The organism is Streptococcus tangpeifui, from assembly GCF_011038795.1.
Taxonomy (GTDB): Bacteria; Bacillota; Bacilli; order Lactobacillales; family Streptococcaceae; genus Streptococcus; species Streptococcus tangpeifui.
The window spans coordinates 1-57,671 of sequence record NZ_JAAKDU010000005.1 but is presented as its reverse complement, the minus strand read 5'-3'; the positions used below and the strand labels follow the sequence as shown (position 1 = coordinate 57,671).

Genomic DNA, 57,671 nt, shown 5'->3' with positions numbered 1-57,671 from the left:
TTAAATAAAAGCCTGACGGGTTTGACTTCTCTATAGGTTTCTTCTTTACTGCTGGAAAAATATCGGAATCTCACAATATTTTTATTGATAATAGCTGACTTTATGTCTCTAAATAACTCATCATAGGCTTTATTCCCCTGCCAGCTATCAAAATCAACCTCTATCCAATTGGTGTTTTTCATTTTAAAGAGGGCAGACAGTTTTGTCAGAAGCTCATTCTCATATTCTTTACTTGTTCCCTCCAGACCTTTCAGGGCGATTAAAATCTGCTCTTGTTCTTTCCCAGAGAGCAGTGATTTCCTCAGTACAAAGTCATCAGAAATTTCAATGCCACCACCCTTGCCTTGAGTCGCATAAATCGGAATGCCTGCACTGCTGATAACATCGATATCTCGGTATATGGTCCTGACGGAGACTTCATATTTCTCAGCCAATTCATGAGCCGTTACTTTACCCTTCTCTAGGACGTAGTATAGAATTCTAAACAGTCTATTATTCTTCATGATTCAATCGCTCCTACAAATAGGACAGCACAAGCCTGACAGAGATTATCGAGTTAGGATATTTCTCACTCAACAAATCTTTCAAAACCTTCTGCAAATTTGCTTGGGAAAAATTCCGTAACCTCATATTCTGCGATGGCGTTGACATTGAACGGATCCTCCGCAAGAATAGTATTTAGCTCATTTTCACTTTCAGCATTGCAGAGAATAATCCCTCCTGTCCTTGGATTTTTACGCCCAGACGCAATAAAATCTCCAGATCCATAATACTTATCTAAGAAAGCGACATGGGCTTCCAGATATTTTTCCACATCTTCTAATGGTTTCACATAGTTTAAACTAACGATGTACATACTAATAACCTCCGTTTCGATTAATTTATTTTTATTACTCTCACAACCTAACTTGGCTCTCTAAAAATTTAGATATAACCTCTTCAATCTGTCCCAAGTGAGAAGTAAGCACTTGATGGGCTCCACCTTCAATCCATTCTAATTGAGCTACCTTTATACGCTTGGCTAACTCTCTGGCAGCCCTCTTATTGGGAACATCTTTTGTTCCACATAATACCAAAGTCGGACAAGAGACTGCCGACAATTTTTCTTCTAGATTAACATCTACCATGGAATTCATAAATTCAATCGCCCGATTTTTTGTCAGCCCCAAACCTTTAAAAGTCTGCTCAGGCATGAAATGAAAGATGAAATTTTGTACTTTTATCAGCCATTTGGGTGTCTTATACTGAGCAGAAATTAAGATCAAGCCAGAAACTTTATCCTGATGAGCAGCCGCATAATGTAAGGCCAGTATAGCTCCTAGTGAATGTCCAGACAAAACCAATGGCTCGCTAGTAGCGTGACAGTAATTCTCTAAACCTTCATACAATTGCCTGTAATGTGGATGCTCTTTATCAAACCAATCCCCTAAAGGCAAAATAGAAGATTTTTCTGAAGGAATTTTAGTTGCTATATCTCGCCAGACAGATGGAGAATCGCCTAAACCGTGCAGATAAACATGCTCCATTTCCCTTCCTCCAATTTTTAATTTTTTTGATAATTCTCCATCACTTCCTCAACCTCTGCCAAGGTCACGCCAAATAGTTCTAAGCGTTTGAGGAGTTGCTTACCGTTGGTGTAACCTATTCGCAACTGTTCACCGAGGTACTCACGGCGCTGACGACTGTCAGCTCCCATGAGAAGGCCGAGGCGCATGAGATCGGATTGGGTAATATCAAAATGATTGTCATCATCGTAGCTGCCAAGTACCCCAGACAAAGCTTTTTGCAAGTCCTCGAAAGAGGCATGCTCAACACCGAGCGAGCGCCCCTTGTTTTTTGATTTTGGCACAGCTTCATCACGGTTAAGAAAGGCATGTTTAGCGGTCGGTACAGCCTCCATGATGATTTTGCGGATGCGTTCCCCATTGTAGTCAGGGTCGGTGAAGACGATAACACCTCGTAACTCATTGAGATAAGCGATGCGTTCTAGATCCTCATCGGTAATGGCAGAACCCTTGGTTTCGTAGGTATCAACCTCATAAAAACGGCGCAGATTGGCCGTGTCACTCTTGCCCTCGACGACGAGGACTTCTTGTATTTTAATTTTATTTTCCATCATTTTTATTGTCGCTATGTGCACAAACTGACTAGCGGATAATTAATAAACCTTTTCAAATACTTCACACAGCATAGGTGCTTGTTCGTAAAATTCTTTTCCTATTGCTTGGTATTCCTGATTAAAAAAATCATCATGAACCTTTTTCCAGTAAAAATAACTCCTATCACCTTCCCCCTCATGCCAAGCATGCTCAGGTGAAATCAAATAATAGGGCATAAGGTAGGTCACCTTGGTTTGAGTGACACAGACTGGTTCCTGTGAGCCATTGAGGATAATGTTATAATCACCAACTTGTGGAACATACTCTCCCGCCTCATATAATTCATAAGATGAGGTCGTTGCTGTTTTTATCCCTCTATTGACCAAATCTGCTAGCTCATCTGCCATCTCTTTGGTATTTCCAAAGCTCCACGCCTCATACTTGGTATCTTCTGGTAAATGTAACTTCTTACAGCAACGGGCCCAGTAATCCTTGATCGTGTCAGTCATATAGTCTTTTTCCTTATCTAGCAGTCAATTTCAAAAATACGTAGAGCATTTTCAGTCGTAGCTTCAGCCACTTCTTCGCTCGTTAGCCCTCGTAGTTCGGCAATCTTATCAACGACATAACAAGTATAGGCCGTGCGGTTTTCTCGGCCGCGTTTAGGCACAGGTGCTAGGTAAGGGGCATCGGTTTCCACTAAGATTTTGTCAAGCGGTAAACCAGCTGCTGCTTCTTGCACGTCCAGTGCTTTTTTAAAGGTCACGACACCTGAGAAGGAAATCAACATGCCTAGATCCACGAACTTCTGCGCCATCTCAAGAGACCCTGAGTAGGAATGCATAATGCCACCACATGGACCGACACCTGCTTCCTTGATAACTTCATAGGTATCCTCAAGCGCATCACGAGTATGGACAACAAAAGGCAGGTCATAATCCTTGGACAGCTGGATTTGGCGTTTAAAGACCTCGATCTGAACGTCCTTGGGATCTTCCATCCAGTGGTAATCCAGACCGATTTCACCCAAGGCAATGACCTTAGGATCATGCAGGTGACTGACAATCATATCTTCGACTTCCTGCGTGTAAGAACCAGCCTCAGTCGGATGCCAGCCGATAGTCGAATAGAGTTCAGGAAACTGACGAGACAGCTCTAAGCTCCGCTTAATCGTCGGCTCATCAAAACCAACGATATTCATCCTCGTCACGCCGAGTTCACGCGCTGCTGCAATCTCTTCTGCTTCTTTTCCTGTAAAATTTTCTACGTTTAAATGGGTATGGGTATCAAATATATTCATGCCTTTATTTTATCACAAAGTCCAGATAAAAAGAGCCCAAATCATATTTGAGCTCTGCTATTGTATTCTTTAATTTAGTTCTTGGAATTTACCATCTTTGATCTCGGTGTAACCTTGATCTTTCAAAGCCTGACTGGATTGCTTAAAGCTGATATGATCAACCCTTTTGCCATCAGGTACCTGAACTTGCAAGAGGTCAGCATTGGCATTGATATCAACCTTAGAAAAATCCACTGTTGTGGTTTCAACCATTCGATCGCCTTGATAGTCAACTTTATGCTTAATTCCCTTAACACCGTCCCACTTGTTACCGCCGTGCGCTTCTAAATATTGCTTGGCAGCATCAGCAGAATCCACCTGAATAGCTGCGTAAAGCAGGGTAGTTGTGGTGGTCATTTTCAGCACTTTATCATCTTTATACTCATAGTGATTCCGGACATCCATCTGTCCCGCCTTTACTAATTGAAAATCAGCTGTCTCGCGAGGACTAGTATTCTCAGTCGCTTGTTTGCTGCCGCAAGCCACTAAGACCAGGGCCGCTAAGAAAGCGACTAAGCCGAGGGCTAATTTTTTTAAGGTCATAGGATGAGCTCCAATCTTTATTTAATTCAAAGCTATTATAGGAATCCCGATAAAACTTGTCAAGCGCTTTCATAAAACTTTTGAGGAAAAATCACAAAAAATTAAAAGAGACAGGAGCGCCTACCACTTCAGAGGTGAGGAGGTAGGTCTCTAATTCCCTTTATATTCTTTAGGAAATTGGCTTAAAATCGATTCTAGGAAAAATCCATGTCTAAATTTGTTGTACCATGCGCTATAATAAATCTACATAGCATTATGTGAGTATGTATTTAATAGGGGATAGCCATGAGCCTACAGGTCAGTATTAGAGTATTGAAAGAACTTAAGGAAAAGCTAGTGGGGCTTGCAAAAGAAGAAGGCAAAACAGTTACCCAATAAGCACCGTTCTAGCTGACGAAAAAGGTACAGAGTACAGAGGCTAATAGCAGTCGCATAGAGGAGATACCAACCAAGGGCTGATTTTGAGTGAGAAAGAGCCTACTATACCTCTCAGATTGAGAAAGAAGATGAGCAGATAGCTGAAATTAGCGAAACCAACCAAAAACAGCTATAACTGATCGCTGTACTATGAGAAATGAAACCCTCCTAATCGAAGAAAACCACTCAGGTAGCAGAAGATTTTCGGAAGAAAAAATAAGGCAAATTAGGCTGATTTTTAGCATAAATATACCGATTTTATGAAAAAATGGGCTAAAAATTGAATATCCCAGTTTTCAAATAAAAACAAAAGGTAGTTAAACTCTAAAGGAATCCAGTAAAGACAATGGTTCAACTGCCTTTTATAATTGATTAATTTTTTTTTTCGAAAAATTTAGTTTTTAGGAAAGTCGTCTGTTTGAGGTTCTATTTTTTAACAATCTCATATAGTCGCTTCTTGAAGGAATGAAGTGGGTGATAATCACTTCCTTATTCTCTTCGTCAACGACAAATAAAATGAGATAGTCATCAGAGATAAGAGCCTCAGTCTTAAATTTGTCGTGCAATTTCCTGCCAATTCTATCATCAAAATCAAATCCAGATGGCATAAAAGTTAGGTTGTTCACCTTAGAGCGGATTCTATTCACGACATTCTTAGCTCCAGAAGCACTAACGTTTGAGATGAAGTTGAAGATTTCATCTAACTCGCTAATCGCTTCTTTTGCATATCTGATTTTATAATCCATAACGCTCTACCAAATCTGTATCAGTGTAATAGTCCCCAGATTGAACATCTGAGACCCTTTGATTGATTTCATTTTTCAATTGCATGAACAAAAATTCATTTTCAAGTTCTTCTTCATCTGGCAAGTCTACAGATTTTGTTAGGGCCACATTTTTAAGAAAAAGAGTCATTCCTTTAGCAAGACTATAACCATTCTCTTTTAGGACTTTACTTGCGGAATCCAAAGTATCTGAATCCATTTTAAAAGCTACACTTTTCAAAGATGCTGATTTACTCATAGCATTACCTCCTGTATTTTAAACATGCTATCTATACATGTAATTATACGACTATTATATTAATCTGGCAATTATTTTATGACTAGGGAACACGAAGATATCATTATTTGTGAACCTATTAGCACATTTAGGTCAGATAAAACTTATCATCAAAATCATAAATATGGAAATTCAAATAAATTGTTCTTCATTATCCAGACCTAGTATAAGATAATGAATCGTTTATATCTGTCGCCATTGCGAAACGTATATTTCCTGCGATGCTAAGAACTTAATCTGTTCCCTGTGTATCTAAAAGCTATATATAAAGTATATAGGCTAGTTTTCCTTCCTCCCCCAGTGCCCGTCCTGATAGTAAAAATCAAATATATTAGCAACCTTACCAAGGAAAATCTTTTCTGCTATCAGTGTCAACTATTCTACTTTGTTTAATGTAAAATCCATTTTTGTCTCCTTGATTAATCAAATTTTTTATTTTTTTCAAAGCGTGTTTTTGCCACTTTTGGAAAGGGGGGCGTGAAAAAATTGCTCTTCGATCCAAACTGCTTCATCTGGACTAATTTTCATAGTCACAATTTTTAATCCTTCCTGAAAAAGCTCGTTATCTAAGACTCTGATAAATCGAGCAGACTCTAAAAAGAGCCTTAATATACTTGTTCTTTTGATAAATTTCTTCTAGAAATTCTTCTTTTTCAAATGTTTACCCATTTCGATCTTTTTCTTGTGCTCTATTGAGAACTTCTTCTAAATCATTGATTTTATTATTCATAATTTTCTCCTTCTTTTTTAATTTGATAATAAAAAAAGAGAAGCTCTATTGGCCTCTCTTGTATGGCTCTCCATTTACTAGATTGACGCAGCCGTAGGAGCAAGACTTGTTAGCTACGCCCCCTGCTGGCTTTTTCCGTTTTGGCACAAGGCCAAAACGGAAAATCTAAACGAATGCGATGAATATCGTTCATTTACTTCCAACCTCCAAAGCACCCCCAGACCTTTAGAACTGTGCGGGGGTGGGCTAAAAAGGTCTGGGAGACTTTTTTAATCAGAAAATAAAACTGGCAAAGCAAGTGTCAAAAACGATCTAGGGGAGACCCTTGCAAGTCATCACCTTAGCCAAAACTGTCATTTTTAGGGATGATTTCACTCCCTTATTACTTTTTAGCCAGCTTTGAAAGCCTCAAGCTGACCTGTATAATTAGCCCAGTCTTGAGTCAGGAAATCGTCACTGATATGATAATCTGGTTGAACCTGTTTTTGCGTCAAGAAAGGCTTGACATACTTGTCAACAGCTAACCAGCCATTCCAGCCCAAGTGAATGGTATCCTGCATAAAGTAAGGACGCTCCCCATCCTTAGAAAGGTCAGCAATATGATTAAATCCTTGACTTTGCAGTTGATATTTGATTTTAGCAACAGACTCCTGATACATTTTAGTATCCAGCCCTGTATAATTAGACCATTTCTTATTAACCGGTGGAATGATAAAAAGCACGTCAGTATTCATCTGAGCAAACTGATGGAGCACCAACTGCAAATCATTGAACTCAGGCGACTTAGTATAGTTGAATGTCTTCTGGGCCCCTTTCAAGGCCTTGTAATTTCCCTTAATCCGATTGTTATAGAAATGATTAGAGATCCCAAAGCGGTTGTTGTTCGTTGCCTTGGCCGCTAATTTATCAGCTTTGGCTGACAGAGCCTCGTAAGAGAAATCATCCGGTAATGTAGCAGCCTTCTTGACAATTTTTTCATCATAGTTCAGACTGTTTACAACAAATTGACTATAGAAGTTATCTTCCTTTTTCAATACCTGTTCCCTAAGCTTGAGCTGGGCTCGATCGGATTTGGATAATGTTTGTCCTTTAGCAACTTTTTCTACCATCTTAGACAGAGAGGCCGCTGGATAAAGCCTAAGGAAACGTTTTGCTGCATAGCGATCATAAGGGGTTCCTTTTTGATTCTGCAAAAAGCTCACCAGCTGGTCGTTGCTAAAGAAGCTTTGAAAGGCTGCCGGATTAGCACCATCCTTGACGAACCATTGGGGAGAAATAACATAAACCGCCTGCTTATGGGTCATCTGAGGAATAATTTGCTGCATGCCATAGTACTGAGTTAGAGATGCCGCACCTTTTTGTCCCAAGAGATAGGGAGTATAGCCGCGGTCGTAGGCATCAGCTAAGACGGAAGGGTGCATGGCATCTATCCGTGACCATTCACTGGAACCAAAAAAAGGAACAAAGCGATGTCTAGGGTCACCGAGAGCACGGACTTTCTTGGCCCGACTTTTAAAACTAACCTTAGTCAAAGCGGCTGCATCAGTCTTCTCAGCCTGAAAGGAATGTCCCCGATTAGTCGGATAAAGACCAATTAGGGCAATAACCAAGATAAAGGCACAGATCAGAGGGCCAAAAATTTGCCACAAACGTTTAAGCATTGCGTAACTCCGTTACTCCTTGAACAATCTTATTGGCAGTATTCCAGTCATCACGACCAAATTCTGAAACAGGTACACTGATATCGAAATGATTTTCCAATTCAACAATCAATTCAACAGTCCCCATACTATCGAGCACACCGGCATCGAATAAATCCTCGTCCATCATATCAGACACATCTTCCATGAAAAGATCGTCAATAATTTCAATAACTTCTGCTTTAATATCCATTTTTATTCCCCTTTACTTTTTAATCAGTGGATTATTAAACCACTGGGCATCTAGGAAACCTGAGAAGAGCAGGAAGGAAACCATCACTACATGGAAAGTAATAAAGATCCCTAAAGCTTGCGTCCACTTATTATCAGGCAGAGGCTCCTGCCCCTTCTTCCTTCTTTCCTTATTGATTTTTTTCTTTTTTCGGAACCAGGCATCATTAATAACAAGACCGACACCATGGAAAAGACCGTAAGCGATATAGTACCAAGTCACTCCATGCCAGAAGCCCATTACCAACATATTAACGAGATAGGCTACGCTGGAGGTGACATTGCGATTGTCAAAAACCTTCTTTTGAATTAAGAGCTTAACCAATCGCATGAAAATGAAATCTCGAAACCAAAAAGATAAGCTCATGTGCCAGCGATTCCAAAATTCCTTTAGATCCCTTGAAATGAAGGGCTTATTAAAATTAATTGGGCTCTTAATTCCCATGAGATTGGAGATTGCTAAAGCAAACATAGAATAGCCTGCAAAGTCAAAAAAGAGGTCCAAACCATAGGCATACATAACACCGAGAGTATAACGGTTGAAAATACCGCCCATTTGAAGGGAAGCTTCCTTCATTGGATTGAGTAAGTAGGTCTCATCCAAATAGGCAATGATAAACTTGTAGAGAAAGCCCAGCATAATCCAATAGACAGCCTGCTCCAGCATGTTGAGCAGCTCATCTCGTTCAGGAATATTTTGGTAATCCTCATCAAAACGCTTGAAGCGATCAATTGGGCCACTTGAAAAAGTTGGCATAAAGAGCAAGAAACGCAGGAACTGCCAGAGAGTAAATTCCTTGAGCACTCCGTCTCGCATCTCAATAATCATGCCGACCGCTCGAAAGGTCAGATAGGAAATCCCTAGAAAACCAAAGAGGGAGCCAAAACCATGCGATATAGTCGGTGCTACTTTGACAAAGACCAGCGGCAAAATCGACAGGCCAGTCCACACATAGAAAACTCCAGAACTATTGGCTCGCCCGCGATAAACCTTATAGGAAAAAACCAAGACTGTTTCCCAGATGACATAAAACAAGAGGGAAATCAGCTGATTAAGATCTTTTCCTGTCAGCATCAGGACAATAAAAGCCAGACTGACTAAGGCTTCATAGGGAGCGAAACGTTTCTTGAAGAAGAGGCCAATGAAAATCGGCAAAACCGCCAAAATAATATAGACAAAATACTGGGGATTCCCATAAGCCTCCAACTGAGGCAGAGAGGTCAAAAAGCTGATCATCGCTTATTCACCTCATTCATAAGTCCTTTAATATCAATCTTGCCATTAGGGGTCAGCGGCAGGTCATCACGATAGAGAAATTTGGAGGGCATCATGTAGTCCATCATAATATCCTTGAGATCCTCTTTGATGGCCTTAGTGATATCCAAGGCCTTGTCAAATTGCTCCGCCACTCCGTCTTTGAGAACGATATAGGCCAGAAGATTTTGCACCTTGTGGTCTTTATTGTAGCGCGGAACTGCTACAGCTGAATCAACATACTGAGACTTATTAAGGCTCTGAGCCACATCTTCCAACTCAATACGGAAACCGTTGAACTTGATTTGGAAATCCATCCGACCACCGTAGAGCAAGAGGCCTTCATCAGTCATCTTGCCCAAATCTCCTGTATGGTAGGCTGGCAAACCCTTATAACTAAAGAAAGATTCTGATGTCTTTTCAGGATTGTTGAGATAGCCCTTGGATACGGCAGGGCCTGAAACGATAATTTCACCCTGCTGACCATTAGGCAGCGGATTGCCCGCTTCATCAATGACATAGGTTGGCGAATCCTCCTTGGTATATCCGATTGGCAGGCGCTTGCAGGTTGCCAGCATCTCATCGGTCACAGCAACAGCTGATAAAGCAACGGTTGCTTCGGTTGGGCCATAAGCGTTGACAATACGGGCCTGAGGGAAACGATCTCGCAATTTCTGAGCCGTCTTAACCGTTAATTCTTCCCCATCAAAGTAGAAATGAGTCAGCTGAGGCAGGGTTTGGCTATTAAAATCATCCGACAGCATGGCCATATCAACAAAAGATGGTGTTGAAGTCCAAACCCCAATCGGTAGCTCATTGATCGTTACAAAAAGTTTCTTAAAATCAACAATAATTTCCTTAGGGAGGGCAAAGAGGGTGCCGCCCTTAGCTAGAGTCGGAGCCCAGTACATAACCGATAAGTCAAAGGAATAAGGCGGCTGAGCCAACATCTGCGGATGCTCAGGAATGCTGAACTCTGGATCGCTGATTAGCCAGTTGGTGAAGCTCAAGAGGTTGTCATGTGAGATTTGCACTCCCTTTGGTTTACCAGTCGTCCCTGAAGTAAAAATAATATAGTAGTTATCATCTCCTTGAACAGGATGGGTCAACTGGTAGACTGTTTTTGTCGCAAAAGCGGCTTTAACGTCCGATAGACTTAGTATCGGCGTAGTCACATTAGCCATCGGAAAGGCACCGATAGAAATGATCAGGCTAGGTTTAGCGACTTCTAAGATGGCTTCAATCCGATCTAAAGCTGAGTGCTGATCAACCGGAATATAGGCATGGCCTGACTTACTGAGGGCAAGAAAACTTGCTAACATTTCATACTCTTGACCACCAAAAACCATGACTGGTGATTGAGCAGGTAAAGCCAAAGTATCAAGGTAAGCAGCTAGACTATCAGAGTCAGATTTTAATTCACCATAAGTATGGACTTCTCCCAGAATATTATAAACGGGATAGTCCGCCTGAGACTGAGCAAAAGCTTCAATCGTCTGAATCATATCTTTAATCACAGTAGTCTAACCTCTCTTAAAATTCGTTGTAAATAAAGTTGCCTTGACCGCGGCCTAGATAACTAAAGAAATATAGTAACATCAGAATGATAATAAAATACAAGGCTGTCCGCCACAAGAATCGCCAATAGGCCTTCATGTTTGCTTTCCCTCTCATCTTTGAATTTGCAGATTTAAGCTCCCTCTCAGACCGAGTTACCAACTCCAATCAGAATCAGTCTTAAGTCTTCCCTCTGCAATATTTAGTCTCTTTATTTTACCATATTATTACAGAACGGAGATAGGTAACCGTTTTCAGGTTAAGCAAATTCCTGAAATCTCATTTTTGAAATAGGAAGAAGACTAGAATTTAGCCAAGAAAAAATCAGCTCCCTCGAGTAAGAGCTGATCTTGTGTTTGATGTCATTATGCAGACAAGACTTTACGTCCTTTGCGGCGACGTGCTGCAAGAACACGACGGCCGTTCTTAGTTGCCATACGATGACGGAATCCGTGTTTACGTTGACGACGGATCTTACTTGGTTGGTAAGTACGTTTCACCTGGAATACCTCCTCATAGATTTTCGTATTCGTTTAGCCGGCTATTATTATGATCAGTTACTAAACATACTTATTCATTTTATCCTAAGGCTAAGCACTTGTCAAGATTGCTCCCTCCTTTTTTCTGCTAATTTGCGATTAATCTTTTCCAAACGTCGGGTCAATATAAAATAAACGACTCCCCATATCAATAGATAGGTAAGAATAACATTAGCTAATAGTGTTAGTGATAAAAGGTGCCAGCCATAATGATTTAGACCATTCATCAAGACAACTGAACTGTAAACTAAACAAAAATGTAAAAGTAATCTAAAAACAAAAGAGGGCCTCTCTAACTCAAAAATCATGGAGAATAGGCCAATCAGCCCACTAATCCAGACGACATTTGTGATTTGCAAGACAGTCTGATCCTCTGCCCCATTTAACCAAAGGGTAGCTATGAAACTCAAGCTGCCAAAACCAATCCCCAGCAAAAAGTAAATGATGCCCTTCCGAATTGCTATCGTCATTTCTTCACCTCACAAACCCAAACGTTTTTCTAAATTGCTTAAGTAACGCCGGCTGATATCCAGCTTACGTTGGCCTGTCAAAATTGCCAGCATATTTCCTGAAAAGCTGGCTTCCAGAGCCTCTAAATGGTTGATATTGAGCAGTGCATGCTTAGACACCTGCACAAAGTCAGGATTGTTCAGTCTCTCCGCAAATTTATAGAGACGATCATTGGTCAAAAAGCGACCCTTGCACGCTTCCAAAATTAAATGACTGCCTTCAACATCTACATAAATTAGGTCTTCAACTTTAAGCATCTCAATCCGATCACTAGTCTTGATGGGAAGAACCGTCACATCTTCCCGACCATAACTTGACAGATAATCCAGCACGTCCTGAACTTCTTTTGATTTTTCCTGACTTTGAACCAAAACTCGAACCTCATTCGGTTCTAAAGCTTTAATTTTCTCAAAGCGATAGTGCATGCTCTATCTCCTATTTTTTTCTTTCTATCTTAACTTTTTAGAGCTAGTTATGCAATCATCAATTGACCGAAAGGATAGCAAAACAAATCAAAAGAAAGTAAAGGTTGCCGAAAAAAAGGAAAATTCTTTCAAAAAGTCCAAAATATTTTTTCAAAAAAGGAAGAATCAGAGCGGCTACTAAACCGTAGAGGCCTAATTCAACCAGAACTTTTAAACAATTCGCAAGCTGATAAAAATTGTGTTTTAAAGGGAGGAAAGCATCTTCAAAATTCAAGAGCACTAGGGCCAAGGCTGTAAATTGAAAAATGGCAAACAAGAGATGCAAGCGGCCTTCGAATGTCCTTTCCTGCCCTTCTATGTCTGTTGGAAAAACGGCGACTCCTAAGGTTCCAAGCAAAGCTAGGCAAAGTAAAACAATAGCTTTTTCCTTAAAATCAAATTGATAAGTCCAAAATCCTAAGGCTAAAGCTAAGGAAATGTTCCGCAAAGCCGACAACAGACCGGCCAGCTGAAAATAATTCTTATGATCGCCAATCCCATAATCACTGACTGCCTGAGAAATCGGATGATAGACTCCTCTGTTCTTGATATGCAATACTGTTAACAAATAATAATAGACTAGAATACAGATGATAGCTAGGACAGCAAAAATATCAGTTAGCATAGTTTTAATCTCCTTTAAATCCTTTTTTAGCTGAGGATCGCTTCTTAGATTTTTTTAGCTTTTCTTGCAAAAACACTCATGCCCAGCAAAAGCAAGCCAGCTAAGAAACTCAAGCCAAGGACCAAGAACTCTTGACTGAGGCTGGTCAGTTTCTCCCATTTTAGGCCAATCCCCAAGTATTCCTGAACACTTAGCCCAGGCCGATGCCAACTCACCACTTGATCACCAATCAGAATATGACGATAAGCAGAGGCGACATAGGTCCAAGGGGTATATTTCATCAGAGTTTGAGCAGAATCTGGCAGAGTTCCGATTGGGACATAAACGCCGACCAAAAAACCTGAGGCTGTTCCGATGATCACCCCCAATCGCTCCACAACCTCTGAAGTCTTAATAAATTGCACGACTGCTAAACCGATCACCGCACTCATCACACTGCTAGCAACCATAAGGGCAAACAGTTTCAATCCTTGCTCCAAAGAAACAAAATCCAAATTATCCTGCCAGCTAAAATAGACAGCCATCAGCAAATAGACCAAAACCTGCATAATCACGCCAATAACCGTGCTGGAGATAACATAACCGAGATTTAACTGAAAAAATGTCGTGTCTGTCAAAAGAAAATCGTCTAACTTATGACTTTCCCAATCACGCACTAGGCGAGTAATACCAGTCCAAACAGTCGTCACAGAAGCTACTGCCAAGGTACCGCCCATAATCCATTGATCCAGCATTTTCTCAGGGTGGCTAGTGCCAGACCAAGCATCCTGCATGTTTTTTTGCAAAAAGATGAGATAAAGACCAAAGGCAATCCAGGCTCCCATGAGGGAGAAAAAAACGGTCACCTTATTGTGAAAATAGAGTCGTAAGTTCCTTTTTGCCATTGTAATCATAGGTACGCTCCTTTTTAGTTCTTAAATTCTGTTCCTGCGACAGCCATAAAGACATCATTGATGTCTCCTTTTTGAAAATCAAAATCAAGGATATGATTTTGATGATTGACTAGAAAATCCAAGGCTTGTGGCATAGTCAAATCTTCAAACAGCAACCAACCATCGGCTTTTTCTTCATAGGTTAGTCCCGAGAATTCCGCCTGATCGGCCTTAATCAAGAGACGATTTTTGGCATATCGATCCTTGAGTTCTTGAGCAGAGCCTTGGACCAGAACACGACCATGGTCAATAATATAGGCCATATCAGCATTTTCGGCTTCTTCCAAGTAGTGAGTGGTCAAAAAGATAGTCAACCCTTCTTCTCTTTTCAGCTGATGCAGCAGATCCCAGATAGCCTTGCGGCTTTGGAGATCCAAACCCGTTGTCGGTTCGTCTAAGAAAAGCAGATCTGGCTTAGTCAAAAGAGCTCTAGCGATATCCACTCGACGCCGTTGACCACCTGACAAAGTACCATATTCCTGTTTGAGAAGATCCTCAATCGAAAGCATCTCGATCAAGTCTTCAATCCAAGCCTTGTCAATTTGGCGATAAAGACCTGCTCGACTCTCCAAATTTGCCTGAACGCTCAATTCCTCATCAAGAACACTTTCCTGAAAAACCATGCCAATCTTGAGATTCGGTGCTAATTTGACCTGACCTGAACTGGCTGCCAAAAGCCCTGTCAAAATCTTAATCGTGGTTGATTTCCCAGCCCCATTGGTCCCAATATAGGCGAGCAATTGTCCCTTATCTACCTGAATATTGAGGTTTTCCAGAACGGCCTTCTCACCGTAGACCTTCGTTAAATTTTTCGTTTCAATGAGCATCTGATCACCCGCTTTCCTTTCATTGGCCTAATTTTATCAAAGGAAAAACAGTTTGTGTTCACAATTTAGCCAAGCGGTCAAAATTCATAGGTAAGCGGAGAAAAAATACCCTGAACATTAGAATTTTTATCTAGATTTTACAATACCTATCATCTTCTTGATATGGTGTTCCCAATAGATAAAAGCTCGAAGCCTTAGTAGCCATCAGCCGAACTGGTCGTTTTATTGTTTGGTACTCCGTTAAAAACTAACTGGGTTGAAGCCATAACAAAACGAGTCTGGACTCTTGTCCCAGACTCGTTAGTATTGTTCTAGCTTACCAGATTGACACAGTGATGGGGAGTAAGGCTTGTCGGGTAAACCAAGAAGTCTTACCTCGAACCACTGCCGATTGTTTTTTGTAACTGGGCGCTTCTTAGTTTTTAAGCGTCTGGGACAAACAGCCATGATAGCTTAGCCCTCACCCACAAAGTATTGTTCTCTGAAGATTACGTATAAAAAGTTCAGACTCGTTAACATTGTTCTAGATTTACTAGATTGACGCAGTGGTTGATTGATGGTCCTTATCCCTTTCGTAGCAAGGGATAGCAGCCAACCTAATCAACTGTGCGGAGGTGGGATTGAAATGCTCCAGTGGACTTTGGCAGTCTGGGGATAAACTGCCAAAACCTGCCATCTAAAAATAGAAAAGTGGCAGAGATCTGAACCCTAAAATAAGAGAGCGAGGAAAATCCAAATCGTGATTTTATCACGATTTACTGATTGAGTCCCACTCTCTATTAGTTTAATCGTCTCGACTAGGAACAACAACCACATAGCGCTTAGGGTCGTGTCCCTCTGAATAACTGTCGACGTCAGGAATTTTGGCAATTGTTTTATGGATAATCTTACGTTCATCGTTGGACATACTGTCCATATGATAAGCCTGACCGCTGTCTGAAACACGCTCAGCAATCTTATGGGCAAAATCAATCAAGGTCTCCATGCGACGTTCGACATAATCATGAACATTAACTGTCACTGAGAAGGAACGAGAATAATGGTCATGTAAGAAGTTTTGAGCTAAAATTTGCAGGGATTTAAGCACTTTACCATGGTAACCGATGACTCGTCCAGCCTCCGGTGCTTCAACCTGAATGGTGATTTGACGGCCGGATTGATTAGTTGTTAAACCAGCCTCCACATCCATTTCGTAGATAATATTTTCAAGATAGGTTGTCACAGCTTCAGCGGCTTCACCAATATCCTTGTCGGCCTTAGTTTCAGTCTGATTAGACTCACTCGTAGCGTTAGTAAAACGACGCGGCTCCGGTTCTGAATCCTCAGCTACTGACTGTGCTGAATCCTCTTGGACAACCACGTCATCCGCCACAGGGCCAGCTGCTCTTTGATTAACCGACTTCTGTGAATTTTCAGGAGAAAGCTCAGTTGAATCAGCAGCTTGACTATCCTCAGCTTCTAGCTCATCTTCCCAATCAAGGCCTTCCTTGTCCAGTTCTTCCTTCTTACGTCGATACTCTTCAACAATTTCATCGGGAAGTAAATCGCTAAGAACAGAAGTTATGGAACGTCTAGCATCCAGCATTTCAGATTTGGCTTTATCATTAACGATTTGCCCACGATTTTCCAAATACTTGATAATGCTCGTCACCTTGCGGGACTCTGCTGCCTCTTGTTTGAGAGCTTCCTCGGAGGCTTCCCGTTTACTCAAGGCTTTTGGTAAATTCCGAACGATCTCTTGATCGGCTTGAGAAACAGTCGTGCGGCTGATGACTTCTACATCAACTTTGGCTGGTTTCTTACCAAAACCGAAAAAACCTTTTTTACCGCGCGAGAGAACGCGGATAGAAGCCTTGGTTCTAGTGATACCTAAATCACTAAGACCTGCCTGAATTGCTTCTTCAACAGTATTACCTGTGAATACTACCATAATATCTATACTCCTTCGCTAACAGAAAATTTGCGCCTTTTTCTGATGCGTCTACTTACGTTTTTTTCGCGCTCTTTTTTTGGCTCGACGAATTTTTGCTTCCCTTTCCTTTTCTTGTGCCTCCTTACGTTCCCGCTCAGCAATAATCTTAAAGGGATTGTGGAAAATCAAAAGCTGAGCTACCTGAAATGCATTACCAATTGCCCAGTAGAGAGCAATCCCACTTGTGAAGCGAGTCCCAATCCACAAAATAAAGAGAGGCATAATAATGCTAGTAGCTGTCATAAAGGCATTCTTTTCCTTAGCCGCCTTGTTGCTGAGCCACATAGACAGATAGGTAAAAATAGCTGCCAGAATCGGCAAAATATAGGTACCGTCATTTTCACCTAAATTCCAGAATAGGAAATTTCCTTGACTCAAGGCAGGTACCCGAATCAAAGCCTGATAAAGAGCCATCATCACTGGAAATTGGATGACTAAAGGCAATAAAGCTGCCCATTGGTTCACGCCATTTTCTTTGTAGAGTTCTTGCGTTTTTATGGCCTGCATATTGCGGTCGTCAGCGTATTCTTTCTGAATCCGTTTCAGCTCAGGCTGAAGCTCTTGAATTTCTTGGCTAGATTTAATCTGACGATTATAAAGAGGAATCAGGGCTAAACGAACAATTAGGGTAAAAAGAATGATCCCAATCCCGACCGAACCACCAAAGGATAGCCACTGAATAGCACGACCAAAACCGTAAACCAACTGATCCCAACCTGTCGATGAACTGTTAACTGGATTGCGACGAGCACAGGCAGACAAGACAATCAAAGCTGCTAGGACTAGACCACTTAACTTAACTTTTTTTTTCACAAAATATTCCTTTCAACACAAATCTATTAAATCATCAGGAGCTCACCAATAGGCAATACTCAATCTTGATAGACACCAGCTAGACTGAGAACATGTTTTAAATTCTGTCTCACTGCCTGATAGTCCATATCTTCAACGCCTTTTCGAGCAATAATAACAAAGTCATCGTTGCTTAAATGCGGAGCCAATTCCATCAAAACATGTCTCATCTTCCGTTTGATCCGATTGCGGATAACGGCATTGCCAAGCTTTTTACTGACCGACAGGCCAACTCTAAAATGCTTCTGTGACTTTTCTAAACTATAAACGACAAATTTCCTATTGGCGACACTCTTGCCTCGCCTAAAAATAGCTTGAAAATCTAAGTTTTTTTTAACACGATAGGTCTTCTTCAAGGCAGTCTCCAAACACTCTAAATTACCCCTTATTATACCATAAAAGAGCCAAAAGCCAAAAATACCCTAGATTCAACACGATCTATCTAACCTCTCAGACGCTTCCCTTTGCCAAGCTACATTTTATCACTAGTTAGCTATAAATACCAGACCAATTGAGTTCTAAGTATTAAATCAGCCCCAAAAGTATTCAGGTGAAAGATTGACTGTTATACGATAGAAATTAAATGTTATACAATTAAAGTTCGGATTTTAACTTGTTAGTTTCTGTTTTCTGTGTATAATAAGACCTAAAAGCGTTTCTAAGCGAACTTTTTGGCAGCTATCTTTTACAGCATTTAAATGCAAGCACAGCTGCCTTCTTTCTACATTGCCTATATGGCCATCATTAATTAGTAAGGAGTTTCCACATGCCTCAACACTATCTAAGAAAAAGTGCCCTGCTACTCTCACTGGTCACAGCTGGACTAGTTGCCAACCGAGTCACAGCCGATGAACAGCTTCCTCAATCCCAGTCCCAAACTCAAAACCAAGTAGCAAGCGCCAGTGGCGTTAGCAGTCAACAAGTTGCAACCAGTCAAGACCAAAGTCAGAGCTATGCTAATGCCCAAGCCCCTGCTGGCCAAGTATCAAATAGCCAAGAGCAGCCGATCAATCAAAACCCAACTCCGCAAACTGCCGATCAAGAAAAGGCTGATGATACTAAACCAATTGAAGGTGAAAAAGTAGATGTCCAAATCCTTTCAACTACCGATCTCCACACCAATCTGGTTAACTACGATTACTATCAAGACAAGAATGCCCAAAATATCGGTCTAGCCAAGACCGCCCTTCTCATTGATCAGGCTGAAAAGGAAAATCCTAACTCTGTCTTGGTTGATAACGGTGATACCATTCAAGGCACCCCACTGGGAACTTACGAAGCACTCATCAATCCTGTTAAGCAAGGTCAACAGCATCCTATGTACAAGGCTTTTACGACCTTGCATTATGATGCCGCTTCTTTGGGAAACCATGAATTCAATTATGGTTTAGACTACCTCAATCGCGTTGTTGATTCAGCAGGTCTACCAATCGTCAATGCCAATGTCATTGATGCGAGAACTGGCAAACACTATTTCAATCCCTACATTATTATTCCCAAAACTTTTACCGATATTAACGGCCGGCAAGTCACCATCAATGTTGGTATCACAGGTATCGTTCCACCTCAAATTATGAATTGGGATAAGGCTAATTTAGAGGGCAAGGTCAAAACCATCGATGCCGTTCAAGCTGTCGAGGCTGTCGCTCCCGAGATGCGAGCTAAGGGAGCTGACATTGTTTTGGTCATGTCCCATTCAGGTATTGGTAACGACCACTATGATATTGGTGAAGAAAATGTTGGCTATCAAATTGCCAGTGCTAAGGGAATCGATGCAGTTGTCACCGGTCATGCCCATGCTGAATTTCCATCGGGGAATGGTACAGGAGTCTACGAAAAAATTCCTGGTGTCGATGGTTTTAACGGCAAAATCAACGGTATCCCTGTTACCATGGGCGGAAAATATGGCGATCATCTAGGCGTTATCAAGCTCAACCTGCTCTTCCAAGGGGGCAAATGGAAGGTTGAGCAGAGTCACGCTGAAATTCGCAAGATTGACAGCAATTCTGACCAGGCTGATGAAAGAATTTTAAACCTAGCCAAACCTGATCACGAAGCCACTATCGATTATGTCCGTGAACAAGTAGGAACAACAACAGCTCCAATCAATAGCTATTTTGCCCTAGTAGCAGACGACCCTTCCGTTCAAATCGTCAATAATGCTCAACGCTGGTATCTGAAGGAGCAACTGGCAGGAACACCAGAAGCCAGCCTACCCCTTCTCTCAGCAGCTGCTCCTTTTAAAGCCGGCGCTCGCAATGATGCTTCTTCCTATACTGATATTCCTGCCGGTCCAATCGCTATTAAAAATGTTGCAGACCTTTATCTCTACGACAATGTTACAGCCGTTCTCAAAGTTACTGGTAAAGATCTGCGGGAATGGCTGGAAATGTCAGCTGGCCAGTTTAACCAGATCGACCCTAGCAAGACAGGACCTCAACAACTGATTAATACCGACTATCGTACTTATAATTTTGATGTCATCGATGGCATCAACTACACATTCGATGTCACGCAGCCTAATAAATATGACATTGATGGCAACCTCGTCAATCCAGACGCTCATCGTGTCCGGGACTTAACCTACATGGGACAGCCTGTTGCTGATAACCAAGAATTTATGGTGGCAACCAACAACTATCGGGCAAGCGGGAACTTCCCAGGTGTGAGAAATGCTAGCGAAAACCGACTGCTCAACTTAGAAAACCGCCAGATTCTCATCAATTACATTACGGCTGAAAAAATTATCAACCCCACTGCCGACAACAATTGGCGTTTTGCCGATACCATCAAGGGACTGGATGTTCACTTCCGCACAGCCGAGCGGGCGAAAAATCTCCTTAATCAGAAGACAACCATTCAGTTTGTTGCAGCCGATCCTAGTCAGAATGGCTTTGGCGACTTTAAGTACATCTATACCGAAGCCACTGATCCAAGCCGTCCAACAACTCCAGCAGATCCACAAGCCAAGGAACAAGAGCAGACCGCTAAACCAGCCTTGTCGCTCCAAAAACGTCAAGCTATCTTACAAATGGTAACCAGCAACTACCAAAACCTGCAAAGTCAGACAGCAGCCCCAACAGGCTCCAAGACCAGCAAGCAGGCTGAATTACCAAAAACAAATGGGCAATCTAGCTGGAGCCTGAGCCTAGTCGGTCTCCTTATCAGCATATTTGCGGCTAATCTTTTGCCTAAATCTAAACGCCACTGATAGAACAATTCCCCAGTTAACTTAAAAGCTCCCACTAGTACATTGACTAGTAGGAGCTTTTTTCCTGATGATCAAGCGATCATCATTTATCACTCATTAAAGTTTTCTTCGCTTCTTCAATCTGCCAGTGTACCTGATCAAAGCCTGTGCCACCCAGTGAATTACGGCGCTCAACGGCAGTCCTCGATTGCAGGGCAGTATAGATGTCTCCCTCAATCAGATCAGAGATTTCTTGATAGCGCTCTAAGGGGACATCTTGAAGGTAGTGACCATTCTTGGTGCATTCTAAAACCAGCTTACCAACAATTTCGTGAGCCTGACGGAAAGGAAGCCCCCTGACAGCCAGATAGTCTGCTAGTTCTGTTGCATTGGAGAAATCTTTTTCGGTTGATTCAGCCATGTGGCGGTCGTTGACCGTCATACTGGACAACATTCCCGCCAAGATATCAATAGCCACCGTGATGGTTTCCGCTGTATCAAACATACCTTCCTTATCCTCTTGCAGGTCCTTATTGTAAGCGAGAGGCAGGGATTTCATAACCGTCAGCAGGCCAGTCAAATTGCCATAAACTCGGCCTGTTTTCCCACGAATGAGTTCAGCCATGTCAGGATTTTTCTTCTGTGGCATGATAGAAGAGCCTGTGGAAAAGGTATCAGATAAGGTGACGAACTGGTACTCGTTAGAACACCAATTAATGATCTCTTCGCAAATGCGGCTCATGTGCACCATGAGGATACTGGCATTGGCCAAAAATTCCAAAATAAAGTCTCGATCAGACACCGCATCCAGAGAATTGCTATAGGGAGCATCAAAGCCCATCAAATCGCTGGTCAGTTGGCGATCAATAGGGAAGGTTGTCCCAGCCAGAGCTGCAGCTCCCAAGGGCGAAAGATTGGTGTGCTTTTGGTTAAAGGTAAACCGCTCACTATCTCTGGTAAACATGCTGTAGTAGGCCATGAGGTGATGACCAAAGGAAATCGGCTGGGCATGCTGCAGATGGGTGTAGCCCGGCATAATAGTATCAACATGCTTATCAGCCAAATCAACCAAGGTTTGTCGCAAATGATGCAGTTTATCCAGCACTTCAACTAATTTAGCCTTGAGATAGAGGTGCATATCGGTCGCCACTTGGTCATTACGTGAACGAGCCGTATGGAGCTTTCCAGCTACTGGTCCAATTTTCTGAGTCAAAAGTGACTCCAGATTCATGTGGATATCTTCATTGGCGATATCAAATTCTAGCTGACCAGCATAGAAGTCCTGCAAGAGTTCCTCAAGACCTGTTTTGATTTGGCTAGCTTCTTCAGGACTGATGATGCCTGTTTGCCCCAGCATGGTCACATGAGCAATGGAACCCTTTAAGTCAAATTCTGCCATCTTTTGGTCAAAAGAAATAGAAGCACCGAATTCCTCGACCCATTTTTCTAGACCTGCTTCAAAACGGCCGCCCCAGAGTTTATGATTTTCTGCCATAGTATTACCAGATTCGCTTAGCTAGCGAACATTCCCTTTCTTTAATGTTACAACATCTATTATAAAGACAAGAAACCCAGCTAGTGAGTCAACCAGCCTTCTTTATATCCCCTTACAGTCAAGACAAGGCAAAGCCTTAGTTAAATCCGCTGTCACTGGATCTAACACGCCAGTCCTATGGGACCTTGGCTAAAGCACCTAATGGACCTGTACAGAGGTAAACTAAGCTAGCATGGCCAACAAAGACTTGTCTTCCAACACTGCGCCGCATCAGACTGTTCTACTAAAATAGTCAGTAGAAGGCCGTACTTTTGTTTCACTCCCAAAAGTACAGCAAGCTGAAACTAAGATATAAAGCCCTTAAGCGTTTCAAAGAAAACCTACCTAGTTTACAGAAACACAGGCGTGGTCAGTGTGCAAGGACCTATCGTTTTGATTTTCAACAGGTATTACCATCATATCAAAAAAACTAGCCTATGTCATAGCTAGTTTTGATGGTCTCACAGGACTTGTCCCTAAAAGGAAGAGCACTTCTTCCTCTTGGGCCCGTCAGTCGCCTCACCGGACGGCCTCATCGGGCATTAAGTTTAAAGAAAAGAGGTCCAGATGGGGCTCTCTGACCCCTTTTATCTGAAGATTTTCCTTGCCTTTATTTTGAGCTCTGCCCACTCACCTCTCACATTAACATTATTTGTTATTAACTTGTGAGTTGACTTGAGTTGGCAGCCCCCAAAGTTTAATGAATCCTACAGCCGCATCTTGATCAAAACTATCTGCTGTAGTGTAGGTTGCCAAATTTTCATCATAAAGAGAATTCGGCGACTTCCGTGCCACAACCTTAGCAGTTCCCTTGTACAATTTCACTTTTGCAGTTCCATTAACCACTTTTTGAGTTTCTTTGATATAGGCCAAAATACTTTCCGTCGCTGGGCTAAACCAAAGGGCATTATAAATCAAATTAGATAATTCATTTTCAAGAATTGGTTTAAAGTGGGACACTTCCCGAACCAAGGTCAGGTCTTCAATTTCCTTATGTGCGGTCAACAGTGTAATAGCACCAGGGCATTCATAGATTTCCCGAGACTTGATACCGACCAATCTGTTTTCTACATGGTCAATCCGACCGACACCGTGCTTCCCAGCCAAATCATTTAATTTTTGAATTAAATCAGCCAATTTCATTTCTTGACCATCGATAGCCACCGGTTTACCAGCTTTAAATTCAATATCAACAAATTCAGGCGTATCAGGAGCCTCTTCAACAGAATTGGTAATACCAAAGGCTTCTTCAGGGGCCTGATTCCATGGATTTTCAAGGACACCGCATTCATTGGCACGCCCCCAAAGGTTTTGGTCAACTGAATAAGGATTGTCAAGATCAGCAGGAACTGGCACGCCATTCTTCTTAGCGTATTCAATTTCTTCTTCTCTGGACCATTTCCATTCCCGAACTGGCGCAATAACCTTCAACTCTGGATCAAGAGCCGCAATAGCCACTTCAAACCGAACTTGGTCATTCCCCTTACCAGTACAGCCATGAGCGATAGTCGTTGCTCCAGTCTTATGAGCAATCTCAACCAATTTCTTAGAAATTACTGGACGGCTGAGGGCTGATACTAAAGGATACTTTTGTTCATAGTAAGCATGAGCCTGCAAAGCTGGCAAAACATATTCCTCAGCAAATTCATCCTTAACATCAAGGACGTAAGACTCAACAGCTCCAACGCTCAGCGCCTTATCATGGATGAATTCCAAGTCCTTACCTTCACCGACATCCATGCAGACAGCAACAACATCGTAATCTTTTTTCAACCAAGTAATCGCGACGGAGGTATCAAGTCCCCCTGAGTAAGCTAGAATGACTTTTTCTTTTGACATAATTATTTCTCTTTTCTTCTTTTTTAGGCTGTTTTTTGTATATCTCAACCTTACGAAAGTCATTATATGGTATTTTTATTCATGAGTCAAGTACTTTTTGTATTTTTTTTTCGATTTTTTTATAATTTTTTGTTTTTTATTCATGTTTTGGGTAAATATACAGGAAATTATTCATTTGAAGACGAAAAGTCTCTAGTAAGTTCCAATACAGCTTCAAAACTATTACCGCTCTCACCTACCTCTGCACAGGTTCATCAAGATACCCCAGAGACTTGCTATTAAACACCCCTCACTTGATAGCCAACACCAAGCACTATGGCACATTGACCTCAACCCCACACGAGGCCGAACAAACACCAACACCATATCGCAAACCCCTTAGATCTGGCAAAAAGGAATTTAGAAAACCGTTGCTGATAATCAAACATCTTGAAAGATTTTATACTTTTAGCAGCCATATTTGTAAAAGTTCGAAACACCAGCAGCTATACCTGCCATTTCACAGCATAACAGTATAGTAGACTAACAATATCGACTGTAGCAGAGGTGAGATTGAAATGCTCCAGTAGACTTTGGCAGTCTGGGGATAGACTGCCAAAGCCTGCCACCTAAAAATAGAAAAATAGCAGAGGCCTGAGCCTTAAAATGGGAGGGCGAGGAAAATCGAAATCACCATTTCATAACGATTTACCGATTTTTGTCTCATTCTCAACCTATGCAGGAGTAAGGCTTCTTGGCCTAACCAACAAAGTCTTAGAAACTGTATTCACAAGTTTAAATTCTTAGCCTCAGCTGGAAAAAGCGACCATAAGGTCGCTCAAAGCAGACAGTTGCCGTCGTGGTAAAAAGACGATTGACCCTATTTAAGTCAATCGTCGAGGGGATTTTCAAGACCCTAGGCTTGAAAATGAGCAATGGAACTCCGTTAGGAGGTCGCTTGCGTCCCTACCACATAAGGCTAACTGTCAAAAAATGTGAATACAAGTTCTTACCCTCATGCTCTCTAAACCAGTTAAATCGAATTCGAATATTTTAGATGTCATCTATAGCTTACATGATCTTACAGCTGAGAGCGCAGCACTCATGATCGTCTGTTCCAACCTCTTATGATCCTCTTTTCACCATACCGGCAGAAATTAGAAAATAATTTTTGCAAAAAAAAGAACCCGCCGTCGCGGGTCCCTTTCCATTTCACAGTATATTGGGAGAGAGATGAGAAATGGGTTTCGAATAAATAAGAAGTTCGGGATAAGTTTGCGTCTGTCTTCTATCAGAATAATTATTGGGAGAGAGAAACTGATAGAAAACTTCATCCCTACGCTGATTAGTATATCTCAAATCAAAGATTTTTAAACCACAATATCTTGAATTGTCGTTTTTTTATCTTGAAATGTCAAAATTTCTCTTGAAATGCATTTTTTATCCCCAACTGCTCTTTCTGATCATAGAATAATATCCTAGATTGATGGACTAAAATCAGATTTTTTCTATGTAAATGGACAATTGAACCACCTAGTTTTTCAATCTTCTCCAGCAAAATAAAAAAGAGTCTGGAACAAAAGTCCAAACTCGTTAGCATTATCCTAGATTTACCAAATTGACGCAGTGGTTGATTTTTGTCCTACTCTCAAACTTTATTTTTTGCCTTAAACAGTCTCCTGTCTGGCTCCCCACTCCCGCATAAGAGCCTTCATCTTCAAGCGGGAAACTGGACAGGCATCTCCATTCTCAAAGAAGACTAAGAGCTCAGCCTTATCCACTCGACTAATATTATCTAAATTAATTAGGAAAGATCGGTGGCAGGAAAAGAGTCGTGAATTGACTTCTGCAATCTCTGAGAGACTACCGTAAAACTCTAAACGCTCATTTTTTGTAATTAACATGACCTTATGGGGCGTTGGCGAGGTCGCAAAGTAATAGATATCCTTGAAGGGCAGCTGAACACGCGCCTGAGCTGATTCAAAGGTAAAAACCTCATCCACTTCCTCCGAGCGGTGCATATTGTTAGCCGTATAAGCAATAACTTCACGCAGATCAGTCTTGAACTGCTCATCCGGAGCTGTTTTATCAATAAAATCTAAGGCAGAAACTTTATACTTAAAACTAATCGGAGCGAATTCTGAGTGAGTGGTCACAAAAACAATAACAGCCGCAGGATCAATCCGACGGATATCCGCCGCTGCCTCTAACCCCTTTTTTTCTTCTCCCTTAATTTCAATATCCAAAAGGAAAAGCTGGTGATTACCCTTTTCAGCAATAGCATCCAATAGATTTTGTGCCTTGGAAAAAACTTCAAACTGACGAGCTGAAATTCCTTCTTCCCGCAATATCTCCGTTACTAAGGTTTTAATCCGCGTTTGTTGGATTAAATTATCTTCCAAAATAAATATATTCATAAACTCCCACCATTTCTAACCACTCTTTGATTAATTATATTATTTCACACTTAAAATAACAAAAATTATCTTCATTTTAAAATAAAAACCCTCCGAATACTCGGGGGGATCACATTCAGTGAACAGCGTGTTCTTATGGTTGGCTCAGTTATTAGAAGCAGCTCCAGAGCCTTGAGAATATCTCTCCCCCATTCTCAAGGCAGATCTTCTCCTCATGGCCAACTTTAACAGCAAGCAAACTTATCACTAATTCCTATTCAGTATATCATAACCTTCCTGTAACAGAAAATAAAAGGATTGTAAATTTTACAACAGTTAAATCTCCAAGTCTGAGGCTCTTTAAATCTCTTTTTATAAAACACTTAGATGCGAGAAATTTTATGACACCAACTCTATATCAAAAATGAAACTTGGTCTGAGATTAAATGCTACTGACTTTATTCACCCTCCTCATACTAAATTCCAGTACTCAAGCACCCAGAACTTATCTTGAGATCTTAGCAATTTTGTAATAACTAATGGATAATAGATAATAGGCAGCAGAAAAAAGACCAGCCTAAGCCAGTCCTGATATCCTTCTTATTTCAAGTTCTTCAGCATATTCTCAATATGTTGGATAGATTTTTCCTTCCCCAATAGATAAATAGTATCTGGTAATTCTGGACCGTGCATTTCACCAGAAACAGCAATCCGAATTGGCATGAAGAGATTTTTACCTTTGATGCCCGTTTCCTTTTGAACAGCCTTGATTTGCGGGAAGATATTTTCTGCTTGGAAGTCCTCATCAGACATGGCTTCCAGCTTAGCCTTGAAGGCCGTAAGGACAGTTGGAACGCTTTCACCCGCCATAAAATCCTTTTCTTCCTGAGTCAATGCTGGAAAGTCTTCAAAGAAGAGGTCAGTCAGAGGGACAATTTCATCAGCTGACTTGAGCTGAGGCTTGTAAAGCTCTACCAACTTTTCAGCCTTGTCGGTCAGGCGTCCCGCTTCTTCCAAGAAAGGTTTACAGAGGGCGAAGACAGACTCAAAATCAGCTTTCTTGATATAGTCGTTGCTGACCCAGTCCATTTTCTTTTGATCAAAAGCTGCTGGTGACTTGCTGAGACGACTTTCATCAAAGAGTTTAATCAATTCCTCACGGGAGAAGATTTCTTCTTCTCCACCAGGATTCCAACCTAAGAGGGCAATAAAGTTGAAGACAGCTTCCGGGAGGTAGCCCTTCTTGCGGTAGTCCTCGATAAATTGCAGGGTATTGGTATCTCGTTTAGACAGCTTTTTACCTGTTTCAGAGTTAATAATTAAGGTCATGTGACCAAATTGTGGAGGCTCCCAACCAAGGGCTTCATAGACCATGAGCTGTTTAGGAGTGTTGGCGATATGATCATCGCCGCGAATAACATGGGAAATCCTCATATCATGGTCATCAATAACGACAGCGAAGTTATAGGTTGGATAGCCATCGCGTTTTTGAATAACCCAGTCACCGCCGATATTGCTGCCTTCAAACTCGATATCACCCTTGACCATATCAGTCCATTTGTAAATACCAGCTTCATTAACAGCCAAACGGACCGTTGGGACGATACCGGCAGCCTCACGCTCAGCAATATAAGCAGCCTTTTGCTCCTCGTCCATACCTAGGTATTCATTGACGTAACGAGGGGTTTCTCCAGCAGCTTCTTGGCGTTCCCGTTCAGCTGCTAATTCTTCTTCTGTTACGTAAGACTTATAGGCCTTACCTTCCGCCAAAAGTTGATCAATATAGCTTTGGTAGAGCTCCAAACGTTCTGACTGACGGTAACGTTCATGAGTTTCAGGACTTTCATCCCAGTCAATCCCTAGCCAACGCAGGTTTTCCAATTGCGAGCGTTCACCATCTTCAACATGGCGCTTGCGGTCAGTATCTTCAATCCGAATGACAAAAGTACCGCCATAGTGACGAGCATAGAGATAATTAAAGAGCGCCGTCCGTGCATTTCCGATATGTAGCAGTCCCGTTGGACTTGGTGCGTAACGCACGCGAATTTCATTAGACATAGTTTTTATCGTCTCCTATTCAAAATGATTCAATCCTTATTATTATAGCACTAAATAGGAGAAAAAGGGAAGGGCGTGGGATCAACCCAAAAATTGAAAATTTTGGTCCTCACCATGGCCTGGTTTTAAGGTGGTGACCTGAAACGGTCTCTCCCCAAACCGTTTTTGACACTTGCTTTGCAAGCTTCATTTCCCGATTAAAAAGGTCTCCCAGACCTTTTTAACCCACCTCCGCACAGTGAGTTAGGATAGTGGCCAACCACTGCGTCAAGACTTTATCCCAAAACGGGATACTGGACGAGTTTTTGCCCAGCCACCTCCCTTAATGCTTGAAAATTATCTCTAACTAAAGATAAACCACTTCCAAACTGCCAAAAGCCACACTACCAGTCAACTCCAAAGTCTTTCTTCCTGCAGAGCGCCGACTAGGCAGATTGACAGAACCGAACACATTCGAGACCTTACAAACAACCGACCAATCTCTAGGAATATAAAGAACTATGCTAGCAAAAGAGACCTCAACCTCAAACGTAGCAATGTCACCCAAAATCATTGCTTCATCAAAGTAAATTACCTTCTTGCCAAAGGTTACTTCCGCCCTACCTGAGATGAAATTGTCATCCCTGATGTGACTGGCATTGCTATTATAGGGGGCATAGATATACTGATTATTTTTCTTGGTCCGCCATCTAAAATTCCAAGGTTTCCTTCTTCCAAACAAATTATCCAGCCCCAGACCCACTAAGAAAGCAACGAGAAAAATTGTACTATTAGACAAGGGTAAAAAATGCAGGCGGCCATTTAAAATGATTAGGAAAAAACCTAGACTAAGGAAACTACTGGTAAAAGCGGCACGCAGGATACTTCCTAAAAACCAAGCGGCCGTGATACAAAGACCAAGAAGAGCCCAGCCATCAACTAGGGCTGGGGCAAATAAATCTTGAAATACGATAACGGCAGCCAACAAAATTAGGCTAATTCCTAAGAAAAACTTTCGCATATTGCTTCCTTCTTTACAGAGTGAGCGAGACTAAAACGGTCTTGATGGTTACAATTGAAATGGAGAGCAAGTCAACCTGCCCTCCTCCCCTATTTTCTAGAGACTGCAAATCTAACCATCTAAAACAGATCCATGATCCCCGAACCCTTGTTACTAGTAGATGGTGTCACTAAATGGCCACCGATAACTTGGGCAAAGGTTTCAATATTGAGACTTTGTACATAGATTTCACCGCTGCCACGGAAGGTGTTAACAATACCTTCACCTGTACCGATAGATTGCAGAAAACCATTTTCCAAATGGATTTGGTAATCCAACTCTCTGGACCAAGCAACCACATGAGCATTATCAATAGTAATCTCCTGCTGGTTAAGTTCGATTTTCTGTATAGAACCAAAGCTATTAGCCAAGAGTGTCCCTTGACCCTGGGTTGTCATAACGAAGAGACCACCTTGGCCACCGAAAAAGGCCCGTCCAACTGACTGTCGCTCCATGGTATATTGAGCAGAACCATCCAGAGCTAGAAAGGCGCCATCGTTAAGGCGGTACTGTTTGACTCCTAATTCCAGAGCGATAATCTGACCAGGCATGGAAGGCGCAATAGCCAGACGACCATCATCTGCATTAGAAACGGCCTGAGTAATAAAAGCCGATTCTCCAGAAGTTATGGAACGACCGACGGCTTTAAAGAGTTTACCTAGACCATCTCCCTTAGCATTGAGCTTGGTGTTAAGTGTGATTGATGGGGTATGGTAAACCATGCTACCACGCTGGATATAGGCTGACTCCCCTGCTTCAAGGAAAATTTCTACCAGCGGAAACTGCATATTACTATCAATCCGATAGCTCATGTGATTATCCGACATAGGACCACCTCACTTTTCTATAACTTTCTATGCCTAGTATAACCGCCCCCTTCTTATGTTGTCAATACGCTAGAAAAAAATCAGCCCCGAGACCGAGACTGAAAACGAAATTATTGAACCGGCGAAATCCGTCCTGTATCAACATCATAGATGGCTCCAAAAATAGTAATATCATCCGGAATCAAAGGAGAATCCTTGAGAAGAGCAACATCTTGGCGGACACTCTCTTCCACATCTGTGAAAGGAAGAAAATTCTTATCTTGCAGATTAACCTGAAAACGCTCCTCCAAATCAGCTACAAAATCGGCATTTTTAAAGGTTTGAGCTCCGCAGTCAGTATGATGAAGCACAACAACTTCCTGAGTTCCCAACTGCTGCTGGGAAATGACTAAAGAGCGAATCATATCCTCGGTTACACGGCCACCGGCATTTCTCAGAATATGGGCATCTCCAAGATCTAACCCTAGAGCTGGAGCGACATGGAGCCGGGCATCCATACAGGTAATAATGGCCACCTTGGTCTTTGGTTTAATGGGTAGATGAGCTGTTCCATGTCGATCGATATAGGCTTGGTTAGCCTTGATAAAATTTTCAAAATAAGACATAATACCTCCTTTAGCCGATCCAGAAAAGGATTCGGACATCAAACGTTTGACCATTATAACACGGTTAAAGGAGAAATACTAATCTTCATTCTCAAAAATAGAGACTGCCAGATAAAAATGTTTCTAGTCAAGGAATTATCAACTATCACGGAAGAGGCTTCCCAATCACATAAGTCAGTTCAGCAGCTTGGTCAGCCGTAAAAATTCGATAGGAAATAACTCCAGAACCCAAGGCATTCGATTCAGAAATAAGAATGGAACCATCCTTTTTCACCTGCTCAACAATAGCCACATGACCGTAGTCTGGATCCGCTCCTGCCTGACCCGGTGCAAAAGAAACAGCATAGCCCACCTTAGGCTGGTGACTAAGGTTATACCCTGATTTAAATTGCCAGTCCCCACCATTGCCCATGTAGGGATCAAAGCTGTAACCCAATTCCCGAGCCCGATTGTAGACATACCAGGTGCACTGACCCCAAGGATAGGAGAGAGCCTGGTAAGCTTGAGGAGTCATAGGACGAGAAAGTTGGTAGCCTGTTGGTAAGGTCGCCTGACTGATACCGGACAGATGCTTTAACTTTTCCGGAATTTCTGGAGTTCCGCCATGCTGATCAATCCAAGTATCAAGCTCCTGCATCGTTTGTGCCCGTCGCTTACCACTACCTGAGGTATCAGTAAAATAGACACCACCATCACTGATGACATCCAGCTGACCTAAGGCATTCTTTGCTGCTTTATCATCCTGTATTTTAAAAGTCCAGTTCTTATTTTGAATAATAGTCTGACCTACCATCTTAGAAATAGCTTGGCTATCGTTAAAATGACTCGCTTGATTAGGATTATTATCGAAAGCCCCATAGCCAAACATATTGGAACCTGGAAGCGTTGCTACTCCAGCAGTCCCTAAAGAACTTTCGTGAAGAGCTATAGCAACAATTGCCCGTACATCAAGGCCAGTCTCCTTCTCCCATTTGAGGAGTAGTTTCCCGTTGATCCGCCGATTATCATAGGCCAGTCCCAAAGAATTCAAGTAACCGTCTAATTGTTCCGCCTTGACACCATAACGATGGGAGAGAAGGTTGTGACTATAAGCATCCTGACCTGACCAATGTTCTACATAGGTGGTATAGGTCAAAGGGCCGGTAGACTCACCAGCTTCATTTTCCTTATCATTAAAGTAGACAGCCGCTGACTTCCCTGCCCAGTAGCCATCGAAAAATGGGCGGACAAGCACATTGGCTTGACCCAGTGGCAGTTGAGGGGACTGGCAGTAGGAAACTGACTGTTTTTCTGATTCTTCTGTTTTTGTTATTTTCTTTTCTGCCACTGGTTTCGATTCGGACTTCTGAGTCTTATCAGAGTCGGAACCAGCATCCTTACCAGAACTCTGCTGATCTGATGGTGAGTCATCAGCAGACTGGATCTCCTGCTCAGATTGGTTACCCCGACGAATTTCTGGAGTACTTTCCAATCGTTCATCAGAATCTTTTTGAAGGGAAGAACCAGACTGACTTGAAGCATAAGCCGCTCCCTCTTCTTCAGGAGCCACGGGCTTATCTTCTTTATCGCCTGATTTTAAAGGCTTGGCACTATTATCCTCATCAGAAGTCTCCTCACCTGTCGCCTTTGTTTCTGTTTTACTCTCGTCCAACGATTCTTTTTGTGAAGTGCTGGAACTGGTTTCCACGCTTTCACCGTCTCCAAGATCTCCTTGTTCCTCCCTAGGACTACGAGCTGAGTTACTGACAGCCTCTGCCAGCGTTACTCCTGAGGCTAGGTAAGAGCTCGACAGAAGAAACAAGAGAGTCAGTGATAACAATTTCTCCTTTTTCATGACATGCAACTCCTTTCACGAATAATTTCACCTATTTATTCGTAAAAGAGCAAAAAGAGAGTGGGACAGAAATCAATAATTCGAAGAAGTTGATTTCGTTGTCCCACCTCCGCACAGTTGGTTAGGGAGTGACATGAACTAACGTTCATAAAATTGGATATCCTCCAACAGTTCCCCAAACTGTTGGAGCTATCACTTGTAGAGTAGTTAAACAGTCCAGTGGACTGTTTAAGGGGGCGCCTGAAAATAGGAATGCGTCCCAAGATAAGGATAGCCAACCAGCAGTGGTTCATTGGTGCTAAAGCACCTAATGAACTGTGCAGGGGTAAGACTAAGCTGGCACAGCCAACAAGTCTTACTCCCAACCACTGCGCCTAGTCAGTGAATTGACTAAATAAATAAGGCTGAGAACTTTTGTCTCAGCCTCTTCCCATTTTTACTTTTGTTCACCATCTCTTTCGATAGCCTTTTTCAGAGCATTCCAGGAGAGGGTAGCACACTTGATCCGTTGGGGAAACTTAGCGACTCCCGCCATCAGTTCAGCTTCACCCAATTCTTTTTGCTGGTCATCTTTTTGTCCTTGAACCATTTCGGAGAAAATTTTTGCCAGGTGCAGGGCCTCCTCCTTGGTCTTGCCGATGACAGCATCGGTCATCATGCTGGATGAAGCTGTTGAAATGGTGCAACCATCCCCAGCAAAAGCAATATCCTCGATGACATCACCATCGAATTTGACAGATAAATTGATGACATCGCCGCAGGTAGGATTATTGAGCTGAAGCTGTTCAACCCCTTCTAAAAAGCCATGATGGTGAGGGCTTTGAGAATGCTCTGCAATCACCATCTTATAGAGATTATTCAAACTAGAGAGTGCCATTGAAAAACTCCTTTGCTGCTAAGATCGCTTGGATCAATTTATCGCAATCTTCCTTACTATTATAGAGATAAAAGCTTGCCCGAGCAGCTGAATGAATCCCCAGATGGTTAATCAAAGGTTGGGCACAATGGTGACCTGCCCGAACAGCTACGCCTTCGTAATCCAGAGCAGTAGCTAAATCATGAGGATGGACACCATCCAGATTAAAGGCAATAACGCCAGTGTGCTGATTAGGATCCTCAGGCCCATAAATTGTTAAACCCTTAATAGCCTGCAATTTGGGCAGAACATAGGCCACCAGCTCCTGCTCGTGGGCATGGATTGCCCCCATACCAATCTTATCCAGATAATCCAGAGCCGCTCCCAAAGCAATAGCTCCTGCAATGTTAGGTGTTCCCGCCTCAAATTTCCAAGGGAGCTCCTTCCAGTTGGCTTCCTGCTCGTAGACGAAATCAATCATTTCCCCGCCGAATTCGACAGGCGACATGAGGTTGAGCACTTCTTCTTTGCCGTATAGAACTCCGATCCCCGTTGGTCCCAGCATCTTGTGACCTGAGAAGGCAAAGAAATCACAATCCAAGTCCTGTACATCGATGGGCATGTGGGGGGCAGACTGAGCACCATCAACAACCATGTAAGCTCCTGCCTGATGGGCTAGACTAGCAATCTCCTTGACAGGATTGAGACAGCCTAGAACATTAGACGCCTGTGCCATACTGACAAACTTGGTGCGGTCATTGAGCTTGTCCTTGAGATCTACCATATCCAACTGGCCATCTTTGAGATAGACATAGACCAGCTCTGCTCCAGTCGCCCGACAGGCTTCCTGCCATGGAATGACATTGGAATGATGCTCCATAATAGAAATCAAGACCTGATCACCCGGCTGCAGAACTTCTTTGGCAAAATTAGCCACCCAATTGAGGCCAGTAGTTGTTCCCCTGGTAAAAAGAACTTCCTTAGTTGATTTTGCTCTAATAAAAGCACGGACTTTCTCCCGACTGTTCTCGTAAGCGGCTGTTGCCCGCTCTGCTAGAGTGTGAACTCCTCGATGAACATTGGCATTATCTGTCTCATAATAAGCACGCAAAACCTCAAGGACTGCTTGAGGTTTTTGGGTTGTTGCGGCATTATCCAAATAGACCAAGGATTCGTCATTGACTACCTGATCTAAAATTTTAAAATCTTTTTTAAGCGTTTCTGTATCTAACAAGGATAACCTCCTCGAATCATCTTAACGTTGGTCTAACTTGTGATCAAGAACGGCAATCATTTCATCACGCACATCCTTGCTTGGGATTTCTGTAATCACAGCTCCCAAGAAACCAAGAATCACAAGACGTTCCGCTTCTTCGTATTTCAGACCACGACTCATCAAATAATACATATCATCAGGGTCTACTTGGCCGATGGAGGCGGCGTGACCAGCAGTGACATCATTTTCATCAATTAAGAGAATCGGGTTGGCATCAGACCGTGCTTTGTCCGAGAGCATGAGGACTCGACTTTCCTGTTGCGCGTCCGCTCCCTTAGCCCCCTTGACAATATGACCGATACCATTGAAGGTTAAGGTACCCTTTTCCAAGATAACCCCATGTTGCAAGATGTGCCCAACAGAGTTACGGCCGTAGTTGGTCACACGGGTATCAATCCCTTGAACTTGACGACCGCTGGAGGCGGCTACCACCTTGAGATCAGCATGGCTGCCGTCACCAATCAAATCACTATCAAAATCACCGATGACATTGCCTTCATTCATCACGCCCAGAGCCCAATCAATGCTGGCATCGCGCTCCAAGCGCCCCCGCCGGCTCATATAAGTGGTCAAGTTTTGCCCCAAACGGTCAATAGCTGAAAACTTGACCTGACTGCCAGCCCCAGCGATAACTTCCACACTGATATTAGCCGTTGCTTTAGAACTAGCTTGACCGATAGATTCAAAGCGTTCCAAATAACTAAATTTACTATTGCGGCCAGCAATCACAAGAATGTGCTTATTAAACGGCACATCTGAATCACTGTCTTGGTAAAAGATACCTTCTAGAGGTTGGGCGATTTCAATATTGTCAGGAACATAGAGGACGGCACTGCTATTGAAATAGGCATAATGATAAGCCGCCAACTTATCTTCATCATAGGCCAGAGCCTTAGCAAAATTAGTCTCTAAAACTTCTGGAATAGTCTCCAGAGCACTGGCAAAGTCAGTAAAAATAACACCCTGTTCAATGAGTTCAGGACTTAGCTGCTCCAGAATCGTTTGAGTGCCGACTTGAACCAACTTAGGATTCTGGCTTAAAGCAGTAAAATCAGGCACATTAGCTGTCGCTTCATTTTCAGCCAGACTACCATCTCCGAAATTCCAGCGGTTAAAGCGAACCTTTTCAATCTTGGGTAGCTTCAGCTGGTCAATTTGCGCAAAAGCAGCCAAACGTCTGTCTTGTAACCAGGCCGGCTCTGCCTTGAGCTGGGAAAAATTTATAATTGCTTCTTTTGTCATAATGATGCTTACTCCATTTCTAATCAAACTGTTTGAGTAAAAGTTCGTTTTCTAGGTTTGTTAAAAACAAGGAGGCCTCCCTAAGCTAATCTACCTACAGAAAGCAGAGCAACCCTTCAAACCTCTTTTTCATCATTAGACTTCTTCGTGGTACTCTAAGCCCAAATCGTCAGCTAATTGAGCATAGCCTTCTTTTTCCAAGCGGGCAGCTAGATCGGCTCCGCCAGTCATCACTACACGACCGTCCATCATAACATGAACCACATCAGGTGTGATATAGTTAAGCAGACGTTGATAGTGAGTAATAATCATTGCTCCGAAGCCTTCACCACGCATAGCATTAACGCCTTTGGATACAACCTTAAGGGCATCAATATCAAGCCCAGAATCAATTTCGTCCAAAAGAGCAAATTTAGGTTCCAGCATGAGGAGCTGGAGAATTTCATTGCGTTTCTTTTCACCGCCTGAGAAGCCTTCATTGAGATAGCGTTCCGCCATTTCCTCCTTCATACCCAAAAGCTCCATTTTCTCATCCAGCTTCGTAATAAATTCACGGATAGAGATTTTCTCTTCGTCTTCCTTACCAGCATTCATGGCTGCCCGAATAAATTCAGCATTGGTAATTCCGGGAATTTCTGCTGGATACTGCATCGCTAAGAAAAGACCCAAACGCGCCCGCTCATCGGTTGCCAATTCAAGAATATCCTGACCATCAAAAAGAATTTGGCCTTGGGTCACCTCATAATTAGGATTGCCCATGATGGCTGCAGATAGGGTTGATTTCCCAGTCCCGTTGGGACCCATGATAGCTGCAATTTCCCCTGTTTTCAGGGTCAAATTCAACCCTTTCAATATTTCTTTGTCTTCGATAGACACATGCAAATCTTTAATTTCAAGTACAGACAAAACATTCCTCCTCTATATATTTTATAAAAGAATAGAAATCAGTGGACAACGCCTTAATTTCCTCACTCTTTAACACCTAAGCTCAGGTTGATATCCTCCACTAGACCACTAGAGCGTTTCAATCCTATCTCTGCATAATTGATGAGATGAGACAAGCTTGGCTCGCTATATCTATATTCTATATCCTTTAGTCATATTTTTCAGACTTATAAGCTATCGTACTTACGCATCGAGTAGACAGTTTAAAGGTGTGTTTGAAAAATAGGAATCCCCCAAGATAAGAACTTCCGATCAACCACTACATCAAGCAATAACTACCATCTATATCAAAGAAGCTAGCTCTTTTTACACTTATTTCAAAGATGATAGCGCTTTGTGGTGAGGGAGTAACACCCTGACTGTTTATCCTACTCTCTTCCGATCAAGTTTGAACACTCGGCTCTGAAAAGATAAGGAGATAATTTGCTCAACCATTCTCCAGCCTCAAAACGAAAGCAGGATCAGTTCGCTCAACCACCAGCCAGTTTGCCTTCACTCCCCAAACACCCTACATTATAACAAAAAAAGCCAAGCTTGGCTTTGTCTTTGATTGTAATCAGCTAACTTACTTCCACCTTTTTTTCCACTTATCCAGAACTACTTGACGATAGGAACTATTCCCAATAAACTTGAGACAGTCAAAAAGCGGAGTCCGTCCTACGCCCCAAATTTGTAGGCCCTCAATCAGAACTTCTGCTGTAAAGAGAAGACCTATAATCAAGAGCACTCCCCCCAGCCGACTGGATACATTCAAAAGCAGGGAAGTCAGCGAGAATACCATTGCGATGCCATAAACCACCAAAACCGCACCACGGTGGGTGAACCCCATCGCTAAGAGTCGATGGTGGAGGTGCATCTTATCGGCCTCAGTCGCAGGTCGTCCCGATAATTTCCGCCGAATAATAGCCACAAAAGTGTCTAAAATCGGCACTCCTAAGATAATGACCGGAGTAATAACTGCAACAGCCGTCGAATTTTTCAACCCCTGCAAGGAGAGCACCCCAATCATAAAGCCGATAAAGAGAGCACCCGTATCCCCCAGATAAATAATAGCGGGATTGTAATTATAGGGGAAAAAGCCTGCAATAGCAGCAATCAGTAGAAAAATAGTCAGGGTTGTATAGAGATTGCTATCAAATAGAAAAAAATAAGAAATCAAACCCATGGTAGTCAGACTGATAACAGACACTCCACAAACCAAACCATCTAGCCCATCTATCAGATTGATCGCATTGGTAATCGCCACGATCCAAAGGACCGTCAAGAAAAAACTCAGGACAGGACCAAAATAAAGCATAGGCCCACCAAAAGGAATTTTAAAACTATCGAAACGATAGTCCGTAAAAGCCCAGACGACAACCGCACCAGCAATAATTCCTAACATTTTTGCTCTCGGCCTGAGCTCTAAAACATCGTCAACAAAGCCTGTCATCGAGACGATCAACCCTCCCATAGCTACTGGCAGAATATAGTCAAAGTAGGACATGAAATAGTGATTCTTTTCAGTGATAATGGGCATTAAAATCAAGGTCCCTACTAAAAAGGCAATCAAAATCCCCAAGCCTCCACTTGAAGGCATGGGAACCTGATTAATCCGTCTAGCATTAGGATTATCAACCGCTCCGATCCGAAAGGCCAAAAACCGAATCAGAGGTGTTAAAACCAAGGGAATCAAAAAGACTCCGATCAGAACCAGAATGTATTGTAAACGAAATTGACTAATCATTCTTTATACCAATTCTATCGTTTTCAATTTATCTACTGCTGTATGATCCAAAAGTTTAACAGCATGCTCCAAGAGATAGGCTCGGGTGTGCTGAGCAGGTTCACCATATTCTAAAAGATGAGCTTGCAGCTGCTTAGCGCGAATAGGTTCTTCATCTTCAATGCTAAAGAGAACTGTCAAATGATAGCCTTCTTCTGATTTAAAGAGTTCTGAAGCCTCAGTTGGCACAGCCAAGGCCTTGGCTGCTACAATAACGGCTTCCAAATTAGGAAAGTCTGCAACATAATGCGCATAACTGGTAACAGGAATTAAATCCTCCTCTTTAAGCCTGAAAGCCCTAGCATCGCTCTCACCGTCTTCTGAACCAGTTGTTACTGCTTGAACTTCTTCTGGCAAATCACCGATAGCATCATCTAGCATGGCTTCCAAATTTTTCAATTTTTCATGAGCTTCAGTATCACCCTGGGCCATCATATTCTTTTCCAGATTTTTGAAAAAATCCTCTGGATTCATGTCTGACATATCCCCCATATCTTCGGCTAACTGTTCAAAATCCAGACTTTCATTAAGCTCAGACTTTGTTACAAAAACATCGACCCGATCTTTACGGGGAGTTACCCGGAAGCTTAACATACCAGTTGATTTAAAACTATCTGGGATATCCAATTCATCTAAAATAGTATAGAAAAATTCTTCTGTTTTTTCTTGAGGCATCAGGAAATCTTTTAGTTCCATGCCGTATGAATCAAGATCTTCAAGACTAACAGAAATCTTGAGTGTCGACTCATTAATTTGTTTCATTTCCATAGTAATTACCTCGCACGAGTAGTTATTATATTATACAAGAAAAGGGGCAAAAGTTCAACGAAACAAGAACAGCAGAGACCTAAGCCCAAGGCCTTTGACTGATCATCCCCAATCAGCTTCAACGCTAAATAAAAAAAGACCGAAAGTTCCCTTTCAGTCGTCTAGCCATTATACCATCAAAACCTTGACAGCTGCATAGATAAGTAAGATAAATCCCAAAACGATGCGATACCAACCAAAAACGGTAAAATCATGTTTTTTAACGAAGTTCGTCAAGAACTTGATAACAGCCATGCTGACCGCAAAGGCTACCACCGAGGCAACCAAAAGCACCAACCATTGCGCAACATTCAAATGATTACCGTCCAGCAAGAACTTAACGAACTTGAGACCACTGTAGCCAAACATGGTCGGAATTCCTAAGAAGAAAGTGAAATCCGCTGCCACACTCCGACTGGTCCCAACTAAAATGGCTCCCAGAATAGTAGCTCCTGATCGACTGGTCCCCGGGATAATACTAAGTACTTGGAAGAGACCGATATAAAGGGCCGTCTTGTAATGCATCCGTGCCAAGTCGGTCACCTGTGGCTCCACATTGCGATTGCGGCGTTCAATCCAAATAAAGGCAATACCATAGACGATGAGCATAGTCGCCACACTGGTGAAATTACTAAAGTGAGCATCCATCCAATCATCCAAAAGCAGACCAAAAATAGCTGAGGGAATACAAGCGATAACCACCTTCATCCAGAGTTGCCAAGTCAGGCGAATCTCCTTAGGAGTCTTCCCTCTTTGAAAAGGATTGAGACGCTCAAAGTAGATGACCATAACTGCTAGAATAGCTCCTAGCTGAATAACAATGTTGAAAAGCTCATTAAAGGCGTGACCTTGATTAAGCTTGACAAATTCCTGCACCAGAATTAGGTGGCCTGTGCTAGAAATGGGAAGCCATTCGGTAATCCCCTCAATAATCCCTAGAAAAATGGCTTTAATCAGTTCGATGACTAACATAATATCTCCTGTTTTCGAAAATCAATTAATTTCATTATAGCAAAAAGCAAAGACTTTTAAAAATAGGACTTCCCTAATAAAACCGATTATTCTATTAAAAAGCCGACCAATTTTACTTGATCAGCTAATATAGAGATAGATAGCAGACAGGCTCTAGAAAGATCCAAAACCTCCGCCTCCGCCGCCTCCGGAAAAACCACCGCCACCAGAAAAGCCTCCACCACTTGAAACGTGGAAATTTTGAGCAGCTACAGCCTGATGACCAAAGTCAGCAAAGTTTTGAGAAGATAGATATAGATAAGGGAAAAGATTGTAGGTTAAATATTGATTAACAATTGGAGGAAGAGGAATATCTTGCATTCTCAGAACCTCTTCAACCTGCTTAGCATAGCCAAAAAGTGTTGCATAAACCAAAATACGATTCCAAACGACAATAGACTCTAACTGAGCTTTGTCAAAGCGTTTAATATCCTTCAGCATTCGGCGGAAAGCCTGCCAAGCATGGTAATCAGCCTTTACTTCTTCTCGTGGCGTACCATCTCGCTTATCAAACCTGCAAAGCCTGAAGAGGATAATAACCAAAACAATGGATAGCAGAATCATGCCAATGTAACCTAGAATCATAGGCCAATTGAGGCCACTCAAGAAATGGGCTAATCCAGCATAATCGATAGCGACAAACATGAAAATCATAGCTAGATATAAGGCCGCAAAACTTAAACGACGCAGCTTATTTTCACCAGACCTTAAAGGTCGGTAGTAGTCCTCTAAACCTAGTGAGCGTTTAGCCTCTTCAACACTCTGCGTTAATTCGTTTAAATTTTTATCGAAAACAGATGTCATCTTACGACCATAGCGATTAACCTCCTCAACACTATAGCCATTTTTGACACTGACCTTTTTATCCACTCGGTAGTCAGGGAAAAGGTCAGATACTGCTAACTTATCACCTATATTAGGTCCCATAGTCATCTCTAGGAAGGTCAGTTCAAATGATGACAGATTATCCGAATGAACATGGTGAATCAAGGGACCGCCTTCAGAAGGTTCTAGTTTCAAATTCCCACGATCAATCAAATCCAGCAGGCTGGCTTGGATCATATTTTCAAATCGTAAGTTTCCTCTTCCTGCGGTAATAGGGTTCACCTCAGACCAATCCGTACTATAAACAACCGAGGCAACTAGCTGAGGCGACCAATCATTAGGAGCTGAGTAGAGCCACTTGGGCACTCCAGCAGCACCTTTTTGATGTTGCAGGGAAAATTTATAATAGATGAATAAAAGTACTCCTACTGCTAGCATAATAAGCCCAATGATAGGAATAATCACATAGAATAATTTTTGATAAAATTTCGTTTTTCTATTAATGTCTTCCTCTTGTTTTTTAAAGTGAGGAAGACCCTTTCCTGATACATATCTAGCTACCGAAAATGCTTGAGAACTCCAATAGCCGTGCAATTCTAATGCCTTCCCAGCACCAACATAATCAGTCGATAATTGGTAATCATTACCTGCTTTTGAAATTTTAACTTTTGGTTGTAAAAATCCTAGATGGGCGAAAAGTTGTGATTCTTTGGTTTCAGGTGCACTTACCTTAAACCTCACATGATGGGCTGCTTTATCACCATCTGAAATTGGTTTCCAATTTAATTCAGCAATATCCCGATGAATGGATAGGATATTTTTTAACTGCCAAGTCACTTTTACCTTGACAGTATCCCCTGCACTTCCACCATCATAAATTTTAAGACGGTAACCATCCTCAAGTCTTTCTATGTCCATCTTTGGTGTAAAAACCTTACCATTATTTATAGTAACTTCTGGTCTTGCATGCTCCCCATCAATGGAAAAGCCTTGCGGCATATTTCCAGCTTCACCTAAACTGACATACTGTCCATGATACTCCGATTTGTAATGGAAGGTAATCGTTTGAGTAAAGGTTGCTGTATTATCTTTTTGAATTTCTAATAGACCGTCATAGCGACTGATATTATAGTCAACCTCATCAGCAACTGACCTTCTAGAAAAAAACAATAGTAAAGCCAGTAAGCTCAAGCAACATAAAATAATTTTCTTTTTCATTACCCACTTCCCCTTTTCTAGTATATTTCTATTCTATCATAGTTTATCAGCAACTAAAAATCCTTCATCAGACAAAATCTCTGTAACCGCCCATTGAAATACTCCCTCATTTCCTGTAAAATAGGATAGTATGTGTTGTTGTACCCTGATGATTCAATCAGGAAAAAATACTAGGAGTACCACATGGATCACTTTAAAAAAATTAGTCTAACCATCGTTCTAGCCCTGACCATTATCTTTGGAGGTATGTCAGTTGCCAAGGCTGATGAGTATTTACGTGTCGGAATGGAAGCCGCCTACGCTCCCTTCAACTGGACGCAAAATAACGACTCTAACGGCGCCGTACCGATTGAAGGCAGTAAGCAATACGCCAATGGTTACGATGTCCAAATTGGTAAAAAAATTGCCAAGGGCATGGGGAAAAAACTCTTGGTTGTCAAAACCAAATGGGATGGCCTTCTGCCTGCCCTAACTTCCAAGAAAATTGATCTTATCATCGCAGGGATGAGCCCGACTGAAGAGCGTAAGAAAGAGATTAATTTCTCCAACAGCTACTACACCAGCGAACCCGTCTTAGTCGTTAAATCAGATAGTAAATACGCTAGCGCAAGCAGTCTGTCAGACTTCAAGGGAGCTAAAATCACAGCTCAACAAGGAGTTTACCTTTACGATCTGATTGACCAAATTTCAGGAGTTAAGAAGCAAACCGCCATGGGGGACTTCTCACAAATGCGACAAGCCCTCTCATCAGGTGTCATTGATGCTTACGTCTCTGAACGACCAGAGGCTAAGACCGCTATGGCTTCCAGCAAGGACTTCAAAATGATTACCCTCAAACAGGGCTTCAAAACTAATCCTTCTGACACAGCTCTCTCCGTCGGCTTACGTAAAGACGATACAGCCACCCAAGAAAAAGTCAATCAAATCCTAGCTACCATTCCTGAAAAGGATCGGCTTAAGCTTATGGATAAAATGATTACTGAGCAGCCATCTAACAGTAAGAATAATAGCAGCTTCCTCAGCCAAGCTTGGATCATCCTCAAGAACAACTGGTCCCAATTTCTGCGAGGAACCGGTCTGACCCTGCTCATCTCTATCGTCGGTACCCTGGTCGGTTTGGTCATTGGTCTCTTAATTGGCGTTTACCGGACAGCACCAATAGCTGGCAACAAAGCTCTGGCCTGCCTTCAAAAAGGCTTTGGCTGGCTCCTTAATGTCTATATTGAAATCTTCCGTGGGACTCCGATGATTGTTCAAGCCATGGTTATCTACTATGGGACTGCTCAAGCCTTCGGGGTCAATCTGGATCGGACCTGGGCCGCTATTTTTATCGTTTCCATCAACACTGGTGCCTATATGAGTGAAATCGTTCGCGGTGGTATCTACGCCGTTGACAAGGGACAATTTGAAGCAGCGACAGCCCTCGGTTTCACCCACAACCAAACCATGCGAAAGGTTGTCCTGCCACAGGTTGTTAGAAATATCCTGCCAGCCACTGGTAATGAATTTGTTATCAATATCAAGGATACCTCAGTCCTTAATGTTATCTCAGTTGTTGAACTTTACTTCTCTGGTAATACTGTGGCTACCCAGACCTACAAGTATTTCCAAACCTTCCTCATCATCGCTGTCATCTACTTCATCCTGACCTTCACAGTAACCCGTATCCTGCGTTACTTAGAACGCCGTCTGGATCAAGATAATTACACCCAAGGAGGTGCCAGCTAATGGCTGATCCAATTTTAGAAATCACACAGTTGAAAAAATCTTACGGACAAAACGAAGTCCTCAAAGGCATCTCCCTCAGTGTCAATAAGGGGGAAGTTATCTCCATCATTGGTAGCTCAGGTTCAGGGAAATCAACCTTCCTGCGGTCTATCAATCTCTTGGAAGAGCCAACTGGAGGTCAAATCCTCTACCACGGTCAAAATGTTTTGGAAAAGGGTTATGATCTGGCCACTTACCGAGAAAAACTGGGTATGGTTTTCCAATCCTTCAATCTTTTTGCCAACCTCAATGTCTTGGACAATGCTATTGTGCCTCAAACAACTGTCCTCAAGCGTGACAAGGCCGAAGCCACCAAAATTGCCAAGACTAATTTAGAAAAAGTTGGCATGAGCCAACAATATTGGCAAGCAAAACCAGCCCAGCTCTCAGGTGGGCAAAAGCAACGGGTTGCTATTGCCCGTGCTCTTTCTGTAAATCCAGAAGCTATCCTCTTTGACGAACCAACCTCTGCTCTAGACCCTGAAATGGTTGGTGAGGTACTCAAAACTATGCAAGATCTAGCCAAATCAGGCTTGACCATGCTGATTGTTACCCACGAAATGGAGTTTGCTAAAGAAGTTTCCGACCGGGTCATCTTCATGGACCAAGGCGTTATTGCTGAGCAAGGAACACCTGAGCAAATCTTTGAACACCCACAAGAAGCCCGCACCAAAGAATTCTTGCAACGCTTCCTCAACTAAATCCACAAGAGAGAGTGAGACAAAAATCAGTAAATCGTGATAAAATCACGATTTTGATTTCTGGCCTACTCTCTTTTTGCTGGGCAAACTCTTTCCCACACAGGATGGGCTTGTCCTAATACCACGTTACCAAAAGTATTTTTGTCCACTGTAACACCATCTATTAAATCAGTCACTAATACTAGTTAGCAAGGACCATACTGACTTCTCTAGCAAATTGACTGATCAATTCAATACGAAATCGTAGTTCAGCCTCCCTCCCTTGACAGTCTTAACTTTAGCTTGTTATAATGAACTGTCATACAATTTTATGCAATTCTAATTTTTCATTAATCAATATGGAGGAATTCATGCAAAAAAAATCCACTTATTGGATTATCGGGTTTATGCTCTTCGCCCTCTTCTTCGGGGCTGGTAACCTGATTTTCCCTGCCTACCTCGGTATCTATTCTGGTACCAACCTAGCCTTAGCTATTCTAGGTTTCTGTATCACAGGAGTATCCTTACCTCTGCTAGGTGTTGTGGCTGTAGCTTACTCAGGCAGAACCGATGTTGAATCTATTGCTAGACCTGCTTCCAAGGCTTACGCCCTATTTTTCGCTATCGCTCTCTACCTGACTATCGGTCCTTTCTTTGCCATTCCTCGGACAGGGGCAGTTTCCTATGAAATCGGAATTAAACCCTTCTTTGGCAGTGGTCAAGCTGCTCACATCATCTATGGATTAGTCTTTTTCGGATTATCCTATCTGATTGCTGTCCGGCCGAGTAAGATTGCTGACCGTATCGGGAAATATTTGACACCGGCCCTCTTGATTTTCTTAGGAATTCTGATTGTCGCTTCCTTTATCTCTCCTGCGGGCCATATCGGATCCGCACACAATGCTTCTCCTGCTGTCAGTGACAGTTTCAAGAGTCTGCCTTTTGTGGCTGGACTGATTCAGGGTTACAGTACCATGGACGCCTTGGCCTCTCTGGCCTTTGCTATCCTAGTCATTGATGCTGCTAAAGGACACGGAGCCAAAACCTCTAATGCTGTTGCTAGCTTAACTCTCAAGTCTGGTATCATCGCAGCTGTCATCCTAGCAGCTATCTATATTTTCGTTGCCCGGCTGGGAGCAACCTCTCAAACCCTCTTTGGCATGACCAAAGACCTCTTCACCCAAGGAAATGTCCCAATTTCTGATGGCGGACCCGTCCTCATCCAATCAGCCGCTCACTACATGGGCAGCTTTGGCCAGATCATCCTAGGTATGGCCATCTTCCTAGCCTGTCTAACAACAGCAACTGGACTGATTACGGCCTGCGCAGAATACTTCCATAAGGTCTTTCCAAAAGTTTCTCACATTGTCTGGGCAACTGCCTTCACTCTGATTGGAGTCATCCTTTACTTCGGTGGCCTTGATCAAATTATCAAATGGTCAATACCCGTTCTTTATCTGCTCTACCCACTGACTATCGTCACCATTATCCTCATCTTCCTGAAGAAATGGATTGGCTATAATCATGTCGTTTACAAAACAGCCTTAGGCTTCACGGCTATTGCAGGTCTCTTTGATGCCTTCAATACCCTGTCAGCTCAAACTCAACTTTTTACCCTACCAAGTGACCTAGTCAACTTCTTTACTGAGGCCCTGCCTCTAGGTGCCTACAATATGGGATGGATTAGCTTTGCAGTCATTGGTTTGGTCGTCGGCTTAGTTCTGACTGGCTTTAAGCCACTTAAAGAAACAGAAACAGAAGGTTAAAACCTAATAAAGATTTAACAAGGACCAATCAACTAATCTATCAACAAAGGCCCACCTCTCAGTTAGAGGCGGGCCTTTTACTATTTAAAATCTTATTTGGCCTTGAGGGCTGATAGAATTTGTGCCCGGATATCTTCTACTCCTTCTGGATTATTAGGTAGAAAGAGGGTCTGGTTACCACCTGCAGCGAATTGATTCAAGGTATCAAGATACTGGTTGGTCAAGAGGATGGACATAATCTGTTCTTCCGTCATACCAACATTAGCTTGCTTGAGTTCTGCAATAGATTCAGCCAGACCATCAACGATCGCTTTACGCTGTTGGGCAATACCGACACCATGCAGTCGATCTTTTTCAGCTTCGGCAGAAGCAGCTGTGACAATTTTAATCTTATCAGCTTCGGCCAATTCTTGAGCGGCAACACGTTTACGTTGAGCTGCATTAATTTCATTCATAGATTGCTTCACTTCAGCATCAGGTTCAACCTTAGTAATCAAGGTCTTAACAATGATATAGCCATAAGTAGACATTTCTTCTGCCACTTGATGTTGAACTTCCAGAGCAATTTCGTCCTTTTTCTCAAAGAGTTCATCCAAAGTCAACTTAGGGACAGAGGAGCGCAGGGCATCTTCGATGTAAGACTTAATCTGTGCTTCTGGACGCATCAATTTGTAGTAAGCATCAATGACATTTTGCTCATTAACCCGATATTGGGTTGCTACATTGAGAGTGACAAAAACATTGTCCTTGGTCTTCGTTTCAACGACAATTTCACTCTGTAAGAGACGCAACTGAACACGCGCTGCGATTCTATCCATACCAAATGGCAGACGCATGTGAATTCCACTAGCAGACGTATTTTGATAACGACCAAAGCGCTCAATAATAGCTACCGATTGCTGCCTTACAACATAAAGCGAGCTGGCCAAAAAAACAATAAAAATAATAAAACACAATACTAAAAATACTAAAAAGACACCCATAATACTTTCCTTTCGTAAGATACTAATCTGTTAAATAACTCAAAAGACACTGAGGCTGATACAACAAGTATACAGAAAACTTCAACTTTTTCCACAGAGTTGTAAGCAAATTTCATTAAAATAAAATATTCAGCTAACTGCCTTTATCAGCCTGTCAAACTTCACGTCATCATACATGATTAAACCAGCATATTATATAAACTTTCGTTACCGTGCAGGTTGATATAATTAGGATCAAATCCTGCCAAACGATTCAGCAGGCCATCATAATCATGTTTATCAGACAACGTTACACCCACCAAGCAGGGTCCAGTTCCCTTGGCAGCCCGCTTAATGTATTCAAAGCGCGTGATATCATCATTTGGCCCCAAAATATTATTAACAAACTCTCGTAGTGCACCCGGCCGTTGGGGGAAGTTAACAACAAAGTAATGCTTGACCCCATCATAAATTAGGGCTCTTTCTTCCATCTCCTGCATGCGATTAATATCGTTATTCCCTCCCGAAATAATGCAAACCAAAGTCTTGCCCTTGATATCTTCTTTGAGGACTTCTAGGGCTGCAATTGAAGCCGCTCCAGCCGGCTCAGCGATAATTCCTTGGCGAGAGTACATATCAATTAAGGTTTCAGAAATCAACCCCTCATCAACACCAACTAGCTGGTCGACTGTCCGGCGGGCCACTTCATAAGTTTTTTGTCCGACCTGCTGAACAGCAATTCCATCTGCGAACTTATCAATATGCTCCAGTTTAACAGGATGCCCCTTATCGAAGGCTGCCCGCATACTACGAGCACCATTGGATTCAACACCAACCACTCGGATGTCAGGTGACACGTCCTTCATATAAGTTGCCACACCAGCAATCAAACCACCGCCGCCAACAGGTACTAGGATACTGTCGAAATCAACACCTTCTTCTTTAGCCTGCTCATAGATTTCATAGGCAACAGTCCCTTGACCAGCTTGAACATTGTCATCATCAAAAGGTGGAATAAAGGTACGGCCCTGAGCCTTAGTAAACTCCTGAGCTGCTTGAGCTGAAGCATCAAAGGTATCACCAACCAGTTGGATATCGACATAAGCTCCACCAAAGAACTTAACTTGAGTAATCTTCTGTTGAGGGGTGGTGATAGGCATAAAAATAGTAGCTGGAATCTTCATTTCGTTACAAGTATAGGCCACCCCTTGGGCATGGTTCCCAGCCGAAGCACAGACAACACCATTAGCCTTATCTTCATCCGATAGTTGGTTGATGGCATAGTAGGCTCCCCGCAGCTTAAAAGAGCGAACCTTTTGCATATTTTCCCGCTTGAGATAGATGGTAGCCTGATACTTTTCCGACAGATAGCGGTCAAACTCCAGCGGCGTTCGCTCAACCACATCTTTGAGAACATTGTGAGCTTTTACAACATCAGTTGCTGTTATCATAAACTCTCCTTTTTACTATTGTCTAAATTTTCTGTAGATTCATTATAACATAAAAGTTAGCTGAAATTAAGGGAATTCCCTGAAATCATGAAAAGGGTAAGAAAAAAAGCCCGAGACATAATCTCCACGCTCAGACTTAAATTTTTCCTACCCTTGACGCCCCTTCTTTGATAAGAAATAGACTAGCCCCATCGTTGTTAAAAACAAACCAATGATTTCTGCAAGTAGTCTTTGTTTATTAATCTCAAATAACTTAATTTGAACCTTTTTTAAACAGTTACTTGAACTTGCTTGTCCTAAGCTGCTTGATTATCAGCAGTTACTGTAATCCTTTGAACATCTTGAGACACACAAAGGTAAAACCAGTCTGTTAGACAATTAATCCTGTATGACCAGCTTCAATTTTCAAATGATCGCTGGTCTCTGAACTCAGATTAACACTAACAGTGTCTAACTGGAATATCAGCAGTATTCACTAAAATAATTTATTTACAAAAGTCTTTTAAACTAGCTAAAACTATCTCTATCGATATAACGTTTTAATTCAAAGATTTTATTTTAATAAGTAATGACACAAAAGTCTCCTCTATTTATATCATTACAACATTTTACTTTTATTTTAGTAAAACTATTTAAGACTTTTTGCATATAGTTAGACCTATCAAACAATTCCTGAAAAATCCTTAGAAAATAAAAAGCCAAGAACTTTTGTCCTCAACTTCTACTCTTAAGTAACACTGGCATCTTCTTTCTGACAATCTGGACAGAGCCCATAGAGCATGACCTGACTGCGAGTAACCTTATAGCCCGTCTGCTGACTGGCTTCTTGATACATGTCCCGCAAATCACCATCCAAGAAATCAGTAATTTTCCCACACCGTTCACAGGCAATGTGAACCTCATGATGACCTAAAAAATCATAATAAGTCGTACTATAGTTGCAAAGCTTGAGCTCTGTCACAAAACCCTCATCAACCAAAACCTTGAGATTATTATAGACAGTTGCCAAACTCATACTGGGGTACTCTGGCAAAAGGTCCTCGTAAATCATTTCCGCACTGGGATGACTTTTGGTGGCAATCATATAACGAATAATGGCTTTACGAGTTTCTGTAATCCGGATATGCTTACTTTTTAGGTGCTCTAGAACAGTCTCGTAAGCTTCTAAAGCCATGCGATCGTTTTCCATCGCTACCTCCTCTTAATCAGTCATTTTGAATTTATTATAGCACAAAAAGTCTGACCCTCGCCAAATGAGTCTAACTTAAACCATAAGTCGACCATATTCTATCTTGATACAGCGATTCATGACAATTCTCTCACAACCGGCTTGGCGCAAGAAGTCTTCCGCATCCTCAGCTTCCAGCCCTAGTTGGGCCCAAAAAACATCTGCACCCACCTGAACAAAATCATGAGCCACATCAAGCAAAAATTCACTCCGCCTAAAGACATCAACAATATCAATGTGAACCGGGATATCTTGTAGAGAGGCATATACGGTCTGACCCAGAATTTCCTGACCGACCAACCTAGGGTTAACAGGAATTATCTGGTAGCCTGCCTCCTGCATAACCTTAGCGACTTTATAAGCAGCGGTCTCAGTTCTATCGGAGAGTCCCACAACTGCTATCGTATTAGCCTCTTGCAGGTAGGACTTGATGATCTCATCACTAGGATTTGTAAAATGATAAGTCATAAAAACCACCCTTTCTCATTAGTATTTTCTTATTTGGCTTCATACCAAGTTTTTCCAGTATTTTCATCAGCCAAGAGAGGAACCGCCAGCTCAATAGCTGACTCCATAGTTTCTTTAACCAGCTGCTTGACAACCGCCAGCTCCTCATTGGGTACTTCCAAAACAATTTCGTCGTGCACTTGCAGTAACATCTTAGTTTTGAAATCACCTGCTTCCAAGGCTTGATCCAGATTAATCATGGCAATCTTAAGAATATCGGCTGCACTACCCTGAATAGGCGAATTGATAGCCGTTCGTTCAGCAAAATTACGGATATTGAAGTTACGTGAATTAATATCTGGCAGCATTCGACGCCGCTTAAAGAGAGTCTCAGCATAGCCCTTATCCTTAGCTTCACGCACCACTCGTTCCATGTAGTTTTTAATGCCAGGGAAACGTTCAAAATAGGTGTCGATATACTGCTTGGCTGCCTTGCGACTGATACCCAAATTCTGGGACAATCCGTAATCAGAGATCCCATAGACCACACCGAAATTGACCGCTTTGGCATTGCGACGATCATTAGGGGTAACATCCTCAGGTCTTGCAATATTAAAGACCCGCATGGCTGTCGCCGTGTGGATATCTTCGCCATTCTTAAAAGCAGCGATTAAATGCTCATCCCCCGAGATATGGGCCAGTACTCGAAGTTCAATCTGCGAATAGTCCGAACTCAGGAGGACACTGTCCTCCCATTCAGGTGTAAATGCCTTACGAATCAAACGACCTTGCTCTAAGCGCACTGGAATATTTTGAAGGTTTGGATCAACACTGGAAAGACGTCCGGTTTGGGTCAAATCTTGCAGATAGCGGGTATGAATTTTCCCATCATCCATGATAAAATCCTGTAGACCGACCACATAGGTTGACTGTAATTTAGCTATTTGTCGATATTCCAAAATTTTAGCCACAATCGGAGCATGTGGGGCCAGACGTTCTAAAACATCGACAGCTGTTGAATAGCCAGTCTTAGTCTTCTTAGTCATAGAGATTGGCAACCCCATCTTTTCAAAGAGGATCATCCCCAGTTGCTTCGGTGAATTGATATTAAATTCTTGACCAGCCAAATCATAGATTTCCTGGGTTAGAGCCTTGAGGGTTACCTCATTTTCTAGCTCCATATCCTTTAGGGTCTGGCGGTCAACCTTAATCCCAGCAATTTCCATCTTAGCCAGAACGTTAGCTAAAGGTAATTCCATCTCAAAGAGCAGATTAGATTGGTCATGCTCAGCCAATTTTTCCTTTAGAATGGGCTCGGTCTCTACTAGGACTTGAATCTTGGTCGCCAGATGTTCAAAAAGAAGGTCGTCCTCAGGTACTGCCTTCTTGGCTCCCTTACCATAAACTTCTGTATCCTTAGCCAGAGGCGTTTGTCCATAGAGACTGGCAATAGTAGAAAGTTCATTATCTTCCACCGTAGACAACAAATATTTTGCCAAACGGCTGTCAAAATTAGCTGTCAGCAAATCAAGTCCTAAGTGGCTCAAAAGAACCTTAGTCCGCTTGAAATCATAGGTTTTGATTGGCTTAGAAAGAGCTTGGATAAAAAGCTCATCTTTGAGTAAATCTAAGTTTTTGCTGACATAGATATTCTGGTCATTCCCCCAAGCAAAGCCCAGAATGTCTTCGCGATGATAATTATCATTAAAAATTTCAAAATAGAAGAATTGGTCAGGCCCAAACATAGCAGGTTCAAGTCTATTAACAACTTGATAATTGATTTCAATCTGTTCGGCCTCTTCCTTGAGGCCCAAGCTTGCCTTCAGCTGTTTAAAATTCATTTCATCATAGAACTTAGCCAACCCTTCCAAATGAGGACCCTTGTAAAGCGTATCATCTAAACCAATTTCAATAGGCGATTGGGTATTGATGGTTGCCAAAGTCTTGGACATAAAGGCCTGATCCTTATCATTGATGAGATTTTCCTTCATCTTAGATGGCTTGAAGCTATCAATATGGTCGTAAATGGCTTCCAAACTACCATACTCCAATAGGAGTTTGAGCCCTGTCTTTTCGCCAATCTTAGTTACACCAGGAATATTATCCGACTTATCCCCCATCAAGGCCTTAAGATCAATAAACTGGGTTGGCGTAATGCCCATCTTTTCCATCAGATATTCAGGCGTATATTCTTCAAACTCAGCCACACCCTTGCGAGAAATCTCGACCACCGTATTATTATCGGCTAGCTGAATCAAATCCTTGTCCCCACTGACAATAGTCACATCAAAATTGCCATTTTCAGCCAACTTATCCAAGGTTCCGATAATATCATCCGCTTCATAATTTTCCAAATCATAATAGGCAATACCAAGATGATTCAACATCTCCCGAATATAAGGAAATTGCTCACGAAATTCATCTGGCGTCTTATCACGACCACCCTTATAATCGGCATACATATCCGTCCGAAAAGTGGTCTTACCCGCATCAAAAGCCACTAGTACATGGGTCGGCTCAATCCGCTTCATCATATGGTCCAGCATGAGATGAAAACCATAGATGGCATTAGTATGCAGACCAACAGGATTTTTAAACCGTTCAATTTGATTATAAAGAGCAAAAAAAGCCCGAAAGGCGATGGAAGACCCATCAATCAATAGTAATTTATTCTTATTAGCCATGCTCCTATTATACCACAGAAGTTCCACCAGAAAGCAAACACAAGCAGGCCCAAACAGAAGAACAAGAGGCTATAAATCACTAATTAGTATTTTCGCCTAAAAAAGAATTTAGTTACTGCTGGCTCTTCCCAGAGATTATGAAAACACCTGACCCTATACAAACTAAATTGAGACTTACATACGTTGCCTATTGCAACGACATCACATTAAAAATTGATTCCTAAAAACCAAAAAGGAAGAGCCCTGCTATAACAGGACCCCTCCCCGGAGATTATGAAAAAGAAAAGTTTATTTAGGATACCTATAGTATAGCTAGAGTTACTTAAATAGCACTTAAATATTTAACTAATAGGTTCACTAAAAATCAATCATACAAAAAGTTGATTTTCCTCTTATTTAGACCACTCAGCTACCTTATCCTTATTATTTTTAACCCATTTTTGTGCTGCTTTAGATGGCGATGTTCCATTGCTAATATCTAGCATAACAGATTCCATATCAGCAGAAGTCCAATGGAAATTATCAATAATCTTGTAAGCACCTGCATTATCTTTTTTAAGGTTTTTGCGAGCGATAGTATGAATATTCTCAGATTTTCCAAAGACACCCTTTGGATCATCCAAAAATTTTAAATCATACTTAGCAAACATCCAGTGAGGTTTCCAACCTGTAATAACAATATCTTCCTTATTCTTCAATGCCTGTTGAAGACTGGTAATCATGGCGCCAGTAGAAGAGGAACTTAGCTTCCAATTGGAGAGGTTGGAATACTCTTTTTGTGCTTTCTCAGCACTTGTCATGATACCAGCTCCAGGTTCAATACCAGTGATGGTTGAATCGGCTTGATCAGATAGATCTTCGATACTGTTAACATCAGTCATATAGGTTGGCACAGCTAATCCTAGTTTGGTTCCTTTTAGATTAACTCCCAAGTCATCTAATTGTCCCTTATATTTTTCGTACTGTGCTTTATGTGTAACCGGCAGCCAAGCTGAAACAGAAGCATCAACACTACCGTCAGCAACCGATTTCCAAGCAATGGCATTATCCAGAGGCTTGATTTCAACATCATAGCCTTTTTCTTTGAGAACTTCAGCTAAAACATTAGTCGAAGCCACTTCCGAATCCCACTCTACATAAGCCAAGGTAACCTTTTCCTTATGTGGACCCATATGGCTAGCAACTGTTTGTGCAATTCCCGTAGCAAGAAAGGCTATGACCAAGACGGGAGCTATCCATTTCTGCCATTTGGGCTTGCTTGCTTGCTTTTGACCAACCGGTGCATTTAATTTTTGGGTAAAACGATCAATAATGATGGCCAAGATTACCAGAGCCAAACCATTGACAAATCCGTTACCAATTTCTGCGTGTTGCAGAGCTGAAAGGACTCCATTACCAAGGCCAGGAGCCCCAATCATGGAAGCCGTCACCACCATAGACAGAGCCAACATGATGGTTTGGTTGACCCCAGCCATAATCGTACTCTTGGCTAATGGCAGTTCAACTCCGAAGAGCTTTTGCCGACTGGTACTACCAAAAGCATCTGATGCTTCAACCAACTCGATAGGAATTTCTCGAATCCCAAGATTAGTCATCCGTACCGTTGGTGGTAAAGCGAAGATAACTGAAGCAAAAACCCCAGGTACCATACCAATACCAAAGAAAGCAACCGCTGGAATCAAATAAACGAAGGCTGGCATGGTTTGCATAAAGTCCAGAATTGGATTAATAACCTTTTTGGCTGTCTCATTCTTAGCCATCCAAATTCCCAGTGGAATCCCAATTAAAATTGAGATCAAGCTAGACAAGAGTACCAAGGTAAAGGTATTAATCAAATCTCCCCAGAGTTCCTGATTGTAAATATATAACAAACCGATAGCTGTTAAAATCGTAAAGCCCCATTTTTTAGAAATCAGATAAGCTAAGGCCACGATGAGAAGCATTAAAATCCAAGGATTGATGAAAGTCAATGTATTGGAAATAAATCCCATAAGGGCATCACCAATGATTTTTAGAACATTGAAGAACCCAGCAAAAGTTTTAGTCAGCCAGTCAACAAAAGAATCCATATAATTAGAAATAGGTAATTTCCCAATTCCTGCTAATAATAAGCTTTTCAAACTTCTCACCTACCCTTCTACTTCAATACCCTGTTTAGTAAGGGCCTCAATCACACGACCCTTAATAATAACGCCAACAGGACGCTTGTTCTCATTTAACACAGCAATCGGAGCTGCCGAGTCATAAATCAATGGTAAGATATCTGTCAACACCATATCCTGAGGCACCGTCCGAATATTAGGATCGACAACATCAGCCAGTTTCTTACCTGCCTTACGAGCATCATAAGCTGCATCAGCCGAGATAACCCCTAAGAGCTGACGCTTCCGATTAGTGGCTACCAACATGGAAACTTCTTCCACGTCCATCCGCTTCAGAGCCACATTGGGTCCATCAACATCAACATTTGCCGTAATTGGCTTAATCATAATATTTTGAGCCGTCAGAACCTTAGAGCGGTCGACATCCTCAACGAATTCTCGGACAAAATCATTAGCTGGTTGAGTCAAGATTTCTTCACCTGTACCTATCTGCATGATTTGACCATCCTTCATCAAGGCGATACGATCGCCAATCCGCAAGGCTTCATTGAGATCGTGGGTAATAAAGATAATTGTTTTTTGAACACGATCCTGCAAATCTAGGAGCTCATCCTGCATTTCTTTACGAATCAAAGGATCCAAAGCAGAGAAGGCCTCATCCATCAAAAGAATATCAGGATTATTAGCAAGCGCTCTAGCTAAACCAACCCGTTGTTGCATCCCACCGGATAATTGATCAGGATACTGATCTTTAAAAGGCAACAAATTTGAATTTTCCAAGGCTTGTTCAGCCATTTTTTCCCGCTCTTCCTTGGGCACTCCCCTCAATTCCAAACCATACTCAGTATTTTCCAAAATGGTTTTATGCGGAAAGAGACCAAAATTCTGGAAAACCATATTAACCGAATGGCGGCGAACCTCTCGCAGTTCATTAGCAGTCATTTCAGAAACATTCTGACCATTAAGTTCGATGGCCCCAGAAGAAGGTTCAATCAGGCGATTAATTAAGCGAATCAGAGTAGACTTTCCGCTTCCAGAAAGCCCCATAATTACAAAGATTTCACCCTCTTGAACTTCAAAATTAGCATCATAAACACCAACCGTACAGCCAGTTTTCTCTAAAATTTCAGTTTTACTCTTTGCTTCTTTGACCATCTGGAGAGCCGCTTTTTGCTTTTTCCCAAAGATTTTGGTTAAATGGCTAACTTTTAAAATCGTTCCCATATATCCCTTATCCTTTCTTCTTACAAAATATCTATATATTCTAAATATCTATTAATTAGTAGGCATCTATACTATTGTACCAAAATCATGGCTATTATTAAATTAAAAATAGTTACAAATTAGTTACCAATATCCAACAAAGATAAAACTCTCCACCAAGTGATGGTAACACTAACACTCAGGACCTGTCCAAGCAAGTCTAATAAATAAAAAAAGAGTTCCCTTAAGAACTCCCTCCAGTCACATCTCTACTCCACCAGTAGGACTCGAACCTACGACATCATGATTAACAGTCATGCGCTACTACCAACTGAGCTATGGTGGATAATAATACGCTAAGCGACTCCCTTATCTCACAGGGGGCAACCCCCAATTACTTCAGGCGTGCTAGGGCTTAACTGCTGTGTTCGGCATGGATACAGGTGTCTCTCCTAGGCTAGCGTCACTTAACTATGAATTG

At 42.1% G+C, this 57,671-nt stretch carries 50 protein-coding genes, 1 tRNA gene and 1 rRNA gene (1 of these 52 running past the window's edge); 4 read left to right on the top strand and 48 right to left on the bottom strand.

Going from position 1 to position 57,671, the window contains the following annotated elements; all coding sequences use genetic code 11:
- From G7Y32_RS05850 to rnpA, 23 genes are all read right to left on the bottom strand, one after another.
- Nucleotides 1-503: the 5' portion of a helix-turn-helix transcriptional regulator gene (locus G7Y32_RS05850; RefSeq protein WP_165211927.1), read on the bottom strand. It extends 397 nt beyond the left edge of the window; only the first 503 of its 900 coding nucleotides appear in the window; its start codon is at nucleotides 501-503; the stop codon falls past the left edge of the window.
- A gap of 65 nt (nucleotides 504-568) precedes the next feature.
- Nucleotides 569-856: a YciI family protein gene (locus G7Y32_RS05845; RefSeq protein ID WP_165211925.1), complete on the bottom strand. Its 288-nt coding sequence runs from the start codon at nucleotides 854-856 to the stop codon at nucleotides 569-571.
- Between the two features lie 40 nt (nucleotides 857-896).
- A complete protein-coding gene (locus G7Y32_RS05840; protein WP_165211923.1) occupies nucleotides 897-1,526 on the bottom strand; it encodes an alpha/beta fold hydrolase in 630 nt (209 codons plus the stop codon).
- 17 nt (nucleotides 1,527-1,543) lie between these two features.
- Nucleotides 1,544-2,116: a ribonuclease M5 gene (gene rnmV / locus G7Y32_RS05835; RefSeq protein ID WP_165212115.1), complete on the bottom strand. Its 573-nt coding sequence runs from the start codon at nucleotides 2,114-2,116 to the stop codon at nucleotides 1,544-1,546.
- 42 nt (nucleotides 2,117-2,158) lie between these two features.
- Nucleotides 2,159-2,608 (bottom strand): ASCH domain-containing protein, encoded by a 450-nt coding sequence (locus tag G7Y32_RS05830; RefSeq protein ID WP_165211921.1) that lies wholly within the window; start codon nucleotides 2,606-2,608, stop codon nucleotides 2,159-2,161.
- 17 nt (nucleotides 2,609-2,625) lie between these two features.
- The gene (locus G7Y32_RS05825; protein WP_165211919.1) at nucleotides 2,626-3,399 is read right to left on the bottom strand and encodes a TatD family hydrolase; all 774 of its coding nucleotides are present in this window, start codon (nucleotides 3,397-3,399) and stop codon (nucleotides 2,626-2,628) included.
- Between the two features lie 69 nt (nucleotides 3,400-3,468).
- Nucleotides 3,469-3,981, bottom strand: coding sequence for a DUF1307 domain-containing protein (locus tag G7Y32_RS05820; RefSeq protein WP_165211916.1), 513 nt, complete (start codon nucleotides 3,979-3,981; stop codon nucleotides 3,469-3,471).
- A gap of 818 nt (nucleotides 3,982-4,799) precedes the next feature.
- A complete protein-coding gene (locus G7Y32_RS05815) occupies nucleotides 4,800-5,144 on the bottom strand; it encodes a type II toxin-antitoxin system RelE/ParE family toxin (RefSeq protein ID WP_165211913.1) in 345 nt (114 codons plus the stop codon).
- On the bottom strand, nucleotides 5,134-5,421 hold the full coding sequence (gene relB, locus G7Y32_RS05810) for a type II toxin-antitoxin system RelB/ParD family antitoxin (protein WP_165211910.1): 288 nt from the start codon (nucleotides 5,419-5,421) through the stop codon (nucleotides 5,134-5,136). The genes G7Y32_RS05815 and relB overlap by 11 nt, the downstream gene beginning before the upstream one ends.
- 1,158 nt (nucleotides 5,422-6,579) lie before the next feature.
- Nucleotides 6,580-7,851: a D-alanyl-lipoteichoic acid biosynthesis protein DltD gene (gene dltD, locus G7Y32_RS05805; RefSeq protein ID WP_165211907.1), complete on the bottom strand. Its 1,272-nt coding sequence runs from the start codon at nucleotides 7,849-7,851 to the stop codon at nucleotides 6,580-6,582.
- Nucleotides 7,844-8,083, bottom strand: coding sequence for a D-alanine--poly(phosphoribitol) ligase subunit DltC (dltC, locus tag G7Y32_RS05800; RefSeq protein ID WP_165211904.1), 240 nt, complete (start codon nucleotides 8,081-8,083; stop codon nucleotides 7,844-7,846). The genes dltD and dltC overlap by 8 nt, the downstream gene beginning before the upstream one ends.
- Before the next feature lie 12 nt (nucleotides 8,084-8,095).
- Nucleotides 8,096-9,358, bottom strand: coding sequence for a D-alanyl-lipoteichoic acid biosynthesis protein DltB (gene dltB, locus G7Y32_RS05795; RefSeq protein WP_165211901.1), 1,263 nt, complete (start codon nucleotides 9,356-9,358; stop codon nucleotides 8,096-8,098).
- Nucleotides 9,355-10,893: a D-alanine--poly(phosphoribitol) ligase subunit DltA gene (dltA, locus tag G7Y32_RS05790; RefSeq protein ID WP_165211898.1), complete on the bottom strand. Its 1,539-nt coding sequence runs from the start codon at nucleotides 10,891-10,893 to the stop codon at nucleotides 9,355-9,357. Before dltA ends, dltB begins: the two co-directional genes overlap by 4 nt.
- Before the next feature lie 16 nt (nucleotides 10,894-10,909).
- Entirely contained in the window at nucleotides 10,910-11,032 is a 123-nt protein-coding gene (locus tag G7Y32_RS05785) for a teichoic acid D-Ala incorporation-associated protein DltX (protein WP_165212113.1), read from the bottom strand.
- A 266-nt stretch (nucleotides 11,033-11,298) separates the two neighbouring features.
- Nucleotides 11,299-11,433, bottom strand: coding sequence for a 50S ribosomal protein L34 (gene rpmH, locus G7Y32_RS05780; protein WP_004228750.1), 135 nt, complete (start codon nucleotides 11,431-11,433; stop codon nucleotides 11,299-11,301).
- A gap of 101 nt (nucleotides 11,434-11,534) precedes the next feature.
- A complete protein-coding gene (locus tag G7Y32_RS05775; RefSeq protein ID WP_165211895.1) occupies nucleotides 11,535-11,942 on the bottom strand; it encodes a DUF3021 domain-containing protein in 408 nt (135 codons plus the stop codon).
- 9 nt (nucleotides 11,943-11,951) lie between these two features.
- The gene (locus G7Y32_RS05770) at nucleotides 11,952-12,407 is read right to left on the bottom strand and encodes a LytTR family DNA-binding domain-containing protein (RefSeq protein WP_165211892.1); all 456 of its coding nucleotides are present in this window, start codon (nucleotides 12,405-12,407) and stop codon (nucleotides 11,952-11,954) included.
- Nucleotides 12,408-12,465: 58 nt separating this feature from the next.
- Nucleotides 12,466-13,071: a DUF998 domain-containing protein gene (locus G7Y32_RS05765; protein WP_165211889.1), complete on the bottom strand. Its 606-nt coding sequence runs from the start codon at nucleotides 13,069-13,071 to the stop codon at nucleotides 12,466-12,468.
- Nucleotides 13,072-13,115: 44 nt separating this feature from the next.
- Complete coding sequence (locus G7Y32_RS05760; RefSeq protein WP_165211886.1) at nucleotides 13,116-13,964, bottom strand: ABC transporter permease; 849 nt, start codon at nucleotides 13,962-13,964, stop codon at nucleotides 13,116-13,118.
- A 14-nt stretch (nucleotides 13,965-13,978) separates the two neighbouring features.
- The gene (locus tag G7Y32_RS05755) at nucleotides 13,979-14,830 is read right to left on the bottom strand and encodes an ABC transporter ATP-binding protein (RefSeq protein ID WP_165211883.1); all 852 of its coding nucleotides are present in this window, start codon (nucleotides 14,828-14,830) and stop codon (nucleotides 13,979-13,981) included.
- 784 nt (nucleotides 14,831-15,614) lie between these two features.
- Nucleotides 15,615-16,760 (bottom strand): RNA-binding cell elongation regulator Jag/EloR, encoded by a 1,146-nt coding sequence (jag, locus tag G7Y32_RS05750; RefSeq protein WP_165211880.1) that lies wholly within the window; start codon nucleotides 16,758-16,760, stop codon nucleotides 15,615-15,617.
- 51 nt (nucleotides 16,761-16,811) lie between these two features.
- Nucleotides 16,812-17,615 (bottom strand): YidC/Oxa1 family membrane protein insertase, encoded by an 804-nt coding sequence (locus tag G7Y32_RS05745; protein WP_165211877.1) that lies wholly within the window; start codon nucleotides 17,613-17,615, stop codon nucleotides 16,812-16,814.
- Between the two features lie 59 nt (nucleotides 17,616-17,674).
- Nucleotides 17,675-18,010, bottom strand: a complete 336-nt coding sequence (rnpA, locus tag G7Y32_RS05740; RefSeq protein WP_165211874.1) for a ribonuclease P protein component — start codon at nucleotides 18,008-18,010, stop codon at nucleotides 17,675-17,677.
- 410 nt (nucleotides 18,011-18,420) lie between these two features.
- On the opposite strand from rnpA, the gene G7Y32_RS05735 reads away from it, so the two are divergent.
- The gene (locus G7Y32_RS05735; RefSeq protein ID WP_165211871.1) at nucleotides 18,421-20,865 is read left to right on the top strand and encodes a bifunctional 2',3'-cyclic-nucleotide 2'-phosphodiesterase/3'-nucleotidase; all 2,445 of its coding nucleotides are present in this window, start codon (nucleotides 18,421-18,423) and stop codon (nucleotides 20,863-20,865) included.
- Nucleotides 20,866-20,947: 82 nt separating this feature from the next.
- Here G7Y32_RS05735 and argH read toward each other — a convergent pair whose 3' ends face one another.
- From argH to G7Y32_RS05655, 16 genes are all read right to left on the bottom strand, one after another.
- Nucleotides 20,948-22,339 (bottom strand): argininosuccinate lyase, encoded by a 1,392-nt coding sequence (argH, locus tag G7Y32_RS05730; RefSeq protein ID WP_004227947.1) that lies wholly within the window; start codon nucleotides 22,337-22,339, stop codon nucleotides 20,948-20,950.
- Between the two features lie 687 nt (nucleotides 22,340-23,026).
- A complete protein-coding gene (locus tag G7Y32_RS05725; RefSeq protein WP_004226304.1) occupies nucleotides 23,027-24,217 on the bottom strand; it encodes an argininosuccinate synthase in 1,191 nt (396 codons plus the stop codon).
- A 1,646-nt stretch (nucleotides 24,218-25,863) separates the two neighbouring features.
- Complete coding sequence (locus G7Y32_RS05720; RefSeq protein ID WP_004228558.1) at nucleotides 25,864-26,613, bottom strand: response regulator transcription factor; 750 nt, start codon at nucleotides 26,611-26,613, stop codon at nucleotides 25,864-25,866.
- Between the two features lie 579 nt (nucleotides 26,614-27,192).
- Entirely contained in the window at nucleotides 27,193-28,650 is a 1,458-nt protein-coding gene (gene gltX, locus G7Y32_RS05715; protein WP_165211868.1) for a glutamate--tRNA ligase, read from the bottom strand.
- Nucleotides 28,651-28,996: 346 nt separating this feature from the next.
- On the bottom strand, nucleotides 28,997-29,650 hold the full coding sequence (locus G7Y32_RS05710) for a hypothetical protein (protein ID WP_165211865.1): 654 nt from the start codon (nucleotides 29,648-29,650) through the stop codon (nucleotides 28,997-28,999).
- A gap of 119 nt (nucleotides 29,651-29,769) precedes the next feature.
- Entirely contained in the window at nucleotides 29,770-30,516 is a 747-nt protein-coding gene (locus G7Y32_RS05705; protein WP_165211862.1) for a TIGR00266 family protein, read from the bottom strand.
- A gap of 110 nt (nucleotides 30,517-30,626) precedes the next feature.
- Nucleotides 30,627-31,121, bottom strand: coding sequence for a beta-class carbonic anhydrase (locus G7Y32_RS05700; protein WP_165211859.1), 495 nt, complete (start codon nucleotides 31,119-31,121; stop codon nucleotides 30,627-30,629).
- A gap of 145 nt (nucleotides 31,122-31,266) precedes the next feature.
- Nucleotides 31,267-32,955: a CHAP domain-containing protein gene (locus G7Y32_RS05695; protein WP_165211856.1), complete on the bottom strand. Its 1,689-nt coding sequence runs from the start codon at nucleotides 32,953-32,955 to the stop codon at nucleotides 31,267-31,269.
- A 436-nt stretch (nucleotides 32,956-33,391) separates the two neighbouring features.
- On the bottom strand, nucleotides 33,392-33,832 hold the full coding sequence (gene sufU, locus G7Y32_RS05690) for a Fe-S cluster assembly sulfur transfer protein SufU (RefSeq protein WP_165211853.1): 441 nt from the start codon (nucleotides 33,830-33,832) through the stop codon (nucleotides 33,392-33,394).
- Complete coding sequence (locus G7Y32_RS05685) at nucleotides 33,819-35,045, bottom strand: cysteine desulfurase (RefSeq protein WP_165211850.1); 1,227 nt, start codon at nucleotides 35,043-35,045, stop codon at nucleotides 33,819-33,821. The genes sufU and G7Y32_RS05685 overlap by 14 nt, the downstream gene beginning before the upstream one ends.
- 21 nt (nucleotides 35,046-35,066) lie before the next feature.
- Nucleotides 35,067-36,329, bottom strand: coding sequence for a Fe-S cluster assembly protein SufD (sufD, locus tag G7Y32_RS05680; RefSeq protein ID WP_165211847.1), 1,263 nt, complete (start codon nucleotides 36,327-36,329; stop codon nucleotides 35,067-35,069).
- Nucleotides 36,330-36,464: 135 nt separating this feature from the next.
- Nucleotides 36,465-37,235 (bottom strand): Fe-S cluster assembly ATPase SufC, encoded by a 771-nt coding sequence (sufC, locus tag G7Y32_RS05675; protein ID WP_165211844.1) that lies wholly within the window; start codon nucleotides 37,233-37,235, stop codon nucleotides 36,465-36,467.
- 604 nt (nucleotides 37,236-37,839) lie between these two features.
- Entirely contained in the window at nucleotides 37,840-39,000 is a 1,161-nt protein-coding gene (locus G7Y32_RS05670) for a glycosyltransferase family 4 protein (RefSeq protein ID WP_165211841.1), read from the bottom strand.
- A 3-nt stretch (nucleotides 39,001-39,003) separates the two neighbouring features.
- Nucleotides 39,004-39,807: an adaptor protein MecA gene (locus G7Y32_RS05665; RefSeq protein ID WP_165211838.1), complete on the bottom strand. Its 804-nt coding sequence runs from the start codon at nucleotides 39,805-39,807 to the stop codon at nucleotides 39,004-39,006.
- A 168-nt stretch (nucleotides 39,808-39,975) separates the two neighbouring features.
- Complete coding sequence (locus G7Y32_RS05660) at nucleotides 39,976-40,818, bottom strand: undecaprenyl-diphosphate phosphatase (RefSeq protein WP_165211835.1); 843 nt, start codon at nucleotides 40,816-40,818, stop codon at nucleotides 39,976-39,978.
- A 153-nt stretch (nucleotides 40,819-40,971) separates the two neighbouring features.
- Nucleotides 40,972-42,900 carry a DUF2207 domain-containing protein gene (locus G7Y32_RS05655; RefSeq protein ID WP_165211832.1) on the bottom strand — a complete coding sequence of 643 codons (1,929 nt, stop codon included), beginning with the start codon at nucleotides 42,898-42,900 and terminating at the stop codon, nucleotides 40,972-40,974.
- Between the two features lie 183 nt (nucleotides 42,901-43,083).
- Between G7Y32_RS05655 and G7Y32_RS05650 the strand changes: the two genes are divergently transcribed.
- The 3 genes from G7Y32_RS05650 (at nucleotide 43,084) to brnQ (ending at nucleotide 47,113) form a co-directional block, all read left to right on the top strand.
- A complete protein-coding gene (locus G7Y32_RS05650; RefSeq protein ID WP_165211829.1) occupies nucleotides 43,084-44,628 on the top strand; it encodes an ABC transporter permease subunit in 1,545 nt (514 codons plus the stop codon).
- Entirely contained in the window at nucleotides 44,628-45,368 is a 741-nt protein-coding gene (locus tag G7Y32_RS05645) for an amino acid ABC transporter ATP-binding protein (protein WP_004226196.1), read from the top strand. Before G7Y32_RS05650 ends, G7Y32_RS05645 begins: the two co-directional genes overlap by 1 nt.
- 350 nt (nucleotides 45,369-45,718) lie before the next feature.
- Nucleotides 45,719-47,113 (top strand): branched-chain amino acid transport system II carrier protein, encoded by a 1,395-nt coding sequence (brnQ, locus tag G7Y32_RS05640; RefSeq protein ID WP_165211826.1) that lies wholly within the window; start codon nucleotides 45,719-45,721, stop codon nucleotides 47,111-47,113.
- A gap of 92 nt (nucleotides 47,114-47,205) precedes the next feature.
- Here brnQ and G7Y32_RS05635 read toward each other — a convergent pair whose 3' ends face one another.
- The 9 genes from G7Y32_RS05635 to rrf all read right to left on the bottom strand — a co-directional run bounded on the left by G7Y32_RS05635 (nucleotide 47,206) and on the right by rrf (nucleotide 57,661).
- The gene (locus tag G7Y32_RS05635; RefSeq protein ID WP_165211823.1) at nucleotides 47,206-48,096 is read right to left on the bottom strand and encodes an SPFH domain-containing protein; all 891 of its coding nucleotides are present in this window, start codon (nucleotides 48,094-48,096) and stop codon (nucleotides 47,206-47,208) included.
- A 179-nt stretch (nucleotides 48,097-48,275) separates the two neighbouring features.
- Nucleotides 48,276-49,526, bottom strand: a complete 1,251-nt coding sequence (gene ilvA / locus G7Y32_RS05630; protein WP_165211820.1) for a threonine ammonia-lyase IlvA — start codon at nucleotides 49,524-49,526, stop codon at nucleotides 48,276-48,278.
- Between the two features lie 727 nt (nucleotides 49,527-50,253).
- Entirely contained in the window at nucleotides 50,254-50,715 is a 462-nt protein-coding gene (gene perR / locus G7Y32_RS05625; RefSeq protein ID WP_165211817.1) for a peroxide-responsive transcriptional repressor PerR, read from the bottom strand.
- 75 nt (nucleotides 50,716-50,790) lie between these two features.
- Nucleotides 50,791-51,222, bottom strand: coding sequence for a CoA-binding protein (locus G7Y32_RS05620; RefSeq protein WP_165211814.1), 432 nt, complete (start codon nucleotides 51,220-51,222; stop codon nucleotides 50,791-50,793).
- A gap of 29 nt (nucleotides 51,223-51,251) precedes the next feature.
- Entirely contained in the window at nucleotides 51,252-53,885 is a 2,634-nt protein-coding gene (polA, locus tag G7Y32_RS05615) for a DNA polymerase I (protein WP_165211811.1), read from the bottom strand.
- A gap of 392 nt (nucleotides 53,886-54,277) precedes the next feature.
- Nucleotides 54,278-56,014, bottom strand: coding sequence for an ABC transporter permease/substrate binding protein (locus G7Y32_RS05610; RefSeq protein WP_206221357.1), 1,737 nt, complete (start codon nucleotides 56,012-56,014; stop codon nucleotides 54,278-54,280).
- A complete protein-coding gene (locus G7Y32_RS05605; RefSeq protein ID WP_165211808.1) occupies nucleotides 56,015-57,211 on the bottom strand; it encodes a quaternary amine ABC transporter ATP-binding protein in 1,197 nt (398 codons plus the stop codon).
- A gap of 251 nt (nucleotides 57,212-57,462) precedes the next feature.
- A tRNA-Asn gene (locus tag G7Y32_RS05600) sits at nucleotides 57,463-57,536 on the bottom strand.
- A gap of 9 nt (nucleotides 57,537-57,545) precedes the next feature.
- Nucleotides 57,546-57,661 (bottom strand): 5S ribosomal RNA (rrf, locus tag G7Y32_RS05595).
- Nucleotides 57,662-57,671: the final 10 nt, after the last annotated feature.

Coding starts and splice junctions, on each gene's coding strand:
- G7Y32_RS05830 (WP_165211921.1), bottom strand. CDS start 2,608: ATGACTGACACGATCAAGGATTACTGGGCCCGTTGCTGTAAGAAGTTA.
- G7Y32_RS05645 (WP_004226196.1), top strand. CDS start 44,628: ATGGCTGATCCAATTTTAGAAATCACACAGTTGAAAAAATCTTACGGA.
- G7Y32_RS05660 (WP_165211835.1), bottom strand. CDS start 40,818: ATGTTAGTCATCGAACTGATTAAAGCCATTTTTCTAGGGATTATTGAG.
- G7Y32_RS05770 (WP_165211892.1), bottom strand. CDS start 12,407: ATGCACTATCGCTTTGAGAAAATTAAAGCTTTAGAACCGAATGAGGTT.
- gltX (WP_165211868.1), bottom strand. CDS start 28,650: ATGTCTAATGAAATTCGCGTGCGTTACGCACCAAGTCCAACGGGACTG.
- jag (WP_165211880.1), bottom strand. CDS start 16,760: ATGGTAGTATTCACAGGTAATACTGTTGAAGAAGCAATTCAGGCAGGT.
- G7Y32_RS05700 (WP_165211859.1), bottom strand. CDS start 31,121: ATGTCTTATTTTGAAAATTTTATCAAGGCTAACCAAGCCTATATCGAT.
- G7Y32_RS05755 (WP_165211883.1), bottom strand. CDS start 14,830: ATGCTCATTGAAACGAAAAATTTAACGAAGGTCTACGGTGAGAAGGCC.
- G7Y32_RS05775 (WP_165211895.1), bottom strand. CDS start 11,942: ATGACGATAGCAATTCGGAAGGGCATCATTTACTTTTTGCTGGGGATT.
- G7Y32_RS05650 (WP_165211829.1), top strand. CDS start 43,084: ATGGATCACTTTAAAAAAATTAGTCTAACCATCGTTCTAGCCCTGACC.
- dltD (WP_165211907.1), bottom strand. CDS start 7,851: ATGCTTAAACGTTTGTGGCAAATTTTTGGCCCTCTGATCTGTGCCTTT.
- dltB (WP_165211901.1), bottom strand. CDS start 9,358: ATGATCAGCTTTTTGACCTCTCTGCCTCAGTTGGAGGCTTATGGGAAT.
- G7Y32_RS05760 (WP_165211886.1), bottom strand. CDS start 13,964: ATGATTACAATGGCAAAAAGGAACTTACGACTCTATTTTCACAATAAG.
- argH (WP_004227947.1), bottom strand. CDS start 22,339: ATGGCAGAAAATCATAAACTCTGGGGCGGCCGTTTTGAAGCAGGTCTA.
- G7Y32_RS05840 (WP_165211923.1), bottom strand. CDS start 1,526: ATGGAGCATGTTTATCTGCACGGTTTAGGCGATTCTCCATCTGTCTGG.
- G7Y32_RS05785 (WP_165212113.1), bottom strand. CDS start 11,032: ATGAAGGCCTATTGGCGATTCTTGTGGCGGACAGCCTTGTATTTTATT.
- G7Y32_RS05620 (WP_165211814.1), bottom strand. CDS start 51,222: ATGACTTATCATTTTACAAATCCTAGTGATGAGATCATCAAGTCCTAC.
- G7Y32_RS05670 (WP_165211841.1), bottom strand. CDS start 39,000: ATGATTAGTCAATTTCGTTTACAATACATTCTGGTTCTGATCGGAGTC.
- G7Y32_RS05825 (WP_165211919.1), bottom strand. CDS start 3,399: ATGAATATATTTGATACCCATACCCATTTAAACGTAGAAAATTTTACA.
- sufU (WP_165211853.1), bottom strand. CDS start 33,832: ATGGCACTCTCTAGTTTGAATAATCTCTATAAGATGGTGATTGCAGAG.
- sufD (WP_165211847.1), bottom strand. CDS start 36,329: ATGACAAAAGAAGCAATTATAAATTTTTCCCAGCTCAAGGCAGAGCCG.
- G7Y32_RS05710 (WP_165211865.1), bottom strand. CDS start 29,650: ATGCGAAAGTTTTTCTTAGGAATTAGCCTAATTTTGTTGGCTGCCGTT.
- G7Y32_RS05705 (WP_165211862.1), bottom strand. CDS start 30,516: ATGTCGGATAATCACATGAGCTATCGGATTGATAGTAATATGCAGTTT.
- G7Y32_RS05605 (WP_165211808.1), bottom strand. CDS start 57,211: ATGGGAACGATTTTAAAAGTTAGCCATTTAACCAAAATCTTTGGGAAA.
- brnQ (WP_165211826.1), top strand. CDS start 45,719: ATGCAAAAAAAATCCACTTATTGGATTATCGGGTTTATGCTCTTCGCC.
- G7Y32_RS05720 (WP_004228558.1), bottom strand. CDS start 26,613: ATGAATATATTTATTTTGGAAGATAATTTAATCCAACAAACGCGGATT.
- G7Y32_RS05815 (WP_165211913.1), bottom strand. CDS start 5,144: ATGGATTATAAAATCAGATATGCAAAAGAAGCGATTAGCGAGTTAGAT.
- polA (WP_165211811.1), bottom strand. CDS start 53,885: ATGGCTAATAAGAATAAATTACTATTGATTGATGGGTCTTCCATCGCC.
- dltC (WP_165211904.1), bottom strand. CDS start 8,083: ATGGATATTAAAGCAGAAGTTATTGAAATTATTGACGATCTTTTCATG.
- relB (WP_165211910.1), bottom strand. CDS start 5,421: ATGAGTAAATCAGCATCTTTGAAAAGTGTAGCTTTTAAAATGGATTCA.
- G7Y32_RS05845 (WP_165211925.1), bottom strand. CDS start 856: ATGTACATCGTTAGTTTAAACTATGTGAAACCATTAGAAGATGTGGAA.
- G7Y32_RS05635 (WP_165211823.1), bottom strand. CDS start 48,096: ATGGGTGTCTTTTTAGTATTTTTAGTATTGTGTTTTATTATTTTTATT.
- G7Y32_RS05820 (WP_165211916.1), bottom strand. CDS start 3,981: ATGACCTTAAAAAAATTAGCCCTCGGCTTAGTCGCTTTCTTAGCGGCC.
- G7Y32_RS05695 (WP_165211856.1), bottom strand. CDS start 32,955: ATGAAAAAGGAGAAATTGTTATCACTGACTCTCTTGTTTCTTCTGTCG.
- G7Y32_RS05735 (WP_165211871.1), top strand. CDS start 18,421: ATGCCTCAACACTATCTAAGAAAAAGTGCCCTGCTACTCTCACTGGTC.
- G7Y32_RS05765 (WP_165211889.1), bottom strand. CDS start 13,071: ATGCTAACTGATATTTTTGCTGTCCTAGCTATCATCTGTATTCTAGTC.
- G7Y32_RS05665 (WP_165211838.1), bottom strand. CDS start 39,807: ATGGAAATGAAACAAATTAATGAGTCGACACTCAAGATTTCTGTTAGT.
- rnmV (WP_165212115.1), bottom strand. CDS start 2,116: ATGGAAAATAAAATTAAAATACAAGAAGTCCTCGTCGTCGAGGGCAAG.
- G7Y32_RS05725 (WP_004226304.1), bottom strand. CDS start 24,217: ATGTCAAAAGAAAAAGTCATTCTAGCTTACTCAGGGGGACTTGATACC.
- ilvA (WP_165211820.1), bottom strand. CDS start 49,526: ATGATAACAGCAACTGATGTTGTAAAAGCTCACAATGTTCTCAAAGAT.
- G7Y32_RS05655 (WP_165211832.1), bottom strand. CDS start 42,900: ATGAAAAAGAAAATTATTTTATGTTGCTTGAGCTTACTGGCTTTACTA.
- perR (WP_165211817.1), bottom strand. CDS start 50,715: ATGGAAAACGATCGCATGGCTTTAGAAGCTTACGAGACTGTTCTAGAG.